The sequence below is a fragment of the Niallia sp. M35 genome (assembly GCF_050971705.1).
Taxonomy (GTDB): domain Bacteria; phylum Bacillota; class Bacilli; order Bacillales; family Cytobacillaceae; genus Niallia; species Niallia circulans_A.
The window spans coordinates 1-56,163 of the sequence record NZ_JBPCEP010000022.1; the positions used below are offsets into that span (position 1 = coordinate 1).

Consider the following 56,163-nt stretch of genomic DNA (forward strand, 5'->3'; position numbering starts at 1 on the left):
AGTCGGCCGCTCAATAAGCGACTTTATTAATTTAACACATCCAAACTTAAGAGTCAACTACTTTTTTTATTTTCTTATTCGTTGATTTCTTTTGTCGAAGTGACGTTTATTAATATACCAAGATAACTATTATTCGTCAACAGTTTTTTCACATTTTATATTTTTTCATCTAATAGCTTACTTTCTGGCAGGATATATGCTAGACATTCCTTAGGGGAAGCCACTCTTTTAAGCAATACAAATAAATTCTTATACCTTTTAATCATCGCTTTCTTCACAGCAAGATCAATTCTTTTATCTCCTAAATCCAATAATATTTCATCCAATTCCCTTTTAATTAGATATTCAATCTCTTTTATTTCCTTTTTATTTAATAATAATCCAATCATCACTAATCCTCCTGCTGCATCCATATTTTGGTCTCTGTATTATGTACTAATTTTTCTTTTTTTATAAAAGTTTTTGTCATGATTTTTTTCTTTTCTACATAAGTATGAGACGAGCAGTAAAGTGGACGAGGTGACAAACAGATGAATTTTTTCTATGTTCTTAACAGTAAATCCTTAAAACAAATGGCATTGATAGTTGTAGTATCCTTCTTCACAGCCTGGTTTTTGTATGTGGAAAACATTGTTCAAATCCCTGTATTTTCTTCTAAGGATGGACCAAAGGCTGTTTACAAAGGGGAGAAAGGAGTTGCGCTCACCTTTAATATTGGATGGGGCGACAAAAGAGCAGAACCAATTCTTGATATTTTGAAAGAAAAGAAAGTGAACGCAACATTTTTTCTTGCTGGTTCTTGGGCAGAAAGGCATCCTGAATTAGTCAGTAGAATGGTAAAGGAAGGTCACGAAATTGGAATACTAGGTTATGACTATGTTGACTATTCTGAAGTAAAAGAAGAAAAAATTCGCCAAGATATATCTAAAGCAAAAACGGCATTTCAAAAATTAAAAGTAGAAAATATTTTATTAGCTAGAGCCCCAACCGGTCATTTCAGTCAATCTACTTTGACTATTGCAGACCAATATGATTACACATTAGTACACTGGAGTATCGACTCTAAGGATTGGACCAATCCCGGATCACAACAAATCATCAAAAAAGCTACTTCAGCTAAAAAGGGGGACATCGTTTTATTACATGCTTCTGATTCTGCTAAACAAACTGCAAAAGCCCTACCAGAAATTATAGGGAAATTACAAAAAAAGAACTTAAAGTTAGTTACTGTTTCAGAAATGATTTCCAACGCTGATTCCAAATCGAAGGAAGTACATTAAAGCAAAAAAGCTGTGTCCTAATTAGAGGTAATCGATTGAATAAAGATCGAAAAAACTCTTTTAGGGCCAGTTTTTTCTTTCTTATTCCATTATCTTTTGCTTACCATCAGGAATAAAAATTCAAAAAGAATCCATTCTACTTAATAGATATCTTTAATGAAAGAGGTAATTATCATGCTAAAAAAAGGGATTACCCTCCTGCTAGTCATTTCTTTATTAAGTGGATGCTCAGAAAGTGAAAATTCTCAACAAATGGACTATGATCAAACGAAGAAAATGGTTGTGGATATATTAAAAACAGACGAAGGGAAAAAAGCTATTCGTGAAGTAATGAACGATGAAGAAATAAAGCAAAACCTGGTTATGAATGAAAAGGCAGTAACAAATACAATAGAAAAAACACTCGTTTCTGACAAGGCAGCTGAATTCTGGCAAAAAAAATTCAAGGATCCTGAATTTGCTGAAACAATGGCAAAAAGCATGAAATCCGAAAATGAAAAATTGATCAAAGATCTGATGAAGGACCCGGGATATCGGAAGATGATGGTCGAGTTGCTGCAAGATCCTTCGCTAGAATCAGAAATGAAGAACATTTTAAAAAGCACAGAATATAGAGAGCATGTGGAACAAATCCTCCAAGAAACAATGGAAACACCTGAATTCAAATCTAAATTGAAAGAATTACTAGATAAAGCTGCGAAAGAAGCCTCTTCCTCTTTATTATCAGAAGAAAATAAAATATAAAAAGAGGTGCCTTCAAAGGAAGGTACCTCTCAGCTTGTTGACAAAAGGAATTTAGGAAATGCAAATGGAATTATTATGCATTGATTGGAGTGGAAGGGGTGAGACTCCTGTGGGATCTGCGAGACAGTCTGAGACCCTGCAGGCCTTTAGGCCGAAGCGGCTCAGCGCGAGCCCCACGGAAAGCGAACCCCTGCAACGGAAATCAACTCTTATTTAAAAGAATGTATATGTATAAACTAAGACAAACTCCTAATTACTGAATTAGGAGTTTGTCGACAGTCTGAGAGGTGCCTTCAAAGGAAGGTACCTCTTTTTACTATCAGAAGTTAGTTTTCTACTCTATCCGCTGCCATCTCTAAGACTTCTACTATTTGTTCAGCAATCTCCTTATATCTTTCACCAATAGGATGTGTTTCTTTATAGACGGATGGAGCAAAATCTTCTTCATTCCAATCTGGCTGCCCCAATGGCAGTTCTCCGAGTAAGGGTACCTCTAAATCCTTTGCTAATTTCGTTCCTCCACCCTTGCCAAACACATATTCCTTTTCCCCTGTTAAACGACTTTCAAAATAAGACATATTTTCTATGACACCTAATATCTCATGTTCTGTTCTTAATGCCATCGCCCCAGCACGTGCTGCAACAAACGCAGCAGTTGGATGAGGTGTTGTTACAATAATTTCTTTACTTGTTGGCAGCATAGAGTGGACATCTAAAGCCACATCACCTGTTCCTGGTGGTAAATCTAATAGGAGATAATCAAGTTCTCCCCATTCTACTTCATCCATAAAGCTTGTCAGCATTTTACCAAGCATTGGACCTCTCCAGATAATAGGGGTATTATCTTCAACAAAGAATCCCATCGAAATAACTTTAACCCCAAAACGCTCAACCGGAATAATACGCTCCTTTATTACTTCTGGTCTATTCGTGATTCCCATCATATCTGGGACACTAAAACCATATATATCAGCATCTAATAACCCAACTTTTTTCCCCATCCTTGCTAAAGAGACAGCTAAGTTCACGGAAACCGTTGATTTTCCTACTCCACCTTTCCCACTAGCAATGGCAATATAAATTGGCTTCTTATCTTCAGATTCTGTTTCCTTTATTATTTCCTCTACAAGCGCACTAGATAATTCGGTAAAGCGTAACCCAACACTCTCTACCCCTCTTTCTTTAAGCGCGCTGACAATTTGATTTTGCAACTCGATTTGATAGGCTGAGCCTAACTTTGCTACAGCCACCTTTAAACTGGCATGCCCTTTTTCTTCATTCCATTTGACATCTTTCACTGCGCTCAGTTCAAGCAATGATTTATGTAAAAAAGGATCGATCATATTCTCCACTATCTTCTCGATTTCTTCTTTTGTTATCATGACGCAATCCCCTTTCCTATTTTTACTATCAGTATAGCACAAAAATAGTTATCGTTTACATTCTGAAGATTCAAACGTTATTACTAGCATTTATTTCCCGGGAATAGATAAAATCGATAAAAATAAGAATAGAGACATCATAAGTCTCTATTCTTGAATTTCAAGTTCCTCTTCATTTGTAAAAAAACGATTAACCCCTTTATAAATAGATGCTGCAATTTTCTCCTGATAATCTTCCTTCATAAGATTTGCCTTTTCTTGTGGATTCGATAAGAAACCTACCTCCACTAGCACTCCTGGTCTCTCGGCATATTTAAGTATGTATACACTCTCCAGCGTTTTTGCCTTCCGGGTAGTATTCTCTAAGTTATCAATTAATTCGTCTTGAATAAACTTAGCAGCTCTATCATTTCCTTCTTGCTTAGAAGAATAGAAGGTTTGTGCTCCACTCCATTTCGATGAAGGGATAGCATTTAAATGAATACTCAAGAATAAATCCGCATCCGATTTATTGATAATGCTTATTCTTTCTTTTAAATCCTCAACTTTTCGATTGCGATAGCCTTTCGTACTTTCACTAGCCAAATCCTTATCTATTTCTCTTGTCATGATGACTAACGCTCCTTGCTCTTGCAGATAATCTCGAAGCTTTAAGGAAACGCTTAAGGCGATATCCTTTTCCATTACCTCCTTATCCCCTGCACCACCATCAGGCCCGCCGTGTCCAGGATCAATAATGATTACTTTTCCGGTTAATGGCAAATTCCAGGCATCCCATGAATCATCATTTGAGAAATCAAATTGCAAAATAAAGAAAAGGAGTGCTAGTCCTAGGATATATATGCTTATTTTCCACTTTTTACTCACAGTTAACCTCATTCCCCCCTGTGCCCGTCCTTATTCATACTATATGGAGGAATATGAGGTTTTAGAACAGCAAGTCCTCCTTTCAGGCCATAACAAAAAGATATTGAAGAAGTAAAAATGCATTTTCATGCGTTGCTTGGAGTGGAGGGGGTGAGACTCCTGTGGGATTAGCGAGACAGTCTGAGACCCTGCAGGCTGTAAGCCGAAGCGGCTCAGCGCGAGCCCCATGGAAAGCGAACCCCCGGAGCGGAAAGTAACGTCTAAATTCAAAGAGATTAATAAATATACTTTACTCAAACTTCTATTTCCAAAATACAGGAGTTTGTCTACAGTCTGAAAGATGGCATTTTCATGCCATCTTTCAATGTAAGCGAAGCTTTCTTCTCTTATTCGCTTTCGTATAACCTTCCAGCCACCATTCATCAACAAATTGTTCGCATAAATAGTATAGGGATTCATTTTTATTGCTTTCCTCACTGCCCCAATAAAGAAGAAAATGGTAAAGTGTTTCTTTTAAATGAACATCTTCTTCCTTGCATCTATTTTTTATAGCTTGAACTTCTTCGCCATATTCACTAAATTTACTGTAATTCGCTCCTAAAAGAAAGGTCTCTATTGCTACATCATAACAAGCCTCTTCGATTCCATTGTTCATTAAGATACTAGAAGTTAGGTTAGAGGAGCCAAAATAGTGAGCTACCTTTTCTTTTAATTCTTTAAGGGATATTTCCCTAAGAACCGCTCTTTCATATTTTATTTGTTTCTCGCGTTTTCTTATATCAAAGCTTGTAATGACTGCCAATTGATTTCACCTCTTGCTGTTATTTTTCAACCAACAAGATGAGACCATACTAGTCTAACAAACCTTTTAGCATCCAATTAAAAGAATAGTTGCTATTTCAGTGCTTTCTTACCATTTTCACCTTCGTTGCTCTCTACATAATCTTCTACATGTATGTCACTCATTCGCTTATTATACCAATGATAAAATTCACTAGCATCTGACGCTGGAACATCGGTTAAATCCGTTTGCTCAATCGGCTGTGATCGATTAATGAATTCAATAGTGGCAAGACCCAAATTCCTCTGTAACCGGGATCTCTTCACATTAACTTCCATAACCTTTGCTCTTTTTGTCAAAATTAATGTTGATTGCAGGCTCCCCTTCTTCACTTGAATAAATTCTTCATGTTGGATGTACCTGCTATTAAAGTAATCCCATACTCTCAACAAATAAATCAAAATAAATAATAATATCGCCATATACCATATCTCTGGCTTCCAATAGACAAGACCAATTGCTGCGATTATCCCAAAATAACTAGGTCTAAGCAGTCTAGCATATAGAGCTTTCTTAGGCAGCTTCTTCATTTGCTTTTTCAATCGATACGCCGGCAGAATCTTTTCTATAATTTCATATGCTTGATCCACTGGCATATATGGGAACAAAGAGTTTACCTCCAAATCTTCATCCCCGATATCCCCGGCACTCACTAATTTCACCTCAGCTATTTTCAAAAGTCTTTGCATTGGAAGTTGGATCACTTTCACTGCCTGCACTTTCTCCTTTTGAATGGAAAAGGACGTTTCTGAGACTAATCCTTTTTTTATATAAATCTTATCCTTATCAGAGGTTATTTGAAAACGGCCATATTTCCAGAAAGTCACACCAAGACCAAATAGCACCCCTATAATCAGAAGAGCAATGCATACGCCGACTATCATCCAGAAATGATCCAATAGATAAGTAAGAACCTTACTTGTCTCCACTTCCATTTGAAAGATTGAATCTATATTGGAGAAAAAAGATATTAATAATGGAATTAACGCTAAAAAGCTCAAAGAAGAAAAAGAAGCTCTCACTAAGTCTCTTCTTGTTACCTGAAAATGAACCGTTCTTTCGCTTCCAGCAACTGTTTTAGCTTCTTCTCCGTCGCCTGCTGAGACATTTTCCGGTTGATGGATATAAGACTCTAACCAATCTGCCTCTTTCTTGCGAATAACTGTTAACGGTATAGAACTAGAATCTCCGGTCTCTCCTGTTTCCAATGTTAAGGAAGTTAGGTGGAGCCCTTTATGAAAAACAGAGGTGTGTCGGTGAATATTTTGAATTTTATAAAAGGGGATTACTCGATGCGACTTTGTAAAAACCCCAGACCTTATATGTAGCGCTTCCTCTTCTACTGAATAAGTATGTGTAAACCAATCCAGTACGATGCTAAGAAGCTGCACAATAGCATAAAGAAGAAAGAGAACTTGAAATATCTTCATATACATTTTTTCGGATCCAAAATGTGACACAAATAAAATAATAAATAAGAAAAAATTACTTTTTACAAATCCAGCTATATCAAAGACTATTTTAATCGGATGCTGCCGCTTCCTGATACCTTCCATTACTCCACTTCCTTAATCTTTGCAAAATGAGCAATTTGATCACGTAAACGATAAGCCTCTTCCTTTGGAATGGCAGGAATCTCATGCGAGGTCCCCATCGTCCCGACCGTTATAGAATATAATTGATATTTCCTTTGCAGTGGTCCTTGTGTTAATTCAACCGACTGTACTTTTGTCATCGGGATTAATTGATGATTCTCGACCATTACTCCCCATTTCAGTTGAATAAACTCTTCACTGACGTCATAACGCCAATAGCGCTGTTTTAATGGCGGTGCAATATAAATTCCCCATAATGCCGCCAAGATTGTTAATACGCCAAGACCTATAATGATTGGACCAATCCACGCCTTCCATGAAAAATAAAAATAGAGGAAGTAGCAAACACCCAATACCACAAGAATCGTACTATTAGATATCACCTCCGATATCCGCCATACTTTCACAGCCTCTTTAGATACCTTTTTTGTTGGTTCAGGGATAGAAAAATACATGTAAACACGCTCCTTAATTATTCTACTTATCTACGTTGCATTAATGAAAAAGGTTTCCTCCAATGACAAAAAAATCTCCTTTTTTAAGGAGATTTCTGTATCATATTGACCTATGACCACGCATCCAACCTCTGTAAGAGAAGGAGTCTCATCTTCTTACCGCCACATAATTTCTTATCGTAACATCCTCGTATTTTTTTTCAAAGGAAAAGCGCTAAAAATGTTCTAACACCAATAAAAATTGATTAAAATAATTAAAACTGAATCCTAAAAGAATCAACTGATAAATACTCTATTCACTTACACGCAATCCCGTTCTGTCTACTTGTTTCCCAGCAATTAAAGTAGATAAGAATTGGCAAGTTGCGTTTTTTCTTTTATCCTCACAGTTATTACTGTGATACTCACACTTATCGTGCACCGTGCACCGTCCACGTCCAATTAATGAGGATATCAGTGTAATTTTAAAAAAATAAAACCTCCTTATAATAAGTTTTCTGACAAGAAAATTGGGCTACAAGGAGGTGATTAGTATCCTATATCCAATTACATTACATGACTTTTTAAACTACTATACGAAGAATCTTAAATTCAGCCATTATGATTGTAACAAAATGCAAGCTTTTTATTTAATAGATACGGTCGTAAATAAGCAACCGTACTGCATAATGGTAAAACATCCTTACTCAATTTAATTCCAAGGAAATCATTGATATATTCTTTTCTTTTTTGGATCCTCATCCAAAGTTCGGGATAATTTTTTCTTATCTCCTCTTTTAATGCATCGTCAGCTAGTGCAATTGTACTTTCAGCTGATACTCCATCATATCCAGCGACACGTGGTATTATATCAGTTTGAAAAATCATTCCGCTTTTAATAATTTCATCCGAGTTCTCATAAATCGGAGATGCCAGCCACTCTTCATCAGCCGTCAAGTGTCCTGGGCATAGCTCCCAATGAAACACTTCTTTAGGAAGAACAGAATTAATAAAGCTATACATGTCCCCACCAGACATCCCAATTCGAATATTCTCAAGCCATGCTACAATAGCAGTGTAATAAGGGGCTGCTAAGTCTTCTACATAATTCTTTTTACTTTCTGGTAACTCAGAGCGTTCCATAACAGCATATCCTGCTCTACTGGATAATCCTCCTTTATATCCCACAGTTAAAGAAATGGCATCCCCTTTCGTCACCTTTTTAGACATAGGGTATAAATTTCCCTTTTCAAATCTTTTACCTGTGGACGCTATCGTAACTACACTATTTCTTTGACCTAAATCATTCAGTTCTTTACCTAGTTCCATTTCAGAGACACCAACATCTAATTTATTTATAGTACGCAAGATGCAATCCGACGCAAGAGATGCTCCAAACTCATAGTGTGCTATTTCATTTGCATTATTCACTCTCCGTACTCCACGGTTTCCAGCAATGAAAATATCTGTTCTATTGGTTAGGGAACCCTCCTTCCCAACAATATCTCTGATTGTATCCACAATAAAAGAAGGAGTATCAAAGAAATTTCGATTATTCTCAACTTTACTTGTGAAGTGCTTCCACCCCACTAAACCAATTTTCATCGATTCTCGGATTCCTGCTTTAAGAAAAACGCTTGAAAATGGAGTATCGGGTTCCATAGGCTGATTGGGTAAGGAAAAGTGCGGACAATGTATTCCTTGTGCTGGTATTCTAGAGTATTGTGCCTTATTAAGGTTTTCATTTCCCAAGATTAGAAAGGCATCGCCTTTAGAGTGAAGAACTAATATAGCTTCTTCAAATCTTGGAACAAATCCCACTAAATATTCAAAGTTTCCGCCATGCTCAAGATCTGCATATACCAATAACGCATCAAGCCCATCCACTCTCATCTCTTGTAGTACATTTTCATATCTAGTCTTTATCGTTTCATCATCAATTAATAACGGTTTTCTACTACAATCAGGCATTGGTGCTTCCATTTCTCTCAACTGTACATTTTTTGAATTATACTTCATATGTATATCCTTTCTCCATTTACTTTATTAGTAACAGTAAGTTTCTACTATAATATATTTTGCATATTCCCTGCTGCATTCCATTGACCTACCATTTCGAACAAATTTCCATACGGCATTTTTAATAACTCATCCACTTTTATCCTCTTTTGCTTCATATCCTCATAAGCCGCTTCAATATCAGCAGTACTGAAGAGAACAGATGGATGAGCAACTTTAGAGGGCTGTTGCTTCTTCCATTAATGATTTAGAATAAAGGATTAACGTAGTAAATTCATCTTCATAAGGACCGACTTCGATCCACGTCGCATTAGGCCCCATCGGTTGTTCTAGCTTTAATACAAAGCCAAGCTTTTGCATAATTTCTTCATCAGTTATCTTTTAACAAGCGGTCTTGTTCCATACTGTTGCAGCTATCCATAAATATTTCAGCTCACAAAAAAGCTTCTATCCCTTATGGCTAACATGCCGTATCTTCACCGGCACGCCACCTATCGACGGTTTTGTGGATAAATTGTGCCAACCCCGTATCTTCCATCTTTATCGATTTTTTAATGCGAATGCAGCCTTTCCCGTAATTATAGCCCGCTAGTAAGGCCTCTGCATTTTCGATTTTTTCTATTGTACCCACATAGAGACTGACATAATGTTTTTGGGCATTTAATGCAAAAATATAGTTATCTTCTTTACCATAATTCAACATCTTATAGCAGATGACCTCTCCTAATTCTGGTGCGTATGAAAAAATCATTTGTCGAATCGCGAGCAGTTTCTCTTTTCTCCAATCATCTTCAAGCATTTCTAAATATTCTTCAGCATTCTTTGCATCATATTGCATGTTAAAGTTTCACCTCTGTATTTATGTTCTATTTTACTACTAACGTGTTCAGTTTAATTTTTTCATCTCTAAGTCATTCTATATCCATTAAAAATTTGAAGTCAGGCATTTACTAGTAAGGTGTAAAATTCCTTTAAACCGCGGAATTACAATCATGCTATAGCTTTCTAACTTGCATTATTGTCATGCTCTTTTTTTCATATATCACAACAGTTAAAATGGACACAAGAATGATCGCAGTATTTGCAGCAATTGTTCCCGCCCAGGTCATCGTCATGGTACCAAAGATAGGGGATGCTGCATTGAACATGGTATGGAATAATACGGACATAAAGACAAAGCCTTTTCCTGAAATTTTGTAGATTGCCCCGTGGAAAAATCGAAAAGCCATGAGTTGAACTACAAACATCCCAAAGTTAATAAGCCCTTCACCGTGATTCGTCCCCGGAATGAAGAAAAGGGGAATGTGCCATACAGTCCATATAATCCCAGTGATAACAGAAGATACAACAAAGCCGTATTTTTTGTTGAGTTTAGGCTGCAATATGTACATCCAGCCAGCTTCCTCTAAGCCGCCAATAATAAGATTACCAGGCAGCGAAAGAAAAAACGTATAAAACGGAAGCACTATTTCTGTGCGGTCTGAAACTGCAATATGGATCAAGAAATACAGTGCAAGCCCTGCAACAACAAACAAATAGACAAATATGTTGTTTTTGATATAAAAAACAGTTTTCAACCATTCCTTAAAATCTGCTATTTTTTTATTTTTCTTCAAAACGACATATGAAGCAATAGCAGGCGACAAAATATAAATTGCAAAAGGAATATTCATCAAGAATTGCTGGAATGTGTGAACCCAATTGTAAACTGAATATCCGAATGGCCCAAGAACAATCAAGGCACCTGACACAAAATATGCTATGCTAAAAGTCAGCAGCGTAAATTGTACTGTGGTTTTTTTATCTATCATGGTATCTACACCTCACATTTTAGAGTATTTTTAAGTATCACTTGCAACATCACCATTCACATTCAAATATTCTATGGACTCTTATAGGTAAAAATATACCATGCTCCTTCACATAGATAAACTGCAGTGGTTGATCCCCATAAAAACTCATAACTATTATTCATTTCGATCAAATTGCGCCTCCCTTTAAGCTCTAATATAACGCTTTTCTCCTTTCATTATAATGATTTAAAAAGTCTGTGGTTCAAAAATGGGACGATTTAAGACTAATATTATCCATTTGTGAAATTTATAAGAAACAACCTAGCTCTCGTTCTAGTAATTCTCCACCTTTCAATGAAAATTGAGCAATAATTTAGTTTAATGAGGAATAAAGTGGATCATTGTACTCCATAGTTTCGCTGGGGAAAACCAATAGTACATAGTCTGAGGTTCTTGAAGGCTTCTGTTATGAGTTGTCATCAAATATAATCACAGACAACTTTTAGCATAAAAAAAGACCCTTTCCACAAAAGTGAAAAGAGCCTTGAACGCCAAAAATTAACGTTTTGAGAACTGAGGTGCACGACGAGCGCCTTTAAGACCGTATTTTTTACGTTCTTTCATACGAGCGTCACGAGTTAATAATCCTGCGCGTTTTAATGTTGGACGGTATTCAGGATCTACTTGAAGTAAAGCACGTGCGATACCATGACGGATAGCGCCAGCTTGACCAGTATAACCTCCACCGTTAACATTTACTAAAATATTGTAGCTTCCAGTTGTTTCAGTAGCCACTAATGGTTGTTTAACAACTTCGCGTAAAGCTGCAAACGGGATATAATTTTCGATTTCACGACCATTGATGATGATTTGTCCGTCACCTGGAACTAAACGTACACGAGCAACAGAGCTTTTACGACGACCAGTACCGATATATTGAACCTGTGCCATTTGTTTTACCTCCCTTTATTAATTATCCACGAAGTTCGTAAACTTCTGGTTGTTGAGCTTGGTGCGGATGTTCGCTACCAGCATATACGTGTAATTTTCTAAACATTTGACGACCAAGAGAATTCTTTGGAAGCATACCTTTGATTGCAAGTTCTAACATTTGCTCTGGGTAGTTAGTACGCATTTCTAAAGCAGTTCTTTGCTTTAATCCACCTGGGTGCATAGAGTGACGGTAGTAAATTTTGTCAGTTAATTTTTTACCAGTCAATTCAATTTTTGAAGCATTTAAAATAATTACATGATCACCAGTATCCACATGAGGTGTGAAAGTTGGTTTATGTTTACCACGTAGAATTGATGCAATCTCACTAGCAAGACGACCTAAAGTTTGGCCTTCAGCATCAATTACGTACCATTTACGATCAACATTGTTTGAATTAGCCATAAACGTTGTACGCATGAGTTTCCCTCCTGAAATGTTAAAGTTATAGTTTGTTTAAAATATAAATGTCTGTTCTTACGTCTATATGTTCACACAATTAAGTTCCGGGGCTTAATGTGGGTTTAAAATACATACCATATTATGATATATCCTAGAGTAGCATATGTCAAGGGAATGTTACACCAGGTTTAGTTGTTATGAGAAAAAAATCTTTTTTTCGTGACTTTTACTCAAAGAACAACACTTTTTACTTATAAGAAAAGGATTCCTTGGTCGCTTTCTGTACTCTTTTTGGAAAAGGAGGAAAGCATTAGTCTCCTCTCCCCAGCGTCGCAAGAATCATGGTTTAATACCATACTTTCCAAAGATACAATCCATTTGCAGAGGCTGTTTTTCCTGCTGCCTTTCTATCCTTTTTCTCTAAAATTACGGGAATATCTTGTGGTAACTTTTTCCCTCTTCCTACATCTAATAAGGTACCGACCATAATCCGCACCATATTATAAAGGAATCCATTCCCTTGGAAAGAAAAAATTAACATATTGTCTTCCTCTGTAAGCTTTACTCCAGTAATCGTTCTTACTTTTCTTTCTTTGTCTGTTTTAGCAGAGCAAAAACTAGTAAAATCATACTCTCCAATAAAATAACAAAGTGCTTCCCTCATCGCCTCCATATTTAGAGCATATGGATAATAATAGGCATAATTACGTTTAAAGGGATCTCTCCGCTCTCCTAATTGAATAAAATAGCGATACTCTTTCGCTGTTACATTATATCTGGCATGAAAGGAGTCAGGTACTATCTCTGCATCTGCAACCACAATATCGTGGGGCAAAAGAGTATTTAGAGCAATCGGCCACTTATCTGCAGGTATATCAAGAGAGCTATCAAAATGAATGACTTGTCCCTTAGCATGAACGCCAGCATCCGTTCTACCAGAAGCCTGAATCTTTACTTCTACTCCTTTATGGAGCCTTCTTAAAGCCTTTTCGATTTCCCCTTGTACGGTTCGATCCTTTGGCTGAATTTGAAACCCACTATAATTCGATCCATCATAGCTAACTGTACATTTATATCTTTGCATCGTATTCTCCATTATGTTCTTAATACAAACAGCATAGCTGTTATTAGTATCAGAATAATAATCATTATGGTATCAATAGGATTCCAGATTAATTGGCGGTATTTCGTTCTTCCTTCTCCACCTTGATAGCCACGTGCTTCCATCGCAATAGCAAGCTCCTCTGCTCTTTTAAAGGAGTTAACAAATAAAGGAATCAATAAAGGAATAATTGCTTGTACACGGCTTTTAATGGAGCCACTAGAGAATTCTACTCCTCTTGCCATCTGAGCCTTCATAATCTTTTCTGTTTCATCCATTAAAGTTGGAATAAAGCGCAGGGAGATAGACATCATAAGCGCCAGTTCATAAACAGGAAATTTCACCTTTTTTAGTGGTCCTAATAGTGTTTCAATTGCATCCGTTAACTCGATTGGCGTTGTTGTTAATGTAAGCAAGGATGTCATGATAATGAGCAAGAAGAAGCGAATAGAAATGAGAATCCCCATTCTAATACCTTCTTTATAAATCGTAATCCATCCCCACTCAAACAATAGCTCTCCATTTTTCGTGAAAAAAATATGCAAAATAAACGTAAAAATAATTAACCAAAAAATTGGCCTCAGTCCTAAATAAATGTACTTAATCGGTACATTGGAGATGGCGACTAAAGTACCTACATATACAATCAATAGCAAATAGCTCCAAATATTATTAGCCAAAAACACAATACAAATAAATAGGAAAACAAGTAGTAACTTGGAACGGGGGTCCATTCTGTGTAATGTAGAATCAACGGGAATAAAACGCCCTATAATCATTTTTCCCATTAACTGCTCCCTACTTTCTTCTGAAGATACACTGCTAACTCATCCGTAAAATCTTCCATGTTTAAGTGAACCCGTTCCATCTTCATTCCGAATTTTGCTTCTACTTTCTTTTGGAATCGTACAACTTCAGGAACATTCAATCCAATAGCAGCTAAATCCTCTGCTTCTTTAAAAATTTCTATTGGAGTCCCTTGACGATGAACTTTCCCTTTATTCATAATGACTATTTGATCTGCATAATGAGCAGCATCCTCCATACTATGTGTAACTAGAACAGTCGTTAAATTTCGCTCTTTATGAAGCTTATAAAACATATCCATAATTTCTCGTCTGCCTCTTGGATCTAAACCAGCTGTCGGCTCGTCTAATACAAGTACATCTGGTTCCATAGCCAGCACACCAGCAATAGCTATTCTTCTCATCTGACCACCTGATAAATCAAAAGGAGATTTCATGAGAAAATCTTCAGACAATCCTACCTCACTTAATGCCTTTACAGCTCTTATCTTTGCTTCTGATTCAGGAATACCAAAATTAAGAGGGCCAAAACAGATATCCTTTTCTACTGTTTCTTCAAACAACTGTTGTTCTGGAAACTGAAAAACAATCCCTACCCTTTGCCGGATACTCCGCAAGTTCTTATGTTTCTGTCCACCTTCAAGTGTACGGTCACCTATTACCACTTTCCCTTTAGACGGTGTTAAAAGAGCATTAAGATGCTGTAAAATGGTAGATTTACCTGAACCAGTATGACCTATAACGGCAACATAGCTTCCTGAGGGAATATCAAAACTTACATCCTCTATCGCCAATCGCTCAAACGGAGAATTTTCCTGGTAACGATACTCTACTTTTTGAAGTGAGATGTCCATATGCCTGTCACCAACTCTTCTTCTGTTAAATATATTTCCTCTAATGAAATACCTTTGTTTATTAAGCTTTCCCTAATCTTAATAGTAAAAGGTATATCTAAACCTATTTCAACAAGTTCCTTCTGCAGTTTAAATATTTCCTTAGGATTACCTTCCTTATATACTCTACCCTTATTCATTACGATAATCCGGTCTGCCTTAGCAGCCTCATCTAGGTCATGAGTAATCGAAATAATGGTCATATTTTCTTTTTGCAGCTCTCTCATAATATCAAAGACTTCTTCTCTTCCCTGAGGATCAAGCATAGAGGTAGCCTCATCTAATATGATAATTTCAGGTTTCAATGCAATAATTCCTGCAATAGCGACTCTCTGTTTTTGTCCTCCAGATAGATGGTGCGGCTCTTGATCAAGAAAAGATAACATCTTTACTTTTTCCAAAGAACGCTCTACTCTTGTTACCATCTCACTTCTTGGAACAGCGTTATTTTCTAAACCAAAAGCCACATCATCCTTCACCGTTGTACCAACAAACTGATTATCAGGATTCTGGAATACCATTCCTACCTTTTTCCTTATTTCCCAGACAGTCTCCTCTGTTATCGGAATACCGTCTATTACTATAGAACCTTCATGAGAGAATTGTAATCCATTTAATAACTTAGCTAACGTAGATTTACCTGAACCATTATGTCCAACTATCGCAACCCACTCACCAGCGTTTACATGAAAAGAAACGCGATTAAGGGCATATTCTGACTGCTCCTCATATTTAAAGGATACATCTTCAACCTTTAGTAAAATCTTTTGGTCCATTATATTCCCACCATTTACCTGCTAGATATTATTGATTATAAATAAAGTAAAATTACTACATTCACATAAACAATTAATAACCTTCGTGTAGTAATCTCCGGGTAATAGTTCATTTTTTTATTCTAACTCATTGTTAAAGCAAGATAAAAAAATAAACTCGCCAATTGGGCGAGCTTTGAATTGGTTTAACATAAGATTATTTGTATAATCTTTGATATCCTTTTTCTATGCTTGTTAAATATATCTTATGGTATTCCACTTCTTAGCACCCTGCAGTCCTAATAAAACATGAAAAAAGCCCGCACCTCTTTCTAACGATTTAATCCAAAGAAGAGGTGCACGAGCTAGACGAGTCATTAAATGAAGATAAATGCTCATCATAACACTCTATATTGGCTTGATCAAAAGTGAGGATTATTAAAGAAAAAGGGCACTTGAACAAGTTTCATAACAATATAAACTGTCCCGTACCCTAAGTTTCTTTGAAATCCTATTACACTAACTCGATAATTACCATTGGTGCTCCGTCTCCGCGACGAGGACCCATTTTCATGATACGAGTGTAACCACCTTGACGATCAGTATAACGAGCAGCAACATCACTGAACAACTTTTGTACAGCGTCTTGGTTTGTTTCAGCATTAGCAACTTCATGACGTACATAAGCAGCTGCTTGACGACGTGCATGTAGATCTCCACGTTTACCAAGTGTAATCATTTTTTCTACAACAGAACGAAGTTCTTTTGCACGCGCTTCAGTTGTTTCAATGCGCTCATTGATGATTAAGTCTGTAGTTAAGTCACGTAACATAGCTTTACGTTGTGCGCTTGTGCGTCCTAACTTTCTGTAACCCATGTGAGATTCCCTCCTTTTGTTAAAATACAAGCTTTATAGATATCGTTCATAATCAAGAGACTTATCAGTCGTCTTTTCTTAATCCTAATCCAAGCTCTTCTAATTTATGTTTTACTTCTTCAAGAGATTTTCTACCTAAGTTTCGAACTTTCATCATATCTTCTTCCGTCTTATTCGCTAATTCTTGTACGGTATTAATACCAGCACGTTTTAAGCAGTTATAAGAACGAACAGAAAGATCTAATTCTTCGATTGTCATCTCAAGAACTTTTTCTTTTTGATCTTCTTCTTTTTCTACCATAATCTCAGCATTTTGTGCTTCGTCAGTTAACCCAACAAAGATATTCAAATGCTCAGTTAAAATCTTTGCACCAAGTGCGATAGCATCTTGAGGACCTGTACTACCGTCAGTCCACACGTCAAAAGTTAACTTATCATAATTAGTCAATTGACCAACACGAGTATTCTCTACTTGATAAGAAACACGAGATACTGGCGTAAAGATAGAGTCAATAGGAATTACACCAATAGGTTGATCTTCACGTTTGTTTTGCTCTGCTGGTGTGTATCCACGGCCACGCTTTGCAGTTAAACGCATGCGGAAATTTCCGTTACTACCTAAAGTTGCGATATGAAGATCTGGATTTAAGATCTCTACATCACTATCATGTGTAATGTCTGCTGCTGTTACTACCCCTGCACCTTGCATATCAATCTCTAAAGTTTTTTCATCATCAGAGTATATTTTCAATGCTAGCTTTTTGATATTTAATATGATAGCTGTAACATCTTCTACGACGCCTTCAATAGTTGAGAACTCATGAAGTACCCCATCAATTTGAATGGATGTGACAGCGGCACCTGGCAGTGAGGATAGTAGAATACGACGTAAGGAGTTACCCAAAGTAGTACCATATCCACGCTCAAGTGGCTCTACGACGAACTTACCATACTTGGCATCATCGTTGATCTCAACCGTTTCGATTTTTGGTTTTTCTATTTCGATCATCAAGATATACCCTCCTTCAAAACGTCGAAACCTCGGTAATTTTTACCGAAATTCCCCATGTTTACGTTCCCGCTTGTGCACAACAACTGGGTTAGTTAATAAATCTGTACGGGTTCTAAAAGTTTTAGTCATATCCCATTATAGACAAGGATAGAAAATTTATACAGAAAAATTAAACTCGGCGACGTTTAGGTGGTCGGCAACCATTATGAGGAACTGGAGTTACGTCTCTGATCGCTGTAACTTCTAGTCCTGCAGCTTGAAGAGCACGAATAGCAGCTTCACGACCTGCACCTGGTCCTTTAACTGTTACTTCTAAAGTTTTCATACCGTGTTCCATAGATGCTTTTGCAGCAGTTTCAGCAGCCATTTGTGCAGCGAATGGAGTAGATTTACGAGAACCTCTGAATCCAAGTGCACCAGCGCTTGACCATGAAAGAGCATTTCCATGAACGTCTGTAATAGTTACGATAGTATTGTTGAAAGTAGAACGAATATGAGCAACACCAGACTCAATATTCTTTTTAACACGACGTTTACGTGTATTAGTTTTACGTGCCATTATAATGTACCTCCTTTACCGATTATTTTTTCTTATTAGCTACAGTCTTACGAGGACCTTTGCGAGTACGAGCGTTGTTTTTCGTGTTTTGTCCACGAACTGGTAAACCACGACGGTGACGAAGGCCACGGTAGCAACCAATTTCCATTAGACGCTTAATATTTAAAGAAATCTCACGACGAAGATCCCCTTCTACTTTTAAACCGTCAATGATATCACGGATTTTGTTTAATTCATCTTCCGTTAAATCACGAACGCGTGTATCTTCAGAAACACCAGCTTCTGCTAATACTTTTTGTGCAGTATTTTTTCCAATACCGTAAATGTAAGTTAAAGATATTACTACACGTTTTTCACGTGGAATATCCACACCAGCAATACGTGCCATCTATATGCGCACCTCCTTGTTATTAACCTTGTTTTTGTTTGTGTTTAGGGTTTTCACAGATAACCATAACTTTACCACGTCTGCGGATAACTTTACATTTTTCGCAGATTGGTTTAACAGATGGTCTAACTTTCATTATCCTAACCTCCTTGATAGTACGGAGTGCAATCAGATTATTTAAAGCGGTAAGTAATTCTTCCGCGAGTTAAGTCATATGGAGATAACTCAACCGTTACTTTATCACCAGGTAAAATACGGATGAAATGCATGCGAATTTTACCAGAAACGTGAGCCAATACAGTATGACCATTTTCTAATTCTACCTTAAACATGGCGTTCGGCAAAGTTTCAGTGATTGTGCCTTCAATTTCGATTACATCGTCTTTAGCCATCGAAAATCTCTCCTTTCCATAAAAAAATACGAGATCCATCTTAACTAATATAGCAAAGTGTAGCTCTTCTTGTCACACGATCGGTGTACATTAAACTACTCTGAACTGCTCCTATAATATAATAAAACTGCATTAAACTGCAACTAATTGATTATACCATAAGAGAAGGTACTTCGTCCGCTATTAATTATAAAAAAATATAATAATAGGCAAAGAAATAGAAAAAGGTTTAATGCTACCAACTAAACTTAGCATTGCTAGATCATTCATTTTAAGAAAGAAATGATCTTTCCTCTCATTACGAACATTCTATCAACAGCCTTGTGTCTTATCGTATCGAAGTATGCAAGCATTTATATGACCTTTTTCAAGAAAAATTGTCATTCTTCAAGAGTCTAGCCTTAAAACTTCCCACTCATACTTGGTTTCACTTGAAAAGCCACATAGATTTCGTATTTCAAGGATTTCGTAGACTGTTCGACAACTGCACACCTGTTCTAATACCAATCGTCATAATAGAAAGAATAATAGTTACATTACCTTCTTCACTACTAGATAAAAAAGCAATTCAAGCGGAGTTACCATGAAATCCAAAATACTCTGCACCAATTATCTAAATTGATTAATCTTTTAACGAAGATAAACATGTCAAAATAACACGGTTATGCTTTTTTTGTTACAGATATAACCATGAAAATTATTATACCTTTTGAAAAAAGGAAATGCATCATGTTTAGGAATAAACTCCTCAGCCATTTCATCCCAATTCTTCTATTTATTATCTCTGATTTATTTCCATGCTAGAGAACAGATTAGTCAAAGCAAAAGTTACTCTTATTTTAAAGTACTTAATAATTCATCAAGATCTACGAATACTTTATTAATATCTTGTTGTCCATTGATATTACGAAGATAACCTTTTGACTCATAGAAATCAAGTAATGGTTGAGACTGCTTAATATTAACTTCTAAACGATTTTTCACTGTTGCTTCATTATCATCTGCGCGTTGGTATAATTCGCCTCCACAACGATCACATGTATCTGGCTTGGATGGCGGATTAAACACTAGATGATAGGTTGCACCACAGCTTTTACAAATACGTCTGCCTGTTAAACGCTCCATTAATATCTCTTGATCCACTTGAACATTGATACAAAAGTCTAGTTTCTTATTCAATTCAGACAAAATATTTTCTAAAGCTTCTGCTTGAGGAACTGTACGAGGAAAACCATCTAAAAGAAAACCTTTTTCACAGTCATCCTTGCTAAGTCTTTCGCGAACAATACCAATAGTCACTTCATCTGGTACTAATTCACCTTTATCCATAAAAGATTTTGCTTTTAGTCCCAGTTCTGTTTCGTCTTTCATAGCCGCACGGAACATGTCGCCAGTTGAAATATGAGGGATGTCGTACTTCGCGACAATCTTCTCAGCTTGTGTACCTTTACCTGCGCCAGGGAGCCCCATTAAGACTAAATTCATGCGTATTCCCCCTCAAGTTCTCTTACATAAAATTCAAGGGACAAACGTCCCCTAAATTATACTATTTAATAAAACCTTTATAGTGTCGTTTTACTAATTGAGATTCTAATTGCTTCATTGTTTCCAATGCAACCCCAACCACAATTATAATACTTGTTCCGCCAATCTGAGCAGATTGTGGAAGCCCTGCAATATTAATAAAAAATACAGGAAGTATAGCAATAATGGCTAAGAATAGAGCTCCAACTAGTGTTAAACGAGATAGAACACGTGATAAATAATCTTGCGTACTTTTACCAGGTCGAATACCTGGAATATATCCACCTTGTTTTTTCAGATTTTCAGAAACTTGTTCTGGGTTTACCTGAATGAAAGCATAGAAATAAGTAAACGCAAGGATTAATACTGTATATATAATCATTCCTATTGGATGAGTATAATCAAATACTCTTTGAATCCAGGAAGTAACATCATTTTGCGGTAAGAATGATGCAATAGTTCTCGGTGTGACCAAGAAGGAAACTGCAAAGATAACTGGAATAACACCAGCAGAGTTTACTTTCAACGGTAAATGTGTTGATTGACCACCTGTGCTGCTATTTCCGTTTACCATTCTTTTAGCATATTGAATTGGTATCTTTCTAAGAGCTTGCTGAATGAAAATTACTCCTACTACTATTGCAATGACAGCTATAACAATTAAAGCTAACGTTACAATATTAAGGAACAATTGATCACCCGGGTTGTCAAACTGCTGAGCATAGATTTGATTAGCAATAGAAGGAATTCCTGCTGCGATACCAGCAAAAATGATAATAGAAATACCATTACCAACCCCTTTAGAAGTTATTAGTTCTCCTAACCACATCAAAAAGGCTGTACCTGCTGTTAACACGATCGAAATTACCAAATACGACGAAAATCCAGGTTTTGTAATCAATGCACCACCAGCAAGATTATTAAAACCGTATGACATACCAAAACCTTGGATAAGAGCTAGAACGATTGTAAAGTAACGCGTAAATTGCGTTAACTTTCTTCGTCCAGCCTCACCCTGCTTTGACCATTCCGTAAATTTTGGCACAACATCCATTTGTAATAAGCTTACTATAATAGATGCTGTAATATACGGCATGATCCCCATCGCAAGAATAGAAAAGTTTTTTAGTGCTCCACCACCGAAAGTATTTAAAATTCCGAAGGCGCTAAAAGCATCTTGTGCTTTTAGAAAGTCTGCATTCACGTACGGTACAGGAATAAATGTACCAAGGCGAAATATAATCAACATTAATAGGGTGAATATGATTTTTCGTCTTATTTCACCCACGCGCATAAAATTGGAGATTGTCTGAAACATCAGATCACCTCTGTTTGACCGCCGGCAGCTTCAATAGCTTCCTTTGCAGCAGAGGAGAATTTATGAGCTTTAACAGTAAGCTTTTTCTCTACATTGCCTTTTGCAAGAATCTTAATTCCTGCTTTTTCGTTGCTAACAACTCCTGTTTCGATAAGAAGTTCTGGAGTTACTTCAGTTCCCTCTTCAAAACGATTTAGAGTATCTAAATTAACAATAGCGTATTCTTTACGGTTGATATTAGTAAAACCACGTTTAGGTAAACGACGGAATAAAGGCGTTTGACCACCTTCGAATCCAGGTCTTACACCCCCACCTGAACGTGCGTTTTGACCTTTATGACCTTTACCAGCAGTTTTACCATTACCTGAACCGATACCGCGCCCTTTGCGTTTACGTTCTTGACGAGAACCTTCTGCAGGTTTTAATTCATGAAGTTTCATTTTGGCACCTCCTTATTGAAGAAGAATGATTTTTAGTTTTCTTTTACAGTTACAAGATGTGATACTTTATTGATCATACCGCGAATTGCAGCATTATCTTGTTGAACAACTGTTTGATTTACCTTACGTAATCCTAAAGCTTTAACTGTTTCGCGTTGGTCTTGCGGACGACCAATTACGCTTCTAGTGAGGGTAATTTCCAGATTGTTTGCCATTTAATTTCCCTCCTTATCCTAACAGTTCTTCTACTGATTTTCCACGTAACTTCGCTACGTCTTCAGCACGTTTTAATTGTTTTAAACCGTCTAAAGTTGCACGAACCATGTTAATTGGTGTGTTAGTACCTAATGACTTTGATAAGATATCAGCTACACCAGCTAATTCAAGCACAGCACGTACTGGACCACCAGCGATAACTCCTGTACCTGCAGAAGCAGGCTTTAATAGAATTTCACCAGCTCCGAAATGTCCGATAATTTCGTGTGGAATTGTTGTACCAACCATTGGTACTTCAATAAGATTTTTCTTCGCATCTTCAACCGCTTTGCGAATTGCATCAGGTACTTCTTGAGCTTTACCAGTACCAAAACCAACGTTACCATTTTTGTCCCCAACTACTACTAGAGCAGAGAAACGAAAACGACGTCCACCTTTAACAACTTTCGCTACACGGTTAACTGTAACTACGCGTTCTTCAAGTTCAAGTTTGTTTGGATCAATACGACGCATCTTTTTATGTCCCTCCTTTGTCTATTAAAATTCTAGGCCGTTCTCACGAGCAGCATCAGCTAAAGCTTTTACGCGACCATGATATAAATATCCTCCGCGGTCAAATACTACTGATTTAATTCCTTTTTCTACAGCACGTTTAGCTACTAATTCACCGATCTTAACTGCAGCTTCTAAATTACCAGTAGATTCAAGGTTAAGCTCTTTATCTAATGAAGATGCACTTGCGATTGTTACACCGTTAACATCATCAATTAATTGAGCGTAAATGTGTTTGTTTGAACGGAACACATTTAAACGAGGACGAGCTTCAGTTCCGCTAAGTTTAGAACGCACACGTGCGTGTCTTTTCTTACGAACTTGATTTTTATCAGCCTTCGTAATCATTTAGGTCACTCCTTTCGTTTACCTATGCGGCATTACTTACCAGTTTTACCTTCTTTTCTACGTACATATTCGCCTTCATAACGGATACCTTTCCCTTTATAAGGTTCTGGTGGACGAACGTCACGAATGTTAGCAGCAAGTGCTCCAACACGCTCTTTACTAGTTCCTTTTACAACTACTTTCGTAGCAGATGGTACTTCGATTTCAATACCAGCTTCTGGTTCGATTTCTACTGGATGAGAGTAACCTACGTTCAATACAAGTTTGCTTCCTTGTTTTTGAGCACGGTAACCGACACCGATTAATTCAAGACCTCTCTCAAAGCCTTTTGAAACACCCTCCACCATGTTAGATAACAATGCACGAGTTGTTCCATGTAATGCACGATGTTCCTTCACATCAGAAGGACGAGTTACATTAATCACGTTTTCTTCTAAGCTGATCGCAATATCAGAATTAAAAGTACGAGTTAATTCACCTTTAGGACCTTTCACCGTTACAGTACTTTTATCAATAGTAACTGTAACGCCTGCTGGTACTTCGATTGGTTTTTTACCTACACGAGACATTTAGTTGCACCTCCATTCATTAAACCTATTATTACCAAACGTATGCTAATACTTCTCCGCCAACTTGTTTCGCACGAGCTTCTTTATCAGTAAGTACTCCTTGAGAAGTAGAAACTAATGCAATTCCAAGACCGTTTAATACACGAGGTACTTCTGTTGCTTTCGCATAAACACGAAGACCAGGTTTACTAATTCTTTTAAGTCCAGTTATTACACGCTCGTTGCTTGAACCGTATTTTAAGAAAATGCGGATAATACCTTGTTTGTTGTCTTCGATATATTCTACATCACGTACAAAACCTTCACGCTTTAAGATTTCAGCGATCTCTTTTTTGATGTTAGAAGCAGGAACTTCTAATTTTTCGTGACGAACCATATTCGCATTACGGATTCTTGTAAGCAAATCTGCAATTGGATCTGTCATAACCATTTGTATTTACCTCCTTCCCAATATCGGGTTTTACCAGCTAGCTTTTTTCACACCAGGAATTTGTCCCTTATACGCTAATTCGCGGAAACAAATACGGCAAAGCTTAAATTTACGGTACACAGAATGTGGACGACCACAACGTTCGCAACGTGTGTATTCTTGTACTTTATATTTAGGCGTGCGTTTTTGTTTCGCAATCATTGACTTCTTAGCCACATCTTCGCCTCCCTCTAATTAGAGATTACTTTTGGAACGGCATTCCAAATTGAGTTAACAGTTCACGAGCTTCTTCATCTGTTTTTGCAGTTGTAACGATAACAATATCCATTCCTCTAACTTTGTTTACTTTATCGTAATCAATTTCAGGGAAAATCAATTGTTCTTTAACACCTAAAGTGTAGTTACCGCGTCCATCAAATGATTTTTTAGATACACCACGGAAGTCACGTACACGTGGAAGAGAAACAGATACAAGTTTATCAAGGAATTGATACATGCGTTCTCCACGAAGAGTAACTTTTGCTCCGATAGGCATTCCTTCACGTAGACGGAAACCTGCAATTGACTTCTTAGCACGAGTGATTACTGGCTTTTGACCTGTAATTTGTGCTAATTCTTCAACAGCAACATCTAATGCTTTAGCGTTTGCTACCGCATCACCGACACCCATGTTAACAACGATTTTTTCCAGTTTTGGAACTTCCATAACTGATTTATAATTGAACTTGCTCATAAGAGCAGGAGTAGTTTCTTTAACAAATTTTTCTTTTAGGCGGTTCATTCATTGTACCTCCCTTCTTCATTTGAACTATTTATCTAGAATTTCACCGGATTTTTTCGCTACGCGTACTTTTTTACCATCAACCGTTTTTGATCCTACACGAGTAGGTTCACCAGTTTTAGGGTCGATAGGCATAACGTTGGATACATGAATAGCAGCTTCCTGGTCATTGATTCCACCTTGTGGATTCAATTGGGATGGCTTAGAGTGCTTCTTAACAATGTTGATTCCTTCAACGATCACGCGATCTTTTTTAGGGAATGCAGCAAGAACAACACCAGTTTTGCCTTTATCCTTACCAGAGATGACCATTACTTTGTCACCTTTTTTAACATGCATCTTTTCGCACCTCCTTAAAGGCAATTAAAATTTATATTATAGTACTTCTGGAGCTAATGATACAATCTTCATAAAGTTGTTATCGCGAAGTTCGCGTGCAACTGGTCCAAAGATACGTGTTCCACGTGGACTCTTATCATCACGGATAATTACACATGCGTTTTCATCGAAACGAATGTAAGTACCGTCTGCACGACGAACACCACTTTTAGTTCTAACGACTACTGCTTTAACTACGTCACCTTTTTTAACAACGCCACCTGGTGTTGCTTGTTTCACAGTAACGACGATGATATCACCGATGTTTGCAGTTTTACGTCCTGAACCACCAAGAACTTTAATAGTAAGTACTTCACGAGCACCAGAGTTGTCAGCAACTTTCAAACGTGATTCTTGTTGAATCATGTGTGTAACCTCCCTTCGGGATGCTTAATTCCGAACAATTATATAATAACTGCTTTTTCTACTACTTCTACAAGACGGAAACGTTTTGTAGCTGATAACGGGCGAGTTTCCATAATGCGTACGATATCGCCAGTTTTTGCTGTGTTTTGCTCATCATGAGCTTTATACTTCTTAGAGTATTTCACGCGTTTGCCATATAAAGGGTGTTTTTTGTATGTTTCAACAACAACTGTAATGGTTTTATCCATTTTATCAGATACAACACGACCAGTATAGACTTTGCGTTGATTGCGTTCGCTCATTCTACGAACCTCCTCTCAACTTATCGATTATTGACGCCGATTTCTCTCTCACGAATGACAGTTTTCATTCGAGCGATCGCTTTGCGTACTTCACGAATGCGAGCTGTATTTTCAAGTTGTCCAGTCGCTAATTGAAAGCGAAGGTTGAAAAGCTCTTCTTTTAAGGATTTAACTTTTTGTTCAATTTCAGCAGTGGTAAGGTCACGAATTTCATTAGCTTTCATTAGTTTCACCACCAATTTCTTCACGTTTTACAAACTTACATTTAACAGGAAGTTTGTGCGCTGCAAGACGAAGAGCTTCACGAGCGATCTCTTCAGATACACCAGCTACTTCGAACATAATTTTTCCGGGCTTAACTACCGCTACCCAACCTTCAGGAGCACCCTTACCGGAACCCATTCGGACTTCAAGAGGCTTAGCAGTGTAAGGCTTATGAGGGAAAATTTTAATCCAAACTTTACCGCCACGTTTCATATAACGTGTCATTGCAATACGAGCAGACTCGATTTGACGGTTTGTAATCCAAGAAGCTTCTAAAGATTGTAAACCATATTCACCGAATGCAACTTCTGTACCACCTTTTGCTTGACCACGCATTTTACCACGATGAACACGACGATATTTTACACGTTTAGGTAGTAACATATTATTTGCCTCCTTCCTCAGTTTTCTTCTTCGTTGGAAGGATCTCTCCACGATAGATCCAAACTTTTACACCTAATTTACCATAAGTTGTATCAGCTTCAGCAGTTGCATAGTCGATATCTGCGCGTAGAGTGTGCAATGGAACAGTTCCTTCGCTATAAGACTCTGAACGAGCGATATCTGCGCCGCCTAGACGACCTGATACCATTGTTTTGATACCTTTAGCACCAGCACGCATTGAACGTTGGATTGCTTGTTTTTGAGCACGACGGAAAGATACACGGTTTTCTAATTGACGAGCAATGTTCTCAGCAACTAGTTTCGCATCCATATCTGCTCTTTTAATTTCTAAAATATTGATGTGTACACGTTTGCCAGTAAGTGAGTTAAGAGCTTTACGTAAAGCTTCAACTTCTGTTCCACCTTTACCAATAACCATACCTGGTTTAGCAGTGTGGATAGTAACATTTAAGCGGTTAGCAGCACGCTCGATTTCTACTTTAGAAACAGAAGCATCACTTAGGCGTTTTGTAATATACTCACGTACCTTTAGGTCTTCGTGTAAAAGATCAGCATAGTCTTTACCTGCGAACCATTTAGATTCCCAGTCACGAATGATCCCGACACGTAAACCGACTGGATTTACTTTTTGACCCACTAATTACCCCTCCTTCTTTTCTGATACAACGATAGTGATGTGGCTAGTACGTTTGTTAATTTGACTTGCACGACCTTGTGCACGTGGACGGAATCTCTTTAGAGTTGGTCCTTCATTAACGTATGCTTGCTCAACCACTAGGTTATTAATATCCATTTCGTAGTTATGCTCTGCGTTAGCAATAGCAGATTTTAAAACTTTCTCTACGATTGGAGAAGCTGCTTTTGGAGTTAACTTCAAAATAGCTACCGCTTCACCAACTTGCTTTCCTCGAATTAAATCTACGACTAAACGAGCTTTACGAGGAGCAATACGAACTGTATTTGCAACAGCTTTTGCTTGCATTAGAATGCCCTCCTCTCATTAACGTCTTGTTTTCTTATCGTCACTTGCATGACCTTTGTAAGTACGAGTTGGAGCAAATTCTCCAAGTTTGTGACCTACCATGTCTTCAGTAACATAAACTGGAACATGTTTACGACCATCATAAACAGCGATTGTTTGACCGATGAATTGTGGGAAGATCGTAGAACGACGAGACCAAGTTTTCACAACTTGCTTCTTATCACTATCACTTAATTTTTCGATCTTTGTTAGTAAATGATCATCAACAAAAGGTCCTTTTTTTAAGCTGCGACCCATAATGGAACCTCCCTTCGTGATTGTTCTACGGTTCTATCATTGAACCGTAGTTCAACCCCGTTATTTTTTACGGCTACGTACAATAAATTTATCAGATTTATTTTTCTTGCTACGCGTTTTGTAACCAAGTGTTGGTTTACCCCATGGAGACATTGGTGATTTACGTCCGATTGGAGCGCGTCCTTCACCACCACCGTGTGGATGGTCATTAGGGTTCATTACAGATCCACGTACAGTTGGGCGTTTACCTAACCAACGATTACGACCTGCTTTACCAATGTTGATTAATTCATGTTGTTCATTACCAACTTGACCGATTGATGCACGGCAAGTAGCAAGAATTAAACGAACTTCACCAGAATTTAAACGTACAAGTACGTATTTCCCTTCTTTACCAAGCACTTGAGCACTTGTTCCAGCAGAGCGAACTAATTGTCCACCTTTACCTGGTTTTAACTCGATGTTGTGGATTACTGTACCAACTGGAATGTTAGCAAGTGGTAATGCATTACCTGGCTTGATATCAGCCTCAGGCCCTGACATAACTTCTAATCCAACTTCTAAATTTTTCGGTGCAAGAATGTAGCGTTTTTCACCGTCTACATAATTGATTAACGCGATATTAGCAGATCTATTTGGATCGTACTCAATTGTAGCAACGCGTCCTGGAATGCCATCTTTGTCACGTTTAAAATCGATTACACGATATTGACGCTTATGACCTCCACCTTGATGACGAACAGTTAACTTACCTTGGTTATTACGGCCGCCTTTTCTGTGTAAAGGAGCAAGTAATGACTTTTCAGGAGTACTTGTAGTGATTTCACTAAAGTCTGAAGACGTCATATTACGTCGACCGTTGGAGGTAGGTTTATATTTTTTAATCGCCATTTGTGTTCCCTCCTCTTCTAAATATTATTATTAAGCTTCAAAGAATTCGATTTCTTTGCTGTCAGCTGTTAATTTAACAATTGCCTTACGACGTTTGTTTGTGTATCCACCAAAACGTCCCATACGCTTGAATTTACCTTTGTAGTTCATGATGTTAACTTTTTCAACTTTAACGCCAAAGATTTCTTCGACAGCATCTTTAACTTGAGTTTTATTAGCTCTTACATCAACTTCAAACGTGTATTTTTTATCAACCATTAAATCAGTAGAACGTTCAGTGATAACGGGGCGCTTAATCGTATCGCGTGCATCCATTATGCAAGCACCTCCTCTACTTTTTCAACCGCTGCTTTTGTCATGATTAATTTATCATGGTTTAAAACATCTAATACTGTAATTCCAGAAGCAGTAACAACTGTTACCCCCGGGATGTTACGAGCAGATAATGCTACGTTTTCATCAAGGTCAGCTGTAACGATTAATGCTTTCTTTTCTACAGAAAGATTACCTAATACGGCTTTGAAATCTTTAGTTTTAGGTGCATCAAAAGCAAGGCTTTGTAATACTAAAATATTTTCTTCTAATACTTTAGTAGATAATGCGGATTTAATTGCTAATCTACGAACTTTTTTAGGTAATTTATAGCTATAGCTACGCGGAACCGGTCCAAATACCGTACCACCACCACGCCATTGTGGAGATCTGATAGATCCTTGACGTGCACGTCCTGTACCTTTTTGGCGCCATGGCTTACGTCCACCACCAGCAACCTCAGAACGAATTTTAGTTTTATGAGTTCCTTGACGTAAAGAAGCTCTTTGCATAACAACTGCTTCAAATAAAACACTTTTGTTAGGCTCGATACCAAATACTGATTCATTTAATTCGATATCTCCAGCTTGCTTACCGTCTTGGTTGAATAATGCAACTTTAGGCATTCTTATTTCCTCCTTTCCAGATTAATAATTATGCTTTAACAGCAGTTTTGATTTTTAATAAAGCTTTTCTAGCTCCAGGTACATTACCTTTAATTAATAGAAGATTGCGTTCTGCATCTACTTTAACGATTTCTAAGTTTTGAACAGTAATTTGTTCTCCACCCATACGTCCTGGTAATGCTTTCCCTTTAAATACACGGTTTGGTGCTACAGGTCCCATTGAACCCGGACGACGATGGTAACGAGATCCGTGAGCCATTGGTCCACGAGATTGTCCATGGCGCTTAATCGAACCTTGGAAACCTTTCCCTTTAGAAACACCTGTTACATCCACTATATCGCCTTCAGCGAAAATACTTACATTGACTTCTTGACCAACCTCGTACTCTTCCACGCTAACATCTCTAAATTCACGAACGAAGCGCTTAGGAGCAGTACTTGCTTTAGCAACATGTCCTTGTTCAGGTTTGTTAGCTAACTTTTCACGTTTGTTTTCAAATCCGATTTGTACTGCTGCATAGCCATCAGCTTCAACAGTTTTCTTTTGAAGAACAACGTTCTCAGCAGCTTCCACTACAGTTACAGGGATAAGATTGCCGTTATCAGCGAATACTTGAGTCATACCTATTTTTCTTCCTAAGATTCCTTTGGTCATTTAAGTCACACCTCCTGATTGTTTAAATGTTTATTTCAATTATAATTTAATTTCGATATCTACACCTGACGGTAAATCCAGACGCATTAGTGAATCAACTGTTTGTGGAGTTGGGTTCACGATGTCGATTAGACGTTTATGCGTACGCATTTCAAACTGTTCACGAGAATCTTTATATTTATGAACCGCACGTAGGATTGTGTATATAGACTTCTCTGTTGGTAACGGAATCGGTCCAGATACAGCAGCACCAGAACGTTTTGCAGTTTCAACGATTTTCTCAGCTGATTGATCCAAAATTCTATGATCATACGCTTTTAAACGAATACGAATTTTTTGTTTTGCCATTATTTTCCCTCCTTTTCGCCTATTTTAGAATAGACATTCTCCGCAGGAATTTCCCACACACTCGCCATGGCAAAGCGGCCGGGTGTGTCAGCAACCTCCCACATCATCGCAAGTCAAAGACCAACATTGTCTATTATACATAAAAACGCCTAGAAAAGCAACAACATTTATTATTTTTCTTTCGTTTTAGTACACTCAGATTATTATACATATTCCATGATCATATTTCAACCCAATGTATAATTGTCAGTCAATTGGTAATGAACCGTTTAGATTGAGAAAACTATTATTAAGACTTTTATATTCTAACAAAAAATAGTGAAAGATTATATAGAAAGATTTTGGAAAACGTCTTTCTTCTATATTAATAACCCTATCTATTATAGCTAACCTGAGAATATTTAAACATTATTCCTTTATACAATCATTATCCAAATAGCATAATAACTATTTGCGCTCCTAAATCTATTTTAATACGATGGATTTGTTCACAAAAAAAAAACAAGCTGACGAATCAGCTTGTTTTTTATCAAAGGTTATTATTCAACGATAGTAGCAACGACACCAGCGCCTACTGTACGTCCACCTTCACGAATAGAGAATTTAGTTCCTTCTTCGATAGCGATAGAAGAAATTAATTCAACATCCATTTCGATGTTATCGCCAGGCATAACCATTTCTACACCTTCAGGTAAGTTACAAATACCAGTTACATCAGTTGTACGGAAGTAGAACTGAGGACGGTAGTTTGTGAAGAATGGAGTATGACGTCCACCTTCTTCTTTTGATAATACGTAAACTTCTGCTTTGAATTTTACGTGTGGAGTAATTGAACCTGGTTTTGCTAATACTTGACCACGTTGGATTTCTTCACGAGCAACCCCACGAAGAAGTGCACCAATGTTATCTCCAGCTTCAGCATAATCAAGTAATTTACGGAACATTTCAACACCAGTTACAGTAGTTGATTTTTTCTCTTCAGCTAAACCGATGATGTCTACAACGTCACCAACTTTAACTTGTCCACGCTCAACACGACCTGTTGCAACTGTACCACGACCAGTGATTGAGAATACATCCTCAACTGGCATCATGAATGGTTTGTCAGTGTCACGAGTTGGAGTTGGGATATATTCATCAACTGCAGCCATAAGCTCAGTGATTTTTTCTTCCCAAGCAGCATCTCCTTCAAGAGCTTTAAGAGCAGAACCTTTAATTACAGGAATATCATCACCAGGGAATTCATATTCTGTTAATAGGTCACGTACTTCCATTTCTACTAATTCTAATAATTCTTCATCATCAACCATATCACATTTGTTTAAGAATACTACTAAGTGAGGTACACCAACTTGACGAGAAAGAAGGATGTGCTCACGAGTTTGTGGCATTGGACCATCAGTAGCAGATACTACTAAGATACCACCATCCATTTGAGCAGCACCAGTGATCATGTTTTTAACATAGTCAGCATGTCCTGGGCAGTCAACGTGTGCATAGTGACGAGTAGCAGTTTCGTACTCAACGTGTGCAGTTGAGATTGTGATTCCACGCTCACGCTCTTCTGGAGCAGCGTCGATTTGATCATAACCGCGAGCTTCACCGCCACCAACTTTAGAAAGTACAGTTGTGATAGCAGCTGTTAATGTAGTTTTACCATGGTCAACGTGACCAATTGTTCCAATATTTACGTGTGGCTTAGAACGATCGTATTTAGCTTTTGCCATTAGGAAAATCCTCCTTTGATTTGTAAAAAATAAGTATTTTTATAGAGCTGTGATTAATGATCACAGCTTTATTGCCTACATAGTAGTTATACTTCATTAAAAAGGTAAAATCAACAATTACCCTTTATTTTTTTTGATGATCTCTTCAGAGATTGATTTTGGTACTTCTTCATAGTGATCAAACACCATAGAGAATACTCCACGACCTTGTGTGCTTGAACGTAATGTCGTAGCATAACCAAACATTTCAGAAAGAGGAACCATCGCACGAACAACTTGTGCGTTACCACGAGCTTCCATACCTTCAACACGTCCACGACGTGAAGTGATATTACCCATGATATCACCCATGTATTCTTCAGGGATGATAACTTCTACCTTCATAACAGGTTCAAGAATTACAGGATTACATTTAGATGCTGCATTTTTCAATGCCATTGAAGCAGCGATTTTGAACGCCATTTCAGATGAGTCAACATCATGGTATGATCCATCAAATAATTTAGCTTTGATGTCTACCATTGGATAACCAGCAAGTACTCCTCTTTGTAATGCATCTTCTAAACCAGCTTGAACCGGAGCGATGTATTCACGTGGAACAACACCACCGACGATAGCATTTTCAAATTCGAATCCTTTACCTTCTTCGTTTGGTGAGAACTCAATCCAAACGTGACCATATTGTCCACGTCCACCAGATTGACGTGTGAATTTCCCTTCAACTGCAGCAGATGAACGGAATGTTTCACGGTAAGCAACCTGAGGAGCACCAACATTAGCTTCAACTTTGAACTCACGACGCATACGGTCTACAAGAATATCTAAGTGAAGTTCACCCATACCAGCGATGATAACCTGACCAGTTTCCTGGTTTGTATGCGCGCGGAATGTTGGATCTTCTTCTTGTAATTTTTGTAGTGCAGTTGTCATTTTATCTTGGTCAGCTTTTGATTTTGGCTCAATAGACAATTCGATAACCGGCTCTGGGAATTCCATTGATTCTAAGATTACTAAATCCTTTTCATCACATAGAGTATCTCCAGTAGTAGTATCTTTTAAACCTACAGCTGCTGCGATATCACCAGCATATACTTCTGTAATCTCTTGACGGCTGTTTGCGTGCATTTGTAGAATACGTCCTACGCGCTCACGCTTACCTTTTGTAGAGTTTTGTACATATGAACCAGAGCTCAATGTACCAGAGTATACACGGAAGAATGTCAGTTTACCAACGAATGGATCTGTCATTACTTTGAATGCAAGAGCAGCGAATGGCTCATCATCACTTGAATGCTTTTCGATCACTTCATCTGAATCAGGAGCAGTACCTTTAATTGCTGGTACGTCTAATGGAGATGGTAAGTATTCAATAACAGCATCAAGCATTTTTTGAACACCTTTGTTTTTGAAAGCAGAACCACAGATTACTGGGTAGAATTCAACGTTAACTGTACCTTTACGGATAGCAGCTTTTAATTCATCAGTAGTGATTTCCTCACCACCAAGATATTTTTCCATTAACTCTTCATCAAGTTCAGCTACAGCTTCAACCAATTTCTCATGGTATTCTTCTGCTAACTCTCTGTAGTCTTCTGGAATTTCACGTTCTTGAATATCTGTTCCTAAGTCATTTCCGTAGAAAGTTGCTTTCATTTCAACTAAGTCAATGATACCTTCGAATTGATCTTCAGCACCAATTGGTAGTTGAATTGCATGAGCGTTTGCTTGTAAACGGTCATGTAAAGTTTTTAATGAATAAAGGAAATCTGCACCGATTTTATCCATTTTGTTTACGAATACTACACGAGGTACACCATATGTTGTTGCTTGACGCCAAACAGTTTCTGTTTGTGGCTCAACACCAGATTGTGCATCAAGTACTGCAACAGCACCATCAAGTACACGCAGAGAACGTTCAACTTCAACAGTGAAGTCTACGTGTCCTGGAGTATCAATGATGTTTACACGGTTACCTTTCCATTGTGCAGTTGTTGCTGCTGATGTGATGGTAATTCCACGCTCTTGTTCTTGCTCCATCCAGTCCATTTGAGATGCACCTTCGTGAGTTTCACCAATTTTGTGGATACGACCAGTGTAGTAAAGTACACGCTCAGTTGTAGTCGTTTTACCAGCATCAATATGTGCCATGATACCAATATTACGAGTGTTTTCTAAGGAGAACTCTCTTGCCATTTGGTCTTTCTCCTTTCATAATGAAAGTATTTTTGTAAATTATAATTTTACCAACGGTAGTGAGCAAACGCTTTGTTCGCTTCTGCCATTTTGTGTGTATCTTCACGTTTCTTAACTGATGCACCAGTGTTGTTAGCTGCATCTAAGATTTCGTTAGCTAGTCTCTCTTCCATTGTTTTCTCTCCGCGAAGACGAGCGTAGTTAACTAACCAGCGAAGACCTAAAGTTGTACGTCTTTCAGGACGAACCTCCACTGGAACTTGATAGTTAGAACCACCAACACGGCGTGCTCTTACTTCAAGAACTGGCATGATATTCTTTAATGCTTGATCAAATACTTCAATCGCTTCTTTTCCAGAACGCTCAGCAACGATTTCGAATGCTGAATACAGGATAGCTTGCGATTTCCCTCTTTTACCATCAATCATCATTTTGTTGATTAAACGAGATACAAGCTTTGAATTGTAAATCGGATCTGGTAATACGTCTCTTTTTGCTACAGGACCTTTACGTGGCATTTGATTTCCTCCTTTCAATTATGCTATAAATTCTATTTTATTATTTTTTAGCTGCTTTTGGTTTTTTAGTACCGTATTTAGAACGACCTTGCATACGGTTGTTAACTCCAGCAGTATCAAGCGCACCGCGTACGATATGATAACGTACCCCCGGTAAGTCTTTTACACGTCCTCCACGGATTAGTACAACACTATGTTCTTGTAGGTTGTGACCAATACCAGGAATGTATGCTGTTACTTCGATACCATTTGTTAAACGAACACGTGCATATTTACGTAATGCAGAGTTTGGTTTTTTCGGTGTCATTGTACCAACACGAGTACATACCCCACGTTTTTGAGGTGAAGATACGTTTGTTTGTGCTTTTTTGAAACTGTTATAACCTTTGTTTAACGCAGGAGACTTCGACTTCTCTTCAGTAGATTGACGAGGCTTGCGCACTAATTGGTTAATTGTTGGCATTTCTTTTTCCTCCCTTCCTTTATGTTTGAAGCCCACACATCCAGGTGGTTCATATTAGGGCAAAAACAAAGTTCTCATGGTTAATTCCATAAAAACAGTTTTAAATAATTATGGCAACAGTCGCTGCGCCTACTTCTATTCCGCATGATTCGCCAAGCTTCTTCATGGATTCAACAAGTATAATAGGAATATTCACTTCTTCAGCTACCTCAGATACCTTTCTAATGATCATCGGATCGGCATCCTCTGCAACGATAACCTCAGTTGCAATCCCTTTTTTTAACGCTTTTACTGTTTGCTTTGTTCCTACTACTATTTTACTTGCCTGTCGTACTTTTTCATAAGACATTTTTATATCCTCCAAAGCAACAGGTGAATAGGAGCACCTTTGATATAGTATCATCTATAAAATTAGATGTCAATTATTTTCCTAAAAAACTTTCCTTTAAAAAATAGATATGTTCATAAAAGGTATGGATGTTGACCTATCTATCAATTCACAAATGATAGATAGGTCAACGTAATAACCATATGCCTTTTTTGGAAAAGATCTAATTTATCGCTATTACTCTACAGTAACAGACTCTTCTGTTAGTTCTTCTGCAGTAATAGGTTCAGCATGACGATATCTTGGCATACCAGTTCCAGCAGGAACTAATTTACCAATAATTACATTCTCTTTCAATCCTAGTAATTCATCGCGTTTACCTTTAATCGCAGCATCTGTCAGAACTCTTGTAGTTTCTTGGAATGATGCAGCTGATAAGAATGAATCTGTTTCAAGAGATGCTTTTGTGATACCAAGTAATACCGGTCTTCCTGTTGCAGGAAGTTTTCCTTCTCTTAAAGCTTTTGCGTTTGCATCAGTAAATTGGTGAATGTCTAATAGAGTACCTGGTAATACATCTGTCTCACCAGCATCTACCACTCTGATTTTGCGTAGCATTTGGCGAACCATTACTTCTACGTGCTTATCACCAATTTCTACCCCTTGCATACGATAAACTTTTTGTACTTCACGAAGTAGATATTCTTGTACTGCTGTAACGTTTTTCACTTTAATTAATTCTTTCGGATCAATAGAACCTTCTGTTAATTCCTGCCCTTGCTCTACTACATCATCAACTTTTACTTTAAGTCTTGCTGTATAAGGAGCAGTATATGTTCTAGTTTCTAATTCACCTTGAACAACAATTTCATGTTGACGGTCTCTACCTTCGTTGATACCAACAACAACCCCTGCCATTTCCGTAATAACCGCTTGCCCTTTTGGATTACGAGCTTCGAATATTTCTTGGATACGAGGTAAACCTTGTGTGATATCGTCTCCAGCAACCCCACCAGTATGGAATGTACGCATTGTTAACTGTGTACCCGGTTCCCCGATAGATTGTGCTGCAATAATACCAACAGCTTCTCCAACTTCCACTTCTTGACCAGTTGCTAGGTTGCGACCATAACATTTTTTACATACACCATGACGAGTATTACATGTAAACGCCGACCGGATCCATACTTCTTCGATATTAGCTTCAACAATTTCCACTGCTAAATCTTCTGTAATAAGTCCATTTTCAGGAACAATAACTTCGTTTGTTTCTGGGTGTTTAATTGATCTTCTTGCATATCTTCCGATTAAACGCTCATCTAGTGATTCGATAATTTCTGTACCTTCTTTAAGCGCCGAAACTAATAATCCTCTGTCTGTACCACAATCATCCTCACGAACAATGACATCTTGTGCTACGTCAACAAGACGACGAGTCAAGTAACCAGAGTCTGCTGTTTTTAGTGCTGTATCGGCAAGACCTTTACGCGCACCATGTGTAGAGATAAAGTACTCTAATACCGTTAAACCTTCACGGAAACTTGAGATAATCGGTAATTCGATGATTCTACCAGCCGGGTTGGCCATCAAACCACGCATACCAGCAAGCTGTGTAAAGTTAGATGCGTTACCACGGGCTCCGGAGTCACTCATCATAAAGATTGGATTACGTTTATCTAAGGATTTCATCAGTTTTGCCTGGATTGTATCTTTTGCAGCACTCCAGATAGAAATAACGCGATCATAACGCTCTTCCTCTGTGATTAATCCACGTCTAAACTGTTTCATTACATTATCTACTTTGCTTTGTGCTTCTTCGATAATTTCTTGTTTTTCGCCTAATACTACGATGTCAGCTACACCAACAGTAATACCAGCTTTAGTAGAATGTTTAAATCCTAAGTCTTTCATTCTATCCAACATCTTAGAAGTTTCTGTTATCTTGAATCGTTTAAAGACTTCAGCAATTATATTACCTAAAATTTTCTTTTTGAACGGTTCGATAATTGGCAACTCTCTAATTGCAGCAGGTACATCTACACCTGGCTCAACAAAGTATCTTTCAGGAGTTTTTTCTTCTAAGTTTGTTTTCGTTGGTTCGTTAATGTACGGGAAAGATTTTGGTAAAATTTCATTGAACACTAACTTACCTACTGTTGTTAACAACAATTGTTTATTCTGTTCTTCTGTAAATGTTTCGTTATTTAAAGAACTAGCACGTACCGCCACACGAGTGTGTAAATGCACATAACCATTTTGATAAGCTAATAAAGCCTCATTTGTATCATTGAAGATCATACCTTCTCCAACTGCACCTTCACGCTCTAATGTTAGGTAGTAGTTTCCTAATACCATATCCTGCGAAGGAGTAACAACTGGCTTACCATCTTTAGGGTTCAAAATGTTTTGGGCTGCAAGCATAAGTAAACGAGCTTCTGCTTGTGCTTCAGATGATAACGGAACGTGAACCGCCATTTGGTCTCCGTCAAAGTCAGCGTTGTAAGCTGTACATACTAGCGGATGTAGACGAATTGCACGGCCTTCTACTAGCGTTGGTTCAAATGCTTGAATACCTAATCTGTGTAAAGTTGGGGCGCGGTTAAGTAAAACAGGGTGCTCCTTAATAACTTCCTCCAGCACATCCCAAACTTCCGGTTGAAGTCTTTCGATTTTTCTTTTCGCAGATTTAATATTGTGGGCAATACCCTTTTCTACTAACTCTTTCATTACGAAAGGCTTAAATAATTCAATCGCCATTTCTCTAGGTAGACCACATTGATACATCTTTAAGTTCGGACCTACAACGATAACAGAACGACCAGAATAATCAACACGTTTTCCTAATAAGTTTTGACGGAAACGTCCTTGTTTACCTTTAAGCATATGTGACAATGATTTAAGTGGTCTGTTACCAGGACCAGTTACTGGACGTCCGCGACGGCCGTTATCAATCAACGCATCTACAGCTTCTTGGAGCATACGTTTTTCGTTTTGTACGATAATGCTTGGTGCACCTAAGTCTAATAATCTTTTTAGACGATTATTACGGTTAATAACACGACGGTATAAATCATTTAGGTCAGAAGTCGCAAAGCGGCCACCATCTAATTGAACCATCGGGCGCAATTCTGGAGGAATTACTGGAAGCACGTCAAGAATCATCCAAGAAGGCTCATTTCCAGAACCACGGAACGCTTCTAATACTTCTAGTCTTTTAATCGCACGAGTTCTTCTTTGCCCTTGTGCTGTTTTTAATTCTTCTTTTAATGCATCTACTTCTTTATTTAAATCAATATCTGATAATAACTTCTTTATAGATTCAGCACCCATTGAAGCTTGGAACTTCACACCGTATTTATCACGGTATGCTCTATACTCTTTCTCTGAAAGAAGTTGTTTCTTCTCAAGAGCAGTGTCACCTGGATCTGTTACAACATAAGAAGCAAAATAAATAACTTCTTCCAGTGCACGTGGAGACATATCTAACACTAGACCCATACGGCTTGGGATTCCTTTGAAATACCAAATATGTGATACCGGAGCCGCTAATTCGATGTGTCCCATACGTTCACGACGAACCTTTGCACGAGTAACTTCTACTCCACAACGGTCACAGACTACCCCTTTGTATCTAACACGCTTGTATTTACCACAGTGACATTCCCAGTCTTTTGTAGGACCAAAAATACGCTCACAGAACAAGCCATCTTTTTCCGGTTTTAAAGTACGATAGTTAATTGTTTCTGGCTTTTTGACTTCACCAAATGACCATGAACGGATTTTATCTGGCGAAGCTAGACCTATTTTCATATATTCAAAATTATTAACATCCAACAAGGGTCCTACCTCCCTTTCGATCTTCAGGCTTTTGCCTTACTTAAAAACTTCTAAAAACATTTATAATCAAAGACAGGCCGTCACAAAAGGGTCTGACTTCACTTGAATAATCTATTTTAAAAGATATAAAAGGATCTTCTATCTAGATGTCTTCGCAGTGGAGTCTGACCCTTTTGTTTTTAGACAGGCCATGTTCATTACTTTATTATTCTTGCATGCCTACCTTTTCTGACTCAGGCTCTTGTGTTTCGGAAACAATTGTCAGAGATTCAGCTTGATGAATATCATCGTCATCATCTGTGTCTCTCATTTCAATTTCTTCTTCTGTGCTAGATAAGATTTTCACATCTAATCCTAAACTTTGCAGCTCTTTCATTAATACGCGGAATGATTCAGGAACTCCTGGTTCTGGAACGTTTTCTCCTTTAACAATCGCTTCATATGTTTTCACACGACCAACAACGTCATCTGATTTAACAGTAAGAATTTCTTGTAAAGTATAAGCAGCTCCATAAGCCTCCAGCGCCCAAACCTCCATCTCTCCAAAACGCTGACCACCGAACTGAGCTTTTCCTCCTAGTGGTTGTTGCGTTACTAAAGAATATGGTCCTGTTGAACGAGCATGTAGTTTATCATCAACCATATGAGCAAGTTTGATCATATACATAACTCCAACGGATACACGGTTATCAAAAGGTTCACCTGAACGTCCGTCATATAGTACTGTTTTCGCATCTTGCGCCATTCCAGCTTCTCTAATTGTTTCCCATACATCTTCCTCACGAGCACCATCAAATACTGGTGATGCAACATGGATATTTAAGCTTCTTGCAGCCATTCCCAGATGCAATTCTAATACCTGACCGATATTCATACGTGATGGTACACCTAGTGGATTTAACATGATATCAACTGGTGTTCCGTCTGGTAAGTATGGCATATCTTCTTCAGGTAAAATTCGGGAAATAACCCCTTTGTTACCGTGACGACCTGCCATCTTATCGCCTTCATGGATTTTACGTTTTTGAACAATATATACACGTACTAATTGGTTAACACCTGGTGGTAATTCGTCTCCATCTTCTCTATTGAAGACTTTAACATCGTGGACGATTCCGCCGCCACCATGTGGAACGCGTAAACTTGTATCACGTACTTCACGTGCTTTTTCACCAAAGATAGCATGTAATAATCTTTCTTCTGCTGTTAATTCAGTTACCCCTTTAGGTGTAACTTTACCAACAAGCAAATCACCATCTTTTACTTCGGCACCGATACGAATAATACCACGATCATCTAAGTTACGTAACGCATCTTCTCCGACATTCGGAATATCACGCGTAATTTCTTCTGGTCCTAATTTTGTATCACGAGATTCTGATTCATATTCTTCAATATGAATAGAAGTATAAACATCATCTTTTACTAAGCGTTCACTCATGATAATAGCATCCTCATAGTTGTATCCGTCCCATGTCATAAAGGCAACTAATACGTTACGTCCAAGGGCTAATTCACCAAGCTCCATAGAAGGACCATCAGCTAAAACCTCACCTTTTGTTACTTTATCACCTACAGCAACAATCGGGCGTTGATTATAACAAGTACCTTGGTTTGAACGAACAAACTTAAGCATCTTATATTTATCAAGATTTCCTTTTACTTCTTGACCATCTACTTCAGAAATACGTCTAACCCATACTTCACGAGCTTCTACATGTTCAACAATACCAGGATGCTTACAGATAACAGCTGCCCCTGAGTCTTTTCCTGAAACGTATTCCATTCCAGTTCCTACTCTTGGAGCTTCTGGCTGCATTAAAGGTACTGCTTGACGCTGCATGTTCGCACCCATTAAGGCACGGTTAGAGTCATCATTTTCTAAGAACGGGATACACGCAGTTGCAGCAGATACAACCTGCTTTGGAGATACGTCCATATAGTCTACACGATCACGCTTAACAACAACGTTCTCATCACGGAAACGTGCTACTACATCTTCATCTAAGAAAGAACCATCTTCCCCTAAACGAGCATTCGCTTGGGCAACAACATAGTTATCTTGTTCATCAGCTGTTAAATAATCAATTCGTGACGATACTTTACCTGTCTCAGGATCAACACGTCTGTATGGTGTTTCAATAAAACCAAAACGGTTTACTTTTGCATAAGAAGATAAAGAGTTAATCAAACCAATGTTTGGTCCCTCAGGTGTTTCAATCGGACACATACGGCCATAGTGAGAATAGTGAACGTCACGAACTTCCATTCCTGCACGTTCTCTTGTTAAACCACCAGGTCCTAATGCAGATAAACGACGTTTGTGTGTTAATTCTGCTAATGGATTTGTTTGGTCCATGAATTGAGAAAGCTGAGAGCTTCCAAAGAATTCTTTAATAGATGCAATAACAGGTCTGATATTAATTAACTGCTGCGGTGTAATAGTATTCGTGTCTTGAATAGACATTCTTTCACGAACAACACGCTCCATTCTTGATAAACCAATACGGAATTGATTTTGCAACAATTCGCCTACAGAACGAAGACGTCTGTTACCTAAATGGTCAATATCATCTGTTAGACCTACTCCATGTAATAAATTAAAGAAATAACTGATAGAAGCAATGATATCTGAAGGAGAGATGTTTTTCACAGCTTCTTCTACATATGCATTACTAATAACATTAATTTCTTTATCCCCTTCATCTAGTGGTGAATAAATTTTCACTGATTGTACAACAACATCATCTTCTAATACTCCGCCATACGGGCTCAGCTTTTTAAAGCCGATATTGTTTTCTAGATTAGGAATAATACGGTCAAGCGCACGGCGATCTAAAAGAGTTCCTTTTTCAGCGATAATCTCGCCAGTTTCAGGATCCACTAATGTTTCTGCTAAACGCTGATTAAATAATCTATTTTTAATATGAAGCTTTTTATTGATTTTATAACGACCTACATTCGCAAGGTCGTATCTTTTTGGATCGAAAAATCTCGATACCAATAGACTTTTTGCGTTTTCAACAGTAGGTGGTTCTCCTGGACGAAGACGCTCATAAATTTCTAATAGCGCTTTGTCTGTTCCTTCTGTGTTATCTTTTTCTAAAGTATTACGCAAATACTCATTGTCACCAATCAATTCAATAATCTCTTGATCGGAACCAAATCCTAATGCGCGTAAAAGAACAGTAACAGGAAGTTTACGTGTACGATCAATACGCACATATACTACATCCTTTGCATCTGTTTCATACTCTAGCCATGCTCCACGGTTAGGAATTACTGTTGCAGTAAATCCTTTTTTACCGTTTTTATCAAGTTTTCCATTATAATAAACACTTGGAGAACGTACTAACTGAGAAACGATAACTCGTTCCGCACCATTAATAACAAAAGTACCAGTTTCAGTCATAAGCGGGAAATCACCCATGAATACATCTTGGTCTTTTACTTCTCCTGTTTCTTTATTTACAAGACGAACCTTCACACGCAAAGGTGCAGAATATGTAACATCTCGCTCTTTCGATTCTTCCACTGAATACTTAGGATCTCCCAAGCTATAATCAATGAAATCAAGTGATAAATTGCCAGTAAAATCTTCAATAGGCGAAATGTCCTGGAACATTTCTCGCAATCCCTCATCTAAAAACCATTGATAGGAAGAGGTTTGGATTTCAATAAGATTTGGTAATTCTAAAACCTCACTAATTCGTGCGTAGCTTCTCCGCTGGCGGTGTCGTCCATACTGAACAAGTTGACCTGTCAACTGATTCACCCCTCAAATCAAACGTTATAGTACATCTATTAACATCTTATAAAAAAGGATATTAGACCCATTTTTATAAGACAAAAAGAAAAAGGGTTTTCCAATCAAAAAACCACATTTTCATATTTCTAATATTATTCTGTTAGTTTTTCCTTTTTACACCAATTTTATACAGTAACTTAGATAAAATTGCGAGTTTCAGAAAAATATTATATTGGCATTATACAATGCTATCACAACAAAAAGGACTAGTCAATCTTTTTTGCTTGAATTATAAAATAGCCTTTTTTCTTTTCTACTATGTTTACCTCTTTAAAGAATTCTTCTAATTTCGCAATAGCAGAGGGTGCTCCTTGTTTCTTTTGAATCACAACCCATAATTCCCCATTAGGTACTAAACACTCATAGCTTTGCTCAAAAATATCATGAACTACTTTCTTCCCCGCTCTTATCGGCGGATTAGTTAAAATAGAGGCAAACTTTTGTCCTTTCACACGAAGAAGTCGATCACTTTCATATATGCGAACATTTTCAACGCCGTTTTGTCTGGCATTTTCTTCTGCTAATTCAATAGCACGTAAATTAACATCAACCATATGGACCATTCTATTTGGGGAAGTCTTCGCAATAGATATACCTATCGGGCCATATCCACAGCCTACATCTAATATATCTCCATCTAAATCAGGCAAGGTATACGTCTCTATCAATAATCTAGACCCAAAGTCCACTTCTTTTTTAGAAAAGACTCCATTATCTGTTTTAAAACGTATTGTATTACCTTTAAGCGTAAAATTCCAGTAATTTGGATCGCTATTTACATTTTGGGTTCGGGAATAATAATGTTCCGTCATACGAACACCTCCTTAGGAGAATTTATTTAAGGAAGACTACTTGAGGATTGACTACAAAGCACAGCATCGTAATCAATTAAAAAGCGCAGACGACTTTTCCTAAAGTTATCTTATACCATCAGTAGCTTATTCATAGAACTCCTTAGAAGATAAATTCCCCCAGCAGTTCACATTCACTTCTAACTTGGTAAATTGCGCCTAACTTTTCTTAAGTCCTTCTCACTTTTCAGGAAAAAAAAGCCCGCTAAAATAGCGAGCTTCTTTTCAACTAACATTACTTAACTTCAACGTTAGCTCCAACTTCTTCAAGTTTAGCTTTGATTTCTTCAGCTTCTTCTTTAGAAGCTCCTTCTTTAACTGCTTTTGGAGTGTTGTCAACAAGTTCTTTTGCTTCTTTAAGACCAAGACCTGTGATTTCACGTACAACTTTGATAACTTTGATTTTTTGATCTCCAGCAGATGCAAGAACTACATCAAACTCAGATTTTTCAGCAGCAGCTTCTCCGCCACCTGCAACTACAGCTACAGGAGCAGCAGCAGTTACTCCAAATTCTTCTTCAATTGCTTTTACTAAATCGTTTAATTCTAAAACAGTCATATTTTTAACTGCTTCTAAGATTTGTTCTTTAGACATTATATGTTTCCTCCTTGTTTTTTGGGGTTTTATGATACGTTTCCGTATAAAATATTAAGCGCCTTGTTCTTCTTTTTGATCTGCAACTGCTTTTGTAGCAAGAGCAAGGTTGCGGATTGGTGCTTGAAGAACGCTGAGTAACATAGAAAGTAAACCTTCGCGTGATGGAAGTTCTGCTAGAGCTTTCACTTCTTCAACTGTTGCTAAGTTCCCTTCGATTACTCCCGCTTTAATTTCTAATGCTTCATGGTTTTTAGCGAAGTCATTTAGAATTTTTGCTGGTGCAACAACATCCTCATTACTGAACGCAATAGCGTTTGGACCAGTTAAGGATTCGTTTAAACCTGCTAATTCAACAGATTCTGCAGCACGGCGAGTTAAAGAGTTTTTGAAAACTTTAAACTCGATTCCTGCATCACGAAGTTGTTTACGAAGTTCAGTTACTTCTGAAACAGTCAAACCACGGTAGTCAACAACGATAGTTGATTTACTTGCTTTGAATTTCTCCGCAATATCAGATACTATTTGTTTCTTTTGTTCGATTACGCTGCTCATCTTTACACCTCCTGTAGAATTTCTACATTCATACCGACAAATAAAATCCTCCATATCTATTAGACATGGAGGTGTATACAATAGTCGTTCTCACAACTGATCAAATAATCTATCGTATTACCTCGGCAGGAAATTAAGCTAAAATTTAGCACCTACTGTCTACGGTACAAATGTTATTTATTTTTTCAACAAGATGAAGTATATGCTATCCATCTTGTTTTGTCAAATACCAATTTTTATCAAACAGTAGATGGATCTACTTTTACGCCAGGTCCCATTGTTGAAGTAACAGATACGTTCTTCATGTAAGTACCTTTCGCAGCAGCTGGTTTAGCTTTTGACATTGTGTCAAAGATAGTTTGGAAGTTCTCAACTAGTTTAGCTTCATCGAAAGAAACTTTACCGATTGGAACATGTACGTTACCAGCTTTGTCTACACGGTATTCTACTTTACCAGCTTTGATTTCGTTAACTGCTTTTGTTACATCAAATGTAACTGTACCAGTTTTAGGGTTTGGCATTAAACCTTTAGGTCCTAATACACGACCAAGTTTACCAACTTCACCCATCATATCTGGAGTCGCAACGATTACGTCAAAATCGAACCAACCTTGTTGGATTTTATTTATAAATTCAGCATCGCCTACATAGTCTGCTCCTGCTGCTTCTGCTTCTTTTAATTTTTCACCTTTAGCGAAAACTAAAACGCGTTGAGTTTTACCAGTACCGTTTGGAAGAACTACTGCTCCACGGATTTGTTGGTCTGCTTTCTTAGGATCTACTCCTAGACGGAAAGCAACTTCAACTGATGCATCAAATTTTGTAGTGCTAGTTTTTTTCACTAACTCAATTGCTTCTTGAATTGGGTAAGCTTTAGTACGATCAACAAGTTTGATAGCTTCTAAATACTTCTTACCTTTTTTAGCCATAACTATATTTCCTCCTTGAATTGTGGTTTTAGCGGAATTACCTCCCACGAATAAAGGTTGCGACTAAAGATTCACCGTCGTCACAACCTTAATCAACACTAACCATATATAGGTTTAGTCTTCAATAACAATACCCATGCTGCGGGCAGTACCTTCAACCATGCGCATAGCAGATTCAACACTAGCTGCATTTAGATCAGGCATTTTTGTTTCAGCAATCTCGCGTACTTTATCACGCTTAACAGTTGCTACTTTATTACGATTTGGTTCACCAGAACCAGACTCGATACCAGCTGCTTTTTTAAGTAAAACTGCAGCAGGTGGAGTTTTTGTAATAAATGTAAATGAACGGTCTTCGAAAACCGTAATCTCAACAGGAATGATTAAACCAGCTTGTTCAGCTGTACGAGCGTTAAACTCCTTACAGAATCCCATGATATTTACGCCAGCTTGACCCAATGCAGGACCAACTGGTGGTGCCGGATTCGCTTTAGCTGCTGGGATTTGCAATTTAACAACTTTAATTACTTTTTTAGCCACGAGACACACCTCCTTAAAGTCCGTGATGTGGTAATAGGGGTTTCCCCTCCCACTCAACTTATCGTCTTTATATGAAATAAAGAAATTTGACAATATCTTATCTCTTTATGAGATATACTGACCTATGAAATAGTAACACTTTTTCAATACCATTTCAAGTTTTCTAGTTAAAATTTTTCAATTTGTGTAAAATCGAGCTCCACAGGAGTATCTCTACCAAACATATTTACTAGTACTTTAACCTTTGCTTTATCCTTATCAATTTCCTCAACTGTACCAGTGAAATTAGCAAATGGACCTTCATTTACTTTTACTGTTTCTCCTAATTCAAACTCAATTTCAATTCTTTGTTCCTCTACGCCCATTCTTTTCAGAATTACTTGGACTTCTTCTGGTAAAAGCGGCGTTGGTTTTGATCCAGACCCAGCGGAACCAACGAATCCAGTTACACCAGGGGTATTACGTACGACATACCAAGAATCATCAGTCATAACAATTTCTACCAACACATAACCTGGGAATACTTTTCTTTTTACTACTTTTGTTTTACCGTTTCTGATATCTGTTTCTTCTTCTTCAGGTACAACCACGCGAAAAATTTTATCTTGCATCGCCATTGTTTCTACCCGTTTTTCTAAATTCGCTTTCACCTTATTCTCATATCCAGAGTACGTATGCACTACATACCAGTTTTTTTCCATAAAAGAGGACTACTTCGTCCGTCCCTCCCTGCAACATTATTTTTTTCGTGCTGTTTTTTATAGTATCTGTAAGGAACAAGTCATTTATTTTTCAGCAAATGAAAAAACCCGTTACCGGGCTTTTGTAAATGTTTCCTATCGTTTTACCATTATACCATGAGTAGACAACTGTTATTCAAGTATTAAACGAATAAGTTCGGAAATTCCTAAATCAACAACAGCAAAGAAGATAGCAAAAAAGACAACTGTCACAAGGACTGTGAGTGTATAATTAGTTAACTCCTTTTTTTTCGGCCAGCTAACTTTCTTTAATTCTCTACCAACTTCACGAAAATACTTAACAGCACTTTGCATTTTTGTTACCTCCATCTTTAAGAGCGGGCATTATCCAAAATCATTATTTTGTTTCTTTATGAACAGTATGAGCATTACAATTTTGACAAAATTTCTTTACTTCTAAACGTTCTGTACCATTGTTACTCACAGTAGAATAATTTCTTGACCCACATTTTTCACATGCTAACACAATCTTTTTTCTCATTCCACTTACACCTACTACGTCCTTTATATCTTCTCAAACTGTATCATGGACACGCGTAAGATGTCAATATCAGTAAATATTTGCTATTCCAAAAAAACTTTTACGCTCATAGCGAGAATTCTCTTATTTCTAAATACCGCTCTAATTTTCTTTTCACCCGCTGAAGGGCATTATCAATAGACTTCACATGCCTATTCAATTCCTCAGAAATTTCTTGATAAGATTGACCATCAAGATATAGAGACAATACTTTTCTTTCTAAATCACTCAATAATTCAGACATTTTGATCTCGATGTGATCATATTCTTCCTGATTAATGATCAATTCTTCTGGATCAAGAACCTTTGCTCCAGAGATAATATCCATTAACGTTCGATCAGACTCTTCATCGTAAATGGGCTTGTCCAAAGAAACATAAGAATTTAAAGGAATATGCTTCTGCCTAGTGGCCGTTTTGATAGCAGTAATGATTTGTCTTGTTATACATAATTCAGCAAATGCCTTAAAGGAAGAAAGTTTGTCCTCTTTAAAATCGCGTATTGCCTTATAAAGACCAATCATTCCCTCTTGCACAATATCTTCTTTGTCTGCTCCGATTAAGAAATAGGATCTGGCTTTAGCTCGCACAAAGTTACGATACTTTTGAATTAAATAATCCAAAGCATCACTTTCCCCTTGATGCACCAATTCCACCAACACTTCATCTTCAAGTTCCATATAATTTCCAGTATACTCGTTACTCTTAGTCCAGCTGTCAGTACTCATACAGATCCCCCCGACCGTGCAATCATGGATAAATCCATTATACTCTAGCCTTTTTTTGAGCGTCAACAACTCATTTCTCTCCACGTCGCCATTTTTCGAAAATTTCTTCCACTTCTCTTGAAAGCGGAATCTTTGCAACTGGTTTTTTTTCTTTAATTTTTTTTACTTTTTTTCCGATTTCCTGTTCCATTCCAGCCATCTCTAACAATAATTCTCGTGCTGATTTCCGCAGGGCACCTTGTCCAAAAATAGCCCATTGTTCTGTAAAATCTGAAGTCGCAACATGAATTTGTGTTTTTCTGTTATTTAGTTCAATAGCTAGTTTTTCGATACGCTCATCAGCAGTTTCATTTTCACGGGTAAAAATGACTTCTACCTTGTAATCTTTATATTTTTTCTCTGTGCCTTTTACATAGTATGCATCAAAAACAACCATTACTCTGTATCCGGAATAGCCTTGATATTCTGCCATTTTTGCTACTAAAGCATCCCTTGCTGCTGCAAGATCTCTATTCTTTAAAGCATTTAGTTCTGGCCAAGCACCAATAATGTTATAGCCGTCAACAATAAGAATATCCATTATTATCCCTCAAGTGGATGGCGTTTCCGATATACCTCATACATTAAAAGTGCCGCTGCAACAGAAGCATTTAAAGACGTAACAGCTCCAGCCATCGGTAAATGAATAAGAAAATCGCATTTTTCCTTAATCAATCTTCCCATGCCTTTTCCTTCACTGCCAATCACTAATCCTAATGGTATCGTTCCATCAAATTTGCGATAATCTTCACTTCCTTTTGCATCCGTTCCCGCAATCCATATTCCTCTCGTTTTAAGCTCCTCTATCGTCCTTGCCATATTTGTTACTCGCACAACGGGAATATGCTCGATAGCACCAGTAGATGCCTTTGCAACTGTAGCCGTTAACCCAACTGCTCTTCTCCGTGGAATAATAATCCCATGAGCACCTACCGCATCAGCCGTTCTCATGATGGATCCTAAGTTATGAGGATCCTCAATTTCATCAAGCAACAAGAAAAAAGGTGTTTCCTGCTTCTTTTCTGCAAGTGCAAATAAATCATCTATTTCAGCATATTGATAGGCGGCAACTTGCGCTACTACACCTTGGTGATTCGCGTCTACTAAGCTATCCAATTTCTTTTTAGGAACAAACTGAACAAGCACATTTGCCTGTTTAGCCAAACCAATTACTGTTTGCATTTGGCCTTTTTGGGAACCTTCCGCAATAAGTATTTTATTTACATCTCTTTCTGATTTTAACGCTTCAATAACTGCATTTTTTCCAACAATAAAGTCACTTGACACTTTTGCTCCTCCTATTTGCTTTCAATGATAGAAAAAGCAGCTTTGATTATTTCCTCAAGTCGCTCTTCTCGCTTCGCTAAATATAAATAACCTAAAACTGCTTCAAAACCAGTACTATATCGGTAGGTTTGTACATCGGTATTTTTAGGAATAGTGCCTGATTTCGCATTTCGCCCTCGCTTTAATACCGCAATCTCTTCTTCAGAAAAAAATCCTTTTTCTAAAAGACTATGCACTACCTTTGCCTGTCCTTTTGCCGAAACATATTTTGTTGCTTCTCGATGAAGCTGATTAGGCTTCACCTTCCCGCTATACAACAAATGTCTTCTTACATATATTTCAAGAACAGCATCGCCCATATAAGCAAGGGCAAGGCTGTTCAGTTGTTTTTCATCCACTTTTTTATCATAGAGGAGCATCTTTTTACCCTCTTTTCCATCGTATACCTTGTGCGGTGTCTTCTAAAATGATGTTCATTGCTTTTAATTGATCTCTAATTTGATCAGCAAGCACAAAGTCTCTATCCTTTCTAGCTTGCGTTCTTTTTTCTATTAGCGCCTCGATTTCTTCATCTAATAATTCCTCATTCGCAGATAAAGATAACCCAAGCACTGTAAATAATTCTTCAAACTCATTCATAAAAGCATGAATAACAGCAGGAGAGGTTGTTTTTTCAAGCAGGTAATAATTTGCTTGCTTCGATAATTCAAAAAGAACAGAAATACCATTCGCTGTGTTAAAATCATCATCCATACTATCAACGAATTGTTTTCGAAGATCGGCAATTTTTGCAATCCATTCCTGATTGGTATCTGTAAGATCCGTACTCGCGATACTGCGATGTTTTAAATTTTCATAAGAAGTTCTGATTCTCTCTAACCCTGCTCTCGTATTTTCCAATACTTCTTCACTATAGTTAATTGGATTACGATAATGTACAGAAAGCATAAAGAATCTTAACACTTGTGGATCATGAATCTTAATAATATCGTTTACAGTGATAAAATTCCCTAGGGATTTAGACATCTTTTCATTATCAATATTAATATAACCATTATGCATCCAATAATTAGCAAAGGTCTTACCTGTTAATGCTTCTGACTGGGCAATTTCATTCTCATGATGCGGAAATGCTAAGTCCTGCCCACCTGCATGGATATCAATTGTATCACCTAAATATTTACGCACCATCGCAGAGCATTCAATATGCCAGCCTGGACGCCCATTCCCCCAAGGACTCTCCCAGAAAATTTCGCCTTCTTTCGCCTTCTTCCATAGGGCAAAATCTAATGAATCTTGTTTCTTCTCCCCAACTGCAATTCTTGCACCTGAACGAAGTTCATCAATAGATTGATGAGAAAGCTTTCCATATCCATCAAAGGCTCTAGTGTGATAATACACATCTCCTTCTGACTCATAAGCAAACCCTTTATCTATTAATGCTGCAATAAAATCGATAATAATATCCATATTTTCTGTTACACGCGGATGAGAATCAGCTTTTTTGCAGCCTAACGCAGAAACATCTTCAAAATATGCGTCAATAAAGCGGTCAGCAATAACCGGCACCGTTTCTCCAAGCTCATTTGCCGCTTTTATTAACTTATCATCGACATCGGTAAAATTCGATACGAATTGTACATCGTATCCACGAAACTCTAGATAACGTCGCACAGTATCAAAGACAATTGCTGGTCGAGCATTTCCTATATGGATATAGTTGTAGACAGTCGGTCCACATACATACATTTTTACCTTTCCCTCTTCTAGCGGAACAAAATCCTCCTTTGCTCGTGTTAATGTGTTATATATTTGAATAGGCATTACTTATAACTCCTTTCTTCCTGTAATTCTTTTAGTTGTTCTCTTAAATAGCTAATTTCCAATTCCATTTCTTTCAGTCGATCCGCAATTGGATCTGGTAAATCACAATGATTTAAGTCTTTCTTTATTTTAATACCATCTTGTACTTTAACTCTTCCTGGAATACCTACTACTGTCGAATTTGCAGGAACATCTTTTAACACTACTGATCCTGCACCAATTTTGGCATTTTCTCCAATTACAATAGATCCTAATACTTTTGCACCAGAGGCAATAAGAGCATTATCTTTAACGGTTGGATGCCTTTTCCCTTTTTCTTTTCCCGTTCCCCCAAGCGTTACTCCCTGAAAAATAGTGACATTATCCCCTATCTCACAGGTTTCCCCTATCACTACACCCATACCATGATCAATGAATAGACGATTGCCGATCTTTGCTCCGGGATGTATTTCCACCCCTGTCATAAAGCGGCTAAATTGCGAGATAACTCTTGCTAAGAAAAAACGATTATGCCTAAAAAAGAAATGAGCAATTCTGTGAAACCATATAGCATGCAACCCAGAATAAGTTAAAATAACTTCTATCGAGCTCCTTGCAGCAGGATCTTGTTCAAACACTACAGCAATATCCTCTTTCATGCGCCGAAACATACAAATCTCCCCCCTGTTTTGCAACTATAATGCAGCTATCTAGCAATCATCACTCTCGTAAAAGATGTCATTTCCTTTACCATTGTTTCCCTTTAAACGTCTATATATCTTATATACAAGAAAACCATTTTAATCCCTATTTTTTACTACTTCATTTCAATCCCATAACTCCCACTAAAAAAGTAAAACTATTACATTCTCTTTCCTTGATGCCACTGAAGCTTTTTATCCATATAAAAAGCGTCTCTGTCTAAAAGACAGAGACGCTTATTTAGGCGCGGTTCCACTCTGTTTAGATTACTGCTTTTAAGCAATAATCTCCACTCATCCCTGTTAACGGATAGGTTCCGCCTCTATCTACTAAATAAATTCTTTTTCGATACAGGACTCTGAGGCGCACTTCAAAAAAGAGGTTACTTGAATCACTTTCAGCCGGGTGATGATTCTCTCTAATAAGCTTCTCCTTTTTTACTTTTCCTCATCTTCGTTTTTTCTATATAGCTTTCCTACTACTATATTATATTTTCTCCAAAATGTTAACTAATTAATGCTGTTAATCGCGCATCAATTTTTTCTTTACCTAATAGTTCGATCGCCTTTGGTAAATCAGGACCATGTGTTTGACCTGTTGTAGCCACGCGAATCGGCATAAATAAGTTTTTGCCCTTTTGACCAGTAGCTTTTTGAACCACTTTAACAGCGGCTTTAATTTGCTCGGCACTCCACTCTGGCATTTCAGCTAATGCTTCTTTAAATGCTTGGACTACAGTCGGAACATGTTCACCAGCTAAAACCTCTTTTGCCTCTTCATCATATTGGACTTCATCACTGAAGAATAACGTAGATAAGTTTACAATATCAGCTCCGCAGCTCATTTGCTCTTGATATAAACCAACCAGATTATTTACCCATGCCTCTTCATCAGCTGAGCGATTTTCACTTACTAAGCCTACTTTCTCTAAATGAGGAACAGCTAGACGAACAACTGTTTCTAAATCTGCCTTTTTGATATATTGATTATTCATCCACGCTAATTTATTTTGATCAAATAACGCAGGAGACTTAGACAATCTTGCTGGATCAAAGATGCGAATAAATTCTTCTATAGTGAATAATTCCTCTTCTCCCTCTGGAGACCACCCTAATAAAGCAATGAAATTGAACAATGCTTCAGGTAAATAGCCTAATTCTTCATATTGCTCAATAAATTGAATAATGGATTCATCCCGCTTACTCAATTTCTTTCTGCTTTCATTAACGATTAAAGTCATATGTCCAAAGATAGGTCTGTCCCAACCTAGTGCATCATAGATCATTAATTGTTTTGGTGTATTGGTAATATGATCATCTCCACGCAATACATGTGTGATATCCATCAAATGATCATCAATTGCTACTGCAAAATTATAGGTTGGAGTACCATCCTTTTTCACAATAACATAATCGCCAATTGTTGCTGATTCGAACGAAACGTCCCCTTTTACCATATCATTAAATTCATATACAACATTTTCAGGAACACGAATTCGAATACTCGGCTGTCTTCCTTCCGCTTCTAATGCCGCTTGCTGTTCCTTTGTTAAATGACGACATTTGCCAGAGTACTTAGGTGTTTCCCCTCTACTTACTTGGTCTTCTCTTTCTGCTTCAATTTCCTCTTCTGTACAGTAACACTTATAAGCAAGTCCCTTTTCCAGCAATTCTGTGTAGTACTTCTTATAGATGTCATTTCTTTCAGATTGACGATACGGACCATATTCTCCACCAACATCCGTACTTTCATCCCAATCCATTCCAAGCCATTTTAAATATTTTAATTGGCTTTCTTCTCCACCCTCAATATTCCTTTTTTTGTCCGTATCTTCAATACGAATAATAAATTTCCCGCCTTGACTACGTGCAAATAAATAATTAAATAACGCTGTACGCGCATTCCCTATATGCAAATGCCCTGTTGGACTTGGAGCATAACGAACACGAATTTCGTTAGACATGCTTGTGCCTCCTTGATTACTTACGCTTTTTTCTAATCTATTCTATCACTTTGCTTTTTCCTTTAAAAGGTGTTCGCCTCTATAATTGGTTATCAATTATACATTTCTTTTTTGGAGCAATACAACTGCTTGGGAAGCAATCCCTTCCCCTCTTCCGGTAAATCCCAATTTCTCTGTGGTTGTTGCTTTCACATTAATATTATCTTGTTCTGTCTCCAGCAATTCTGCAATTCTCGCTTGCATTGCTTGAATATGTGGCGCCATTTTCGGCTGTTGAGCCATTATCGTACAATCAGCATTCACTAATTCATAACCCTTTTCCTTTACTATTTGCCATACATGCTGCAATAATTTTGCAGAATCAGCATCTTTAAAGGCTTCATCTGTATCAGGAAAATGTTTTCCGATATCCCCTTCACCAATAGCACCTAAACAAGCGTCAGCAATCGTATGTAGTAAAACATCTGCATCAGAGTGTCCTAGTAGACCCTTTTCATATGGTATCTCTATCCCTCCGATAATCAGGGGCCTTCCGCTTACTAATTGATGAACATCAAACCCTTGGCCTATGCGAAACATCTATAACTCCTCCATTCTATTTTGCTTGTATTAAAACTTCTCAAAGCTCATCTATTTACTTTCTGCTATATTTTCTTTTCGCTTTGCCACAATTGCTTCGGCAAAGTATAAATCTTCTGGTGTCGTTAATTTAATATTGTCATAGTTTCCTTCTACGATTTGAACAGCTTGTCCTAATCGCTCCACCAAACTAGCATCATCTGTACCTATATATGTATCGAGAATCGCCTTTTCATGTGCTTCTTTTAAAATAGAAACGCGAAAAGCTTGTGGGGTCTGAATCGCCCACAAGCTTGAACGCT

General features: G+C 37.6%; 72 protein-coding genes and 2 other annotated features (1 of these 74 only partly in view). Of the genes, 2 read left to right on the top strand and 70 right to left on the bottom strand.

Features of this window, described 5'->3' with window-relative positions; translation table 11 throughout:
* Positions 1–155: 155 nt before the first annotated feature.
* Entirely contained in the window at positions 156–389 is a 234-nt protein-coding gene (locus NiCM35_RS23680; RefSeq protein WP_095333685.1) for a hypothetical protein, read from the bottom strand.
* Between the two features lie 141 nt (positions 390–530).
* Between NiCM35_RS23680 and pdaB the strand changes: the two genes are divergently transcribed.
* Together pdaB and gerD are read left to right on the top strand one after the other, a co-directional pair.
* Positions 531–1,280 carry a polysaccharide deacetylase family sporulation protein PdaB gene (gene pdaB / locus NiCM35_RS23685; RefSeq protein ID WP_123258681.1) on the top strand — a complete coding sequence of 250 codons (750 nt, stop codon included), beginning with the start codon at positions 531–533 and terminating at the stop codon, positions 1,278–1,280.
* Between the two features lie 174 nt (positions 1,281–1,454).
* Complete coding sequence (gene gerD, locus NiCM35_RS23690; RefSeq protein ID WP_433780819.1) at positions 1,455–2,024, top strand: spore germination lipoprotein GerD; 570 nt, start codon at positions 1,455–1,457, stop codon at positions 2,022–2,024.
* A gap of 326 nt (positions 2,025–2,350) precedes the next feature.
* On the opposite strand, the gene NiCM35_RS23695 is transcribed toward gerD, so the two are convergent.
* From NiCM35_RS23695 to ispD, 69 genes are all read right to left on the bottom strand, one after another.
* Positions 2,351–3,406 carry an Mrp/NBP35 family ATP-binding protein gene (locus tag NiCM35_RS23695; RefSeq protein ID WP_095333681.1) on the bottom strand — a complete coding sequence of 352 codons (1,056 nt, stop codon included), beginning with the start codon at positions 3,404–3,406 and terminating at the stop codon, positions 2,351–2,353.
* Between the two features lie 147 nt (positions 3,407–3,553).
* The gene (gene cwlD / locus NiCM35_RS23700) at positions 3,554–4,273 is read right to left on the bottom strand and encodes an N-acetylmuramoyl-L-alanine amidase CwlD (protein WP_433780820.1); all 720 of its coding nucleotides are present in this window, start codon (positions 4,271–4,273) and stop codon (positions 3,554–3,556) included.
* Between the two features lie 361 nt (positions 4,274–4,634).
* A complete protein-coding gene (locus tag NiCM35_RS23705; RefSeq protein ID WP_433780821.1) occupies positions 4,635–5,075 on the bottom strand; it encodes a DUF2521 family protein in 441 nt (146 codons plus the stop codon).
* Between the two features lie 92 nt (positions 5,076–5,167).
* The gene (locus NiCM35_RS23710) at positions 5,168–6,670 is read right to left on the bottom strand and encodes a PH domain-containing protein (protein WP_433780822.1); all 1,503 of its coding nucleotides are present in this window, start codon (positions 6,668–6,670) and stop codon (positions 5,168–5,170) included.
* Complete coding sequence (locus tag NiCM35_RS23715) at positions 6,670–7,164, bottom strand: PH domain-containing protein (protein ID WP_433780823.1); 495 nt, start codon at positions 7,162–7,164, stop codon at positions 6,670–6,672. The genes NiCM35_RS23710 and NiCM35_RS23715 overlap by 1 nt, the downstream gene beginning before the upstream one ends.
* Before the next feature lie 292 nt (positions 7,165–7,456).
* Positions 7,457–7,585, bottom strand: coding sequence for a hypothetical protein (locus NiCM35_RS23720; RefSeq protein ID WP_433780824.1), 129 nt, complete (start codon positions 7,583–7,585; stop codon positions 7,457–7,459).
* 170 nt (positions 7,586–7,755) lie between these two features.
* Positions 7,756–9,162, bottom strand: a complete 1,407-nt coding sequence (locus NiCM35_RS23725) for a M24 family metallopeptidase (protein WP_123258677.1) — start codon at positions 9,160–9,162, stop codon at positions 7,756–7,758.
* Between the two features lie 216 nt (positions 9,163–9,378).
* On the bottom strand, positions 9,379–9,522 hold the full coding sequence (locus NiCM35_RS23730; protein WP_249928530.1) for a VOC family protein: 144 nt from the start codon (positions 9,520–9,522) through the stop codon (positions 9,379–9,381).
* 100 nt (positions 9,523–9,622) lie between these two features.
* Complete coding sequence (locus NiCM35_RS23735; RefSeq protein ID WP_433780825.1) at positions 9,623–10,000, bottom strand: iron chaperone; 378 nt, start codon at positions 9,998–10,000, stop codon at positions 9,623–9,625.
* A 157-nt stretch (positions 10,001–10,157) separates the two neighbouring features.
* A complete protein-coding gene (locus NiCM35_RS23740) occupies positions 10,158–10,973 on the bottom strand; it encodes a CPBP family intramembrane glutamic endopeptidase (RefSeq protein ID WP_433780826.1) in 816 nt (271 codons plus the stop codon).
* A gap of 540 nt (positions 10,974–11,513) precedes the next feature.
* Complete coding sequence (rpsI, locus tag NiCM35_RS23745; protein ID WP_047943731.1) at positions 11,514–11,906, bottom strand: 30S ribosomal protein S9; 393 nt, start codon at positions 11,904–11,906, stop codon at positions 11,514–11,516.
* Between the two features lie 22 nt (positions 11,907–11,928).
* Positions 11,929–12,366, bottom strand: a complete 438-nt coding sequence (gene rplM / locus NiCM35_RS23750) for a 50S ribosomal protein L13 (protein ID WP_095333654.1) — start codon at positions 12,364–12,366, stop codon at positions 11,929–11,931.
* A gap of 328 nt (positions 12,367–12,694) precedes the next feature.
* Complete coding sequence (gene truA, locus NiCM35_RS23755; protein WP_433780827.1) at positions 12,695–13,432, bottom strand: tRNA pseudouridine(38-40) synthase TruA; 738 nt, start codon at positions 13,430–13,432, stop codon at positions 12,695–12,697.
* An 11-nt stretch (positions 13,433–13,443) separates the two neighbouring features.
* Positions 13,444–14,238 (bottom strand): energy-coupling factor transporter transmembrane component T family protein, encoded by a 795-nt coding sequence (locus NiCM35_RS23760; protein ID WP_095333650.1) that lies wholly within the window; start codon positions 14,236–14,238, stop codon positions 13,444–13,446.
* Entirely contained in the window at positions 14,238–15,110 is an 873-nt protein-coding gene (locus NiCM35_RS23765; RefSeq protein ID WP_303984676.1) for an energy-coupling factor ABC transporter ATP-binding protein, read from the bottom strand. The genes NiCM35_RS23760 and NiCM35_RS23765 overlap by 1 nt, the downstream gene beginning before the upstream one ends.
* The gene (locus tag NiCM35_RS23770) at positions 15,086–15,925 is read right to left on the bottom strand and encodes an energy-coupling factor ABC transporter ATP-binding protein (protein ID WP_433780828.1); all 840 of its coding nucleotides are present in this window, start codon (positions 15,923–15,925) and stop codon (positions 15,086–15,088) included. Before NiCM35_RS23770 ends, NiCM35_RS23765 begins: the two co-directional genes overlap by 25 nt.
* Positions 15,926–16,418: 493 nt before the next feature.
* The gene (gene rplQ / locus NiCM35_RS23775) at positions 16,419–16,781 is read right to left on the bottom strand and encodes a 50S ribosomal protein L17 (protein ID WP_016204582.1); all 363 of its coding nucleotides are present in this window, start codon (positions 16,779–16,781) and stop codon (positions 16,419–16,421) included.
* Positions 16,782–16,845: 64 nt separating this feature from the next.
* On the bottom strand, positions 16,846–17,790 hold the full coding sequence (locus NiCM35_RS23780; protein ID WP_016204581.1) for a DNA-directed RNA polymerase subunit alpha: 945 nt from the start codon (positions 17,788–17,790) through the stop codon (positions 16,846–16,848).
* 172 nt (positions 17,791–17,962) lie between these two features.
* A complete protein-coding gene (gene rpsK, locus NiCM35_RS23785) occupies positions 17,963–18,352 on the bottom strand; it encodes a 30S ribosomal protein S11 (protein ID WP_016204580.1) in 390 nt (129 codons plus the stop codon).
* A gap of 22 nt (positions 18,353–18,374) precedes the next feature.
* Positions 18,375–18,740 (bottom strand): 30S ribosomal protein S13, encoded by a 366-nt coding sequence (gene rpsM / locus NiCM35_RS23790; protein ID WP_016204579.1) that lies wholly within the window; start codon positions 18,738–18,740, stop codon positions 18,375–18,377.
* 22 nt (positions 18,741–18,762) lie between these two features.
* Positions 18,763–18,876 carry a 50S ribosomal protein L36 gene (gene rpmJ, locus NiCM35_RS23795; protein WP_000868344.1) on the bottom strand — a complete coding sequence of 38 codons (114 nt, stop codon included), beginning with the start codon at positions 18,874–18,876 and terminating at the stop codon, positions 18,763–18,765.
* Positions 18,877–18,913: 37 nt separating this feature from the next.
* Positions 18,914–19,132, bottom strand: a complete 219-nt coding sequence (gene infA, locus NiCM35_RS23800) for a translation initiation factor IF-1 (protein WP_016204578.1) — start codon at positions 19,130–19,132, stop codon at positions 18,914–18,916.
* A gap of 834 nt (positions 19,133–19,966) precedes the next feature.
* Positions 19,967–20,617, bottom strand: coding sequence for an adenylate kinase (locus tag NiCM35_RS23805; protein ID WP_095333644.1), 651 nt, complete (start codon positions 20,615–20,617; stop codon positions 19,967–19,969).
* A 61-nt stretch (positions 20,618–20,678) separates the two neighbouring features.
* Positions 20,679–21,974, bottom strand: coding sequence for a preprotein translocase subunit SecY (gene secY, locus NiCM35_RS23810; protein WP_095333642.1), 1,296 nt, complete (start codon positions 21,972–21,974; stop codon positions 20,679–20,681).
* Positions 21,974–22,414, bottom strand: coding sequence for a 50S ribosomal protein L15 (rplO, locus tag NiCM35_RS23815; RefSeq protein ID WP_047943723.1), 441 nt, complete (start codon positions 22,412–22,414; stop codon positions 21,974–21,976). The genes secY and rplO overlap by 1 nt, the downstream gene beginning before the upstream one ends.
* A 32-nt stretch (positions 22,415–22,446) precedes the next feature.
* On the bottom strand, positions 22,447–22,629 hold the full coding sequence (gene rpmD / locus NiCM35_RS23820; RefSeq protein WP_016204574.1) for a 50S ribosomal protein L30: 183 nt from the start codon (positions 22,627–22,629) through the stop codon (positions 22,447–22,449).
* A 13-nt stretch (positions 22,630–22,642) separates the two neighbouring features.
* Positions 22,643–23,143, bottom strand: a complete 501-nt coding sequence (gene rpsE, locus NiCM35_RS23825; protein WP_047943722.1) for a 30S ribosomal protein S5 — start codon at positions 23,141–23,143, stop codon at positions 22,643–22,645.
* Positions 23,144–23,167: 24 nt separating this feature from the next.
* Complete coding sequence (gene rplR, locus NiCM35_RS23830; RefSeq protein WP_047943721.1) at positions 23,168–23,530, bottom strand: 50S ribosomal protein L18; 363 nt, start codon at positions 23,528–23,530, stop codon at positions 23,168–23,170.
* A 32-nt stretch (positions 23,531–23,562) separates the two neighbouring features.
* Complete coding sequence (gene rplF, locus NiCM35_RS23835) at positions 23,563–24,099, bottom strand: 50S ribosomal protein L6 (protein ID WP_095333640.1); 537 nt, start codon at positions 24,097–24,099, stop codon at positions 23,563–23,565.
* A 31-nt stretch (positions 24,100–24,130) separates the two neighbouring features.
* The gene (gene rpsH, locus NiCM35_RS23840; RefSeq protein WP_016204570.1) at positions 24,131–24,529 is read right to left on the bottom strand and encodes a 30S ribosomal protein S8; all 399 of its coding nucleotides are present in this window, start codon (positions 24,527–24,529) and stop codon (positions 24,131–24,133) included.
* A gap of 30 nt (positions 24,530–24,559) precedes the next feature.
* The gene (rpsN, locus tag NiCM35_RS23845; protein ID WP_009499044.1) at positions 24,560–24,745 is read right to left on the bottom strand and encodes a 30S ribosomal protein S14; all 186 of its coding nucleotides are present in this window, start codon (positions 24,743–24,745) and stop codon (positions 24,560–24,562) included.
* A gap of 25 nt (positions 24,746–24,770) precedes the next feature.
* Positions 24,771–25,310, bottom strand: coding sequence for a 50S ribosomal protein L5 (gene rplE, locus NiCM35_RS23850; RefSeq protein WP_047943719.1), 540 nt, complete (start codon positions 25,308–25,310; stop codon positions 24,771–24,773).
* Positions 25,311–25,337: 27 nt separating this feature from the next.
* A complete protein-coding gene (gene rplX, locus NiCM35_RS23855; protein WP_016204568.1) occupies positions 25,338–25,649 on the bottom strand; it encodes a 50S ribosomal protein L24 in 312 nt (103 codons plus the stop codon).
* Between the two features lie 36 nt (positions 25,650–25,685).
* Complete coding sequence (rplN, locus tag NiCM35_RS23860; protein ID WP_016204567.1) at positions 25,686–26,054, bottom strand: 50S ribosomal protein L14; 369 nt, start codon at positions 26,052–26,054, stop codon at positions 25,686–25,688.
* A 38-nt stretch (positions 26,055–26,092) separates the two neighbouring features.
* Entirely contained in the window at positions 26,093–26,356 is a 264-nt protein-coding gene (rpsQ, locus tag NiCM35_RS23865; protein WP_031537905.1) for a 30S ribosomal protein S17, read from the bottom strand.
* Between the two features lie 20 nt (positions 26,357–26,376).
* Positions 26,377–26,580 carry a 50S ribosomal protein L29 gene (gene rpmC / locus NiCM35_RS23870; protein ID WP_003351417.1) on the bottom strand — a complete coding sequence of 68 codons (204 nt, stop codon included), beginning with the start codon at positions 26,578–26,580 and terminating at the stop codon, positions 26,377–26,379.
* Positions 26,570–27,004 (bottom strand): 50S ribosomal protein L16, encoded by a 435-nt coding sequence (gene rplP / locus NiCM35_RS23875; RefSeq protein WP_016204565.1) that lies wholly within the window; start codon positions 27,002–27,004, stop codon positions 26,570–26,572. Before rplP ends, rpmC begins: the two co-directional genes overlap by 11 nt.
* Position 27,005: 1 nt before the next feature.
* Positions 27,006–27,662 carry a 30S ribosomal protein S3 gene (gene rpsC / locus NiCM35_RS23880; RefSeq protein ID WP_047943718.1) on the bottom strand — a complete coding sequence of 219 codons (657 nt, stop codon included), beginning with the start codon at positions 27,660–27,662 and terminating at the stop codon, positions 27,006–27,008.
* Between the two features lie 3 nt (positions 27,663–27,665).
* Positions 27,666–28,007: a 50S ribosomal protein L22 gene (gene rplV / locus NiCM35_RS23885; RefSeq protein WP_047943717.1), complete on the bottom strand. Its 342-nt coding sequence runs from the start codon at positions 28,005–28,007 to the stop codon at positions 27,666–27,668.
* Between the two features lie 18 nt (positions 28,008–28,025).
* Positions 28,026–28,304: a 30S ribosomal protein S19 gene (gene rpsS, locus NiCM35_RS23890; RefSeq protein ID WP_016204562.1), complete on the bottom strand. Its 279-nt coding sequence runs from the start codon at positions 28,302–28,304 to the stop codon at positions 28,026–28,028.
* 60 nt (positions 28,305–28,364) lie between these two features.
* Positions 28,365–29,195: a 50S ribosomal protein L2 gene (rplB, locus tag NiCM35_RS23895; protein WP_016204561.1), complete on the bottom strand. Its 831-nt coding sequence runs from the start codon at positions 29,193–29,195 to the stop codon at positions 28,365–28,367.
* A gap of 30 nt (positions 29,196–29,225) precedes the next feature.
* A complete protein-coding gene (gene rplW, locus NiCM35_RS23900) occupies positions 29,226–29,510 on the bottom strand; it encodes a 50S ribosomal protein L23 (RefSeq protein WP_016204560.1) in 285 nt (94 codons plus the stop codon).
* Complete coding sequence (gene rplD / locus NiCM35_RS23905) at positions 29,510–30,133, bottom strand: 50S ribosomal protein L4 (RefSeq protein ID WP_095333638.1); 624 nt, start codon at positions 30,131–30,133, stop codon at positions 29,510–29,512. The genes rplW and rplD overlap by 1 nt, the downstream gene beginning before the upstream one ends.
* 28 nt (positions 30,134–30,161) lie before the next feature.
* Positions 30,162–30,788, bottom strand: a complete 627-nt coding sequence (rplC, locus tag NiCM35_RS23910) for a 50S ribosomal protein L3 (protein WP_095333636.1) — start codon at positions 30,786–30,788, stop codon at positions 30,162–30,164.
* A 39-nt stretch (positions 30,789–30,827) separates the two neighbouring features.
* Complete coding sequence (gene rpsJ, locus NiCM35_RS23915; RefSeq protein ID WP_009336571.1) at positions 30,828–31,136, bottom strand: 30S ribosomal protein S10; 309 nt, start codon at positions 31,134–31,136, stop codon at positions 30,828–30,830.
* A gap of 539 nt (positions 31,137–31,675) precedes the next feature.
* Positions 31,676–32,863, bottom strand: a complete 1,188-nt coding sequence (gene tuf, locus NiCM35_RS23920) for an elongation factor Tu (RefSeq protein ID WP_095333634.1) — start codon at positions 32,861–32,863, stop codon at positions 31,676–31,678.
* A 117-nt stretch (positions 32,864–32,980) separates the two neighbouring features.
* Positions 32,981–35,056: an elongation factor G gene (gene fusA / locus NiCM35_RS23925; RefSeq protein ID WP_095333632.1), complete on the bottom strand. Its 2,076-nt coding sequence runs from the start codon at positions 35,054–35,056 to the stop codon at positions 32,981–32,983.
* Positions 35,057–35,103: 47 nt separating this feature from the next.
* A complete protein-coding gene (gene rpsG / locus NiCM35_RS23930; RefSeq protein WP_016204554.1) occupies positions 35,104–35,574 on the bottom strand; it encodes a 30S ribosomal protein S7 in 471 nt (156 codons plus the stop codon).
* Positions 35,575–35,614: 40 nt separating this feature from the next.
* Positions 35,615–36,037 carry a 30S ribosomal protein S12 gene (rpsL, locus tag NiCM35_RS23935; protein ID WP_047943712.1) on the bottom strand — a complete coding sequence of 141 codons (423 nt, stop codon included), beginning with the start codon at positions 36,035–36,037 and terminating at the stop codon, positions 35,615–35,617.
* 100 nt (positions 36,038–36,137) lie between these two features.
* Positions 36,138–36,386 (bottom strand): 50S ribosomal protein L7ae-like protein, encoded by a 249-nt coding sequence (locus NiCM35_RS23940; protein ID WP_047943711.1) that lies wholly within the window; start codon positions 36,384–36,386, stop codon positions 36,138–36,140.
* Between the two features lie 216 nt (positions 36,387–36,602).
* Positions 36,603–40,202: a DNA-directed RNA polymerase subunit beta' gene (gene rpoC, locus NiCM35_RS23945; RefSeq protein WP_047943710.1), complete on the bottom strand. Its 3,600-nt coding sequence runs from the start codon at positions 40,200–40,202 to the stop codon at positions 36,603–36,605.
* A gap of 205 nt (positions 40,203–40,407) precedes the next feature.
* The gene (gene rpoB / locus NiCM35_RS23950) at positions 40,408–43,968 is read right to left on the bottom strand and encodes a DNA-directed RNA polymerase subunit beta (protein ID WP_047943709.1); all 3,561 of its coding nucleotides are present in this window, start codon (positions 43,966–43,968) and stop codon (positions 40,408–40,410) included.
* Positions 43,969–44,216: 248 nt separating this feature from the next.
* On the bottom strand, positions 44,217–44,822 hold the full coding sequence (locus tag NiCM35_RS23955; RefSeq protein ID WP_123260146.1) for a class I SAM-dependent methyltransferase: 606 nt from the start codon (positions 44,820–44,822) through the stop codon (positions 44,217–44,219).
* A 274-nt stretch (positions 44,823–45,096) separates the two neighbouring features.
* Entirely contained in the window at positions 45,097–45,456 is a 360-nt protein-coding gene (gene rplL, locus NiCM35_RS23960; RefSeq protein ID WP_095333626.1) for a 50S ribosomal protein L7/L12, read from the bottom strand.
* Between the two features lie 54 nt (positions 45,457–45,510).
* Complete coding sequence (gene rplJ, locus NiCM35_RS23965) at positions 45,511–46,011, bottom strand: 50S ribosomal protein L10 (protein ID WP_047943706.1); 501 nt, start codon at positions 46,009–46,011, stop codon at positions 45,511–45,513.
* Between the two features lie 32 nt (positions 46,012–46,043).
* Positions 46,044–46,194, bottom strand: a sequence feature (ribosomal protein L10 leader region).
* A gap of 56 nt (positions 46,195–46,250) precedes the next feature.
* The gene (rplA, locus tag NiCM35_RS23970; RefSeq protein ID WP_095333624.1) at positions 46,251–46,940 is read right to left on the bottom strand and encodes a 50S ribosomal protein L1; all 690 of its coding nucleotides are present in this window, start codon (positions 46,938–46,940) and stop codon (positions 46,251–46,253) included.
* A gap of 114 nt (positions 46,941–47,054) precedes the next feature.
* Positions 47,055–47,480 carry a 50S ribosomal protein L11 gene (gene rplK / locus NiCM35_RS23975; protein WP_031537888.1) on the bottom strand — a complete coding sequence of 142 codons (426 nt, stop codon included), beginning with the start codon at positions 47,478–47,480 and terminating at the stop codon, positions 47,055–47,057.
* A 167-nt stretch (positions 47,481–47,647) separates the two neighbouring features.
* Positions 47,648–48,181, bottom strand: a complete 534-nt coding sequence (gene nusG / locus NiCM35_RS23980) for a transcription termination/antitermination protein NusG (protein WP_016204544.1) — start codon at positions 48,179–48,181, stop codon at positions 47,648–47,650.
* A gap of 171 nt (positions 48,182–48,352) precedes the next feature.
* Positions 48,353–48,535 (bottom strand): preprotein translocase subunit SecE, encoded by a 183-nt coding sequence (gene secE / locus NiCM35_RS23985; protein WP_047943704.1) that lies wholly within the window; start codon positions 48,533–48,535, stop codon positions 48,353–48,355.
* 43 nt (positions 48,536–48,578) lie between these two features.
* Entirely contained in the window at positions 48,579–48,722 is a 144-nt protein-coding gene (gene rpmG, locus NiCM35_RS23990) for a 50S ribosomal protein L33 (RefSeq protein WP_047943703.1), read from the bottom strand.
* A 106-nt stretch (positions 48,723–48,828) separates the two neighbouring features.
* Positions 48,829–49,488: an RNA polymerase sporulation sigma factor SigH gene (sigH, locus tag NiCM35_RS23995; protein ID WP_095333622.1), complete on the bottom strand. Its 660-nt coding sequence runs from the start codon at positions 49,486–49,488 to the stop codon at positions 48,829–48,831.
* A 70-nt stretch (positions 49,489–49,558) separates the two neighbouring features.
* Positions 49,559–50,068 carry an NYN domain-containing protein gene (locus tag NiCM35_RS24000; protein WP_047943701.1) on the bottom strand — a complete coding sequence of 170 codons (510 nt, stop codon included), beginning with the start codon at positions 50,066–50,068 and terminating at the stop codon, positions 49,559–49,561.
* A 2-nt stretch (positions 50,069–50,070) separates the two neighbouring features.
* Positions 50,071–50,814, bottom strand: coding sequence for a 23S rRNA (guanosine(2251)-2'-O)-methyltransferase RlmB (gene rlmB, locus NiCM35_RS24005; RefSeq protein ID WP_095333620.1), 744 nt, complete (start codon positions 50,812–50,814; stop codon positions 50,071–50,073).
* A gap of 11 nt (positions 50,815–50,825) precedes the next feature.
* The gene (locus NiCM35_RS24010) at positions 50,826–51,233 is read right to left on the bottom strand and encodes a Mini-ribonuclease 3 (RefSeq protein ID WP_095333618.1); all 408 of its coding nucleotides are present in this window, start codon (positions 51,231–51,233) and stop codon (positions 50,826–50,828) included.
* Positions 51,234–51,237: 4 nt separating this feature from the next.
* Positions 51,238–52,638: a cysteine--tRNA ligase gene (gene cysS, locus NiCM35_RS24015; protein WP_095333616.1), complete on the bottom strand. Its 1,401-nt coding sequence runs from the start codon at positions 52,636–52,638 to the stop codon at positions 51,238–51,240.
* A complete protein-coding gene (cysE, locus tag NiCM35_RS24020; RefSeq protein ID WP_047943697.1) occupies positions 52,638–53,288 on the bottom strand; it encodes a serine O-acetyltransferase in 651 nt (216 codons plus the stop codon). The genes cysS and cysE overlap by 1 nt, the downstream gene beginning before the upstream one ends.
* 256 nt (positions 53,289–53,544) lie before the next feature.
* Positions 53,545–53,782: a binding site (T-box leader), on the bottom strand.
* 42 nt (positions 53,783–53,824) lie between these two features.
* Positions 53,825–55,282: a glutamate--tRNA ligase gene (gene gltX, locus NiCM35_RS24025; RefSeq protein WP_433780829.1), complete on the bottom strand. Its 1,458-nt coding sequence runs from the start codon at positions 55,280–55,282 to the stop codon at positions 53,825–53,827.
* 96 nt (positions 55,283–55,378) lie between these two features.
* Positions 55,379–55,861: a 2-C-methyl-D-erythritol 2,4-cyclodiphosphate synthase gene (gene ispF, locus NiCM35_RS24030; protein ID WP_061800919.1), complete on the bottom strand. Its 483-nt coding sequence runs from the start codon at positions 55,859–55,861 to the stop codon at positions 55,379–55,381.
* Positions 55,862–55,912: 51 nt separating this feature from the next.
* A protein-coding gene (ispD, locus tag NiCM35_RS24035; RefSeq protein WP_095333612.1) for a 2-C-methyl-D-erythritol 4-phosphate cytidylyltransferase crosses the window boundary here: on the bottom strand, positions 55,913–56,163 show its 3' portion. It continues 451 nt past the right edge of the window; the window shows 251 of its 702 coding nt (coding positions 452–702); its start codon lies beyond the right edge, outside the window — the gene reads right to left on this strand; its stop codon occupies positions 55,913–55,915.

Excerpts from the sequence above, each read along its gene's own strand:
- NiCM35_RS23725 (WP_123258677.1), bottom strand. The coding sequence starts at position 9,162 with ATGAAGTATAATTCAAAAAATGTACAGTTGAGAGAAATGGAAGCACCA.
- NiCM35_RS23770 (WP_433780828.1), bottom strand. The coding sequence starts at position 15,925 with ATGGACCAAAAGATTTTACTAAAGGTTGAAGATGTATCCTTTAAATAT.
- rpsS (WP_016204562.1), bottom strand. The coding sequence starts at position 28,304 with ATGGGTCGCAGCTTAAAAAAAGGACCTTTTGTTGATGATCATTTACTA.
- secE (WP_047943704.1), bottom strand. The coding sequence starts at position 48,535 with ATGCAAAGTGCTGTTAAGTATTTTCGTGAAGTTGGTAGAGAATTAAAG.
- rplE (WP_047943719.1), bottom strand. The coding sequence starts at position 25,310 with ATGAACCGCCTAAAAGAAAAATTTGTTAAAGAAACTACTCCTGCTCTT.
- rpmD (WP_016204574.1), bottom strand. The coding sequence starts at position 22,629 with ATGGCAAACAATCTGGAAATTACCCTCACTAGAAGCGTAATTGGTCGT.
- rplD (WP_095333638.1), bottom strand. The coding sequence starts at position 30,133 with ATGCCTAAAGTTGCATTATTCAACCAAGACGGTAAGCAAGCTGGAGAT.
- rplW (WP_016204560.1), bottom strand. The coding sequence starts at position 29,510 with ATGGATGCACGCGATACGATTAAGCGCCCCGTTATCACTGAACGTTCT.
- truA (WP_433780827.1), bottom strand. The coding sequence starts at position 13,432 with ATGCAAAGATATAAATGTACAGTTAGCTATGATGGATCGAATTATAGT.
- rplB (WP_016204561.1), bottom strand. The coding sequence starts at position 29,195 with ATGGCGATTAAAAAATATAAACCTACCTCCAACGGTCGACGTAATATG.
- rplO (WP_047943723.1), bottom strand. The coding sequence starts at position 22,414 with ATGAAACTTCATGAATTAAAACCTGCAGAAGGTTCTCGTCAAGAACGT.
- NiCM35_RS23760 (WP_095333650.1), bottom strand. The coding sequence starts at position 14,238 with ATGGGAAAAATGATTATAGGGCGTTTTATTCCCGTTGATTCTACATTA.
- NiCM35_RS23940 (WP_047943711.1), bottom strand. The coding sequence starts at position 36,386 with ATGTCTTATGAAAAAGTACGACAGGCAAGTAAAATAGTAGTAGGAACA.
- rplC (WP_095333636.1), bottom strand. The coding sequence starts at position 30,788 with ATGACCAAAGGAATCTTAGGAAGAAAAATAGGTATGACTCAAGTATTC.
- rpsG (WP_016204554.1), bottom strand. The coding sequence starts at position 35,574 with ATGCCACGTAAAGGTCCTGTAGCAAAAAGAGACGTATTACCAGATCCG.
- rpsI (WP_047943731.1), bottom strand. The coding sequence starts at position 11,906 with ATGGCACAGGTTCAATATATCGGTACTGGTCGTCGTAAAAGCTCTGTT.
- rplR (WP_047943721.1), bottom strand. The coding sequence starts at position 23,530 with ATGATTACGAAGGCTGATAAAAATCAAGTTCGTAAGAAAAGACACGCA.
- NiCM35_RS23730 (WP_249928530.1), bottom strand. The coding sequence starts at position 9,522 with ATGCAAAAGCTTGGCTTTGTATTAAAGCTAGAACAACCGATGGGGCCT.
- NiCM35_RS23765 (WP_303984676.1), bottom strand. The coding sequence starts at position 15,110 with ATGGACATCTCACTTCAAAAAGTAGAGTATCGTTACCAGGAAAATTCT.
- rpmG (WP_047943703.1), bottom strand. The coding sequence starts at position 48,722 with ATGAGAAAAAAGATTGTGTTAGCATGTGAAAAATGTGGGTCAAGAAAT.
- NiCM35_RS23735 (WP_433780825.1), bottom strand. The coding sequence starts at position 10,000 with ATGCAATATGATGCAAAGAATGCTGAAGAATATTTAGAAATGCTTGAA.
- rpsJ (WP_009336571.1), bottom strand. The coding sequence starts at position 31,136 with ATGGCAAAACAAAAAATTCGTATTCGTTTAAAAGCGTATGATCATAGA.
- rplP (WP_016204565.1), bottom strand. The coding sequence starts at position 27,004 with ATGTTACTACCTAAACGTGTAAAATATCGTCGTGTTCATCGTGGTAAA.
- rplX (WP_016204568.1), bottom strand. The coding sequence starts at position 25,649 with ATGCATGTTAAAAAAGGTGACAAAGTAATGGTCATCTCTGGTAAGGAT.
- rpsL (WP_047943712.1), bottom strand. The coding sequence starts at position 36,037 with ATGCCAACAATTAACCAATTAGTGCGCAAGCCTCGTCAATCTACTGAA.
- rplF (WP_095333640.1), bottom strand. The coding sequence starts at position 24,099 with ATGTCTCGTGTAGGTAAAAAACCAATCGAAGTACCAGCAGGCGTTACA.
- infA (WP_016204578.1), bottom strand. The coding sequence starts at position 19,132 with ATGGCTAAAGACGATGTAATCGAAATTGAAGGCACAATCACTGAAACT.
- cysS (WP_095333616.1), bottom strand. The coding sequence starts at position 52,638 with ATGCCTATTCAAATATATAACACATTAACACGAGCAAAGGAGGATTTT.
- fusA (WP_095333632.1), bottom strand. The coding sequence starts at position 35,056 with ATGGCAAGAGAGTTCTCCTTAGAAAACACTCGTAATATTGGTATCATG.
- NiCM35_RS24010 (WP_095333618.1), bottom strand. The coding sequence starts at position 51,233 with ATGCTCCTCTATGATAAAAAAGTGGATGAAAAACAACTGAACAGCCTT.
- rpsK (WP_016204580.1), bottom strand. The coding sequence starts at position 18,352 with ATGGCACGTAAAACTAATACACGTAAACGTCGTGTTAAAAAGAATATT.
- NiCM35_RS23695 (WP_095333681.1), bottom strand. The coding sequence starts at position 3,406 with ATGATAACAAAAGAAGAAATCGAGAAGATAGTGGAGAATATGATCGAT.
- NiCM35_RS23780 (WP_016204581.1), bottom strand. The coding sequence starts at position 17,790 with ATGATCGAAATAGAAAAACCAAAAATCGAAACGGTTGAGATCAACGAT.
- NiCM35_RS23710 (WP_433780822.1), bottom strand. The coding sequence starts at position 6,670 with ATGGAAGGTATCAGGAAGCGGCAGCATCCGATTAAAATAGTCTTTGAT.
- rplA (WP_095333624.1), bottom strand. The coding sequence starts at position 46,940 with ATGGCTAAAAAAGGTAAGAAGTATTTAGAAGCTATCAAACTTGTTGAT.
- gerD (WP_433780819.1), top strand. The coding sequence starts at position 1,455 with ATGCTAAAAAAAGGGATTACCCTCCTGCTAGTCATTTCTTTATTAAGT.
- rpsH (WP_016204570.1), bottom strand. The coding sequence starts at position 24,529 with ATGGTTATGACAGATCCAATTGCAGATTTGCTTACAAGAATCCGTAAT.
- sigH (WP_095333622.1), bottom strand. The coding sequence starts at position 49,488 with ATGAGTACTGACAGCTGGACTAAGAGTAACGAGTATACTGGAAATTAT.
- rpsM (WP_016204579.1), bottom strand. The coding sequence starts at position 18,740 with ATGGCACGTATTGCTGGTGTGGATATTCCACGTGAAAAACGTGTAGTA.
- NiCM35_RS24000 (WP_047943701.1), bottom strand. The coding sequence starts at position 50,068 with ATGGATATTCTTATTGTTGACGGCTATAACATTATTGGTGCTTGGCCA.
- rpmC (WP_003351417.1), bottom strand. The coding sequence starts at position 26,580 with ATGAAAGCTAATGAAATTCGTGACCTTACCACTGCTGAAATTGAACAA.
- rpmJ (WP_000868344.1), bottom strand. The coding sequence starts at position 18,876 with ATGAAAGTTAGACCATCTGTTAAACCAATCTGCGAAAAATGTAAAGTT.
- ispF (WP_061800919.1), bottom strand. The coding sequence starts at position 55,861 with ATGTTTCGCATAGGCCAAGGGTTTGATGTTCATCAATTAGTAAGCGGA.
- rplL (WP_095333626.1), bottom strand. The coding sequence starts at position 45,456 with ATGTCTAAAGAACAAATCTTAGAAGCAGTTAAAAATATGACTGTTTTA.
- rplJ (WP_047943706.1), bottom strand. The coding sequence starts at position 46,011 with ATGAGCAGCGTAATCGAACAAAAGAAACAAATAGTATCTGATATTGCG.
- rpsQ (WP_031537905.1), bottom strand. The coding sequence starts at position 26,356 with ATGAGCGAACGCAATCAACGCAAAGTCTATACTGGTCGTGTTGTATCT.
- rplN (WP_016204567.1), bottom strand. The coding sequence starts at position 26,054 with ATGATTCAACAAGAATCACGTTTGAAAGTTGCTGACAACTCTGGTGCT.
- cysE (WP_047943697.1), bottom strand. The coding sequence starts at position 53,288 with ATGTTTCGGCGCATGAAAGAGGATATTGCTGTAGTGTTTGAACAAGAT.
- tuf (WP_095333634.1), bottom strand. The coding sequence starts at position 32,863 with ATGGCAAAAGCTAAATACGATCGTTCTAAGCCACACGTAAATATTGGA.
- nusG (WP_016204544.1), bottom strand. The coding sequence starts at position 48,181 with ATGGAAAAAAACTGGTATGTAGTGCATACGTACTCTGGATATGAGAAT.
- rplV (WP_047943717.1), bottom strand. The coding sequence starts at position 28,007 with ATGCAAGCAAAAGCTGTTGCAAATACAGTTCGTATTGCTCCTCGTAAA.
- pdaB (WP_123258681.1), top strand. The coding sequence starts at position 531 with ATGAATTTTTTCTATGTTCTTAACAGTAAATCCTTAAAACAAATGGCA.
- NiCM35_RS23715 (WP_433780823.1), bottom strand. The coding sequence starts at position 7,164 with ATGTATTTTTCTATCCCTGAACCAACAAAAAAGGTATCTAAAGAGGCT.
- secY (WP_095333642.1), bottom strand. The coding sequence starts at position 21,974 with ATGTTTCAGACAATCTCCAATTTTATGCGCGTGGGTGAAATAAGACGA.
- rpsE (WP_047943722.1), bottom strand. The coding sequence starts at position 23,143 with ATGCGTCGTATTGATCCAAACAAACTTGAACTTGAAGAACGCGTAGTT.
- rplM (WP_095333654.1), bottom strand. The coding sequence starts at position 12,366 with ATGCGTACAACGTTTATGGCTAATTCAAACAATGTTGATCGTAAATGG.
- NiCM35_RS23740 (WP_433780826.1), bottom strand. The coding sequence starts at position 10,973 with ATGATAGATAAAAAAACCACAGTACAATTTACGCTGCTGACTTTTAGC.
- NiCM35_RS23805 (WP_095333644.1), bottom strand. The coding sequence starts at position 20,617 with ATGAATTTAGTCTTAATGGGGCTCCCTGGCGCAGGTAAAGGTACACAA.
- gltX (WP_433780829.1), bottom strand. The coding sequence starts at position 55,282 with ATGTCTAACGAAATTCGTGTTCGTTATGCTCCAAGTCCAACAGGGCAT.
- NiCM35_RS23955 (WP_123260146.1), bottom strand. The coding sequence starts at position 44,822 with ATGACGGAACATTATTATTCCCGAACCCAAAATGTAAATAGCGATCCA.
- NiCM35_RS23680 (WP_095333685.1), bottom strand. The coding sequence starts at position 389 with ATGATTGGATTATTATTAAATAAAAAGGAAATAAAAGAGATTGAATAT.
- rplQ (WP_016204582.1), bottom strand. The coding sequence starts at position 16,781 with ATGGGTTACAGAAAGTTAGGACGCACAAGCGCACAACGTAAAGCTATG.